This window comes from Acinetobacter sp. QJM3NY_42, assembly GCF_056173745.1.
Genome location: NZ_CM149689.1, coordinates 1 through 57,671 on the forward strand (window position 1 = coordinate 1; position 57,671 = coordinate 57,671).

General features: G+C 42.9%; 52 protein-coding genes and 1 pseudogene (1 of these 53 running past the window's edge). 22 read left to right on the forward strand and 31 right to left on the reverse strand.

Annotation, left to right across the window (positions count from 1 at the left end; translation table 11 throughout):
- From dnaA to gyrB, 4 genes are all read left to right on the forward strand, one after another.
- The gene (gene dnaA, locus AC0VYT_RS00005) at positions 1-1,383 is read left to right on the forward strand and encodes a chromosomal replication initiator protein DnaA (protein ID WP_005017523.1); all 1,383 of its coding nucleotides are present in this window, start codon (positions 1-3) and stop codon (positions 1,381-1,383) included.
- Positions 1,384-1,478: 95 nt separating this feature from the next.
- The gene (gene dnaN / locus AC0VYT_RS00010; protein WP_005017521.1) at positions 1,479-2,627 is read left to right on the forward strand and encodes a DNA polymerase III subunit beta; all 1,149 of its coding nucleotides are present in this window, start codon (positions 1,479-1,481) and stop codon (positions 2,625-2,627) included.
- Between the two features lie 15 nt (positions 2,628-2,642).
- Positions 2,643-3,725 carry a DNA replication/repair protein RecF gene (gene recF, locus AC0VYT_RS00015; RefSeq protein WP_005017519.1) on the forward strand — a complete coding sequence of 361 codons (1,083 nt, stop codon included), beginning with the start codon at positions 2,643-2,645 and terminating at the stop codon, positions 3,723-3,725.
- 45 nt (positions 3,726-3,770) lie between these two features.
- Positions 3,771-6,239, forward strand: coding sequence for a DNA topoisomerase (ATP-hydrolyzing) subunit B (gyrB, locus tag AC0VYT_RS00020; RefSeq protein WP_005017517.1), 2,469 nt, complete (start codon positions 3,771-3,773; stop codon positions 6,237-6,239).
- Positions 6,240-6,293: 54 nt separating this feature from the next.
- On the opposite strand, the gene AC0VYT_RS00025 is transcribed toward gyrB, so the two are convergent.
- The 3 genes from AC0VYT_RS00025 to AC0VYT_RS00035 all read right to left on the reverse strand — a co-directional run bounded on the left by AC0VYT_RS00025 (position 6,294) and on the right by AC0VYT_RS00035 (position 10,234).
- Positions 6,294-7,457 (reverse strand): zinc-dependent alcohol dehydrogenase, encoded by a 1,164-nt coding sequence (locus AC0VYT_RS00025; protein WP_005017515.1) that lies wholly within the window; start codon positions 7,455-7,457, stop codon positions 6,294-6,296.
- 315 nt (positions 7,458-7,772) lie between these two features.
- Positions 7,773-8,018, reverse strand: coding sequence for a DUF2171 domain-containing protein (locus AC0VYT_RS00030; RefSeq protein WP_005017512.1), 246 nt, complete (start codon positions 8,016-8,018; stop codon positions 7,773-7,775).
- A gap of 281 nt (positions 8,019-8,299) precedes the next feature.
- Positions 8,300-10,234, reverse strand: coding sequence for an ATP-binding cassette domain-containing protein (locus tag AC0VYT_RS00035; protein WP_005017509.1), 1,935 nt, complete (start codon positions 10,232-10,234; stop codon positions 8,300-8,302).
- A gap of 223 nt (positions 10,235-10,457) precedes the next feature.
- Between AC0VYT_RS00035 and AC0VYT_RS00040 the strand changes: the two genes are divergently transcribed.
- From AC0VYT_RS00040 to erpA, 4 genes are all read left to right on the forward strand, one after another.
- The gene (locus tag AC0VYT_RS00040; protein WP_005017503.1) at positions 10,458-11,462 is read left to right on the forward strand and encodes a putative solute-binding protein; all 1,005 of its coding nucleotides are present in this window, start codon (positions 10,458-10,460) and stop codon (positions 11,460-11,462) included.
- A gap of 197 nt (positions 11,463-11,659) precedes the next feature.
- Complete coding sequence (locus AC0VYT_RS00045; RefSeq protein WP_005017500.1) at positions 11,660-12,667, forward strand: putative solute-binding protein; 1,008 nt, start codon at positions 11,660-11,662, stop codon at positions 12,665-12,667.
- A 132-nt stretch (positions 12,668-12,799) separates the two neighbouring features.
- A complete protein-coding gene (locus tag AC0VYT_RS00050) occupies positions 12,800-13,804 on the forward strand; it encodes a putative solute-binding protein (RefSeq protein ID WP_005017498.1) in 1,005 nt (334 codons plus the stop codon).
- Positions 13,805-13,928: 124 nt separating this feature from the next.
- Positions 13,929-14,264 carry an iron-sulfur cluster insertion protein ErpA gene (gene erpA / locus AC0VYT_RS00055; protein WP_005017496.1) on the forward strand — a complete coding sequence of 112 codons (336 nt, stop codon included), beginning with the start codon at positions 13,929-13,931 and terminating at the stop codon, positions 14,262-14,264.
- Between the two features lie 52 nt (positions 14,265-14,316).
- Here erpA and AC0VYT_RS00060 read toward each other — a convergent pair whose 3' ends face one another.
- Both AC0VYT_RS00060 and AC0VYT_RS00065 read right to left on the reverse strand, forming a co-directional pair.
- Positions 14,317-15,162: an alpha/beta fold hydrolase gene (locus tag AC0VYT_RS00060; protein ID WP_005017494.1), complete on the reverse strand. Its 846-nt coding sequence runs from the start codon at positions 15,160-15,162 to the stop codon at positions 14,317-14,319.
- Positions 15,163-15,275: 113 nt separating this feature from the next.
- A complete protein-coding gene (locus AC0VYT_RS00065; protein WP_005017492.1) occupies positions 15,276-16,406 on the reverse strand; it encodes an anhydro-N-acetylmuramic acid kinase in 1,131 nt (376 codons plus the stop codon).
- Between the two features lie 63 nt (positions 16,407-16,469).
- Between AC0VYT_RS00065 and tyrS the strand changes: the two genes are divergently transcribed.
- A complete protein-coding gene (tyrS, locus tag AC0VYT_RS00070) occupies positions 16,470-17,702 on the forward strand; it encodes a tyrosine--tRNA ligase (protein ID WP_005017488.1) in 1,233 nt (410 codons plus the stop codon).
- An 84-nt stretch (positions 17,703-17,786) separates the two neighbouring features.
- Here tyrS and AC0VYT_RS00075 read toward each other — a convergent pair whose 3' ends face one another.
- The 6 genes from AC0VYT_RS00075 to ribF all read right to left on the reverse strand — a co-directional run bounded on the left by AC0VYT_RS00075 (position 17,787) and on the right by ribF (position 24,128).
- A complete protein-coding gene (locus AC0VYT_RS00075) occupies positions 17,787-18,326 on the reverse strand; it encodes an NADPH-dependent FMN reductase (protein WP_005017485.1) in 540 nt (179 codons plus the stop codon).
- A 114-nt stretch (positions 18,327-18,440) separates the two neighbouring features.
- Positions 18,441-18,902 (reverse strand): hypothetical protein, encoded by a 462-nt coding sequence (locus AC0VYT_RS00080; protein ID WP_005017482.1) that lies wholly within the window; start codon positions 18,900-18,902, stop codon positions 18,441-18,443.
- A gap of 311 nt (positions 18,903-19,213) precedes the next feature.
- The gene (locus tag AC0VYT_RS00085; RefSeq protein WP_005017480.1) at positions 19,214-19,696 is read right to left on the reverse strand and encodes an FKBP-type peptidyl-prolyl cis-trans isomerase; all 483 of its coding nucleotides are present in this window, start codon (positions 19,694-19,696) and stop codon (positions 19,214-19,216) included.
- The gene (lspA, locus tag AC0VYT_RS00090; protein ID WP_005017478.1) at positions 19,693-20,229 is read right to left on the reverse strand and encodes a signal peptidase II; all 537 of its coding nucleotides are present in this window, start codon (positions 20,227-20,229) and stop codon (positions 19,693-19,695) included. The genes AC0VYT_RS00085 and lspA overlap by 4 nt, the downstream gene beginning before the upstream one ends.
- Positions 20,222-23,062 (reverse strand): isoleucine--tRNA ligase, encoded by a 2,841-nt coding sequence (gene ileS, locus AC0VYT_RS00095; protein ID WP_005017474.1) that lies wholly within the window; start codon positions 23,060-23,062, stop codon positions 20,222-20,224. The genes lspA and ileS overlap by 8 nt, the downstream gene beginning before the upstream one ends.
- Positions 23,063-23,126: 64 nt before the next feature.
- The gene (gene ribF, locus AC0VYT_RS00100) at positions 23,127-24,128 is read right to left on the reverse strand and encodes a riboflavin biosynthesis protein RibF (protein ID WP_005404708.1); all 1,002 of its coding nucleotides are present in this window, start codon (positions 24,126-24,128) and stop codon (positions 23,127-23,129) included.
- Positions 24,129-24,338: 210 nt separating this feature from the next.
- Between ribF and AC0VYT_RS00105 the strand changes: the two genes are divergently transcribed.
- Positions 24,339-25,469 (forward strand): TDT family transporter, encoded by a 1,131-nt coding sequence (locus AC0VYT_RS00105; protein ID WP_005404709.1) that lies wholly within the window; start codon positions 24,339-24,341, stop codon positions 25,467-25,469.
- Between the two features lie 87 nt (positions 25,470-25,556).
- On the forward strand, positions 25,557-26,138 hold the full coding sequence (locus AC0VYT_RS00110; protein WP_005017464.1) for a 5'-methylthioadenosine/S-adenosylhomocysteine nucleosidase family protein: 582 nt from the start codon (positions 25,557-25,559) through the stop codon (positions 26,136-26,138).
- Positions 26,139-26,176: 38 nt separating this feature from the next.
- Here AC0VYT_RS00110 and AC0VYT_RS00115 read toward each other — a convergent pair whose 3' ends face one another.
- The 12 genes from AC0VYT_RS00115 to ubiG form a co-directional block, all read right to left on the reverse strand.
- On the reverse strand, positions 26,177-26,842 hold the full coding sequence (locus tag AC0VYT_RS00115) for a TetR/AcrR family transcriptional regulator (protein WP_005017460.1): 666 nt from the start codon (positions 26,840-26,842) through the stop codon (positions 26,177-26,179).
- 413 nt (positions 26,843-27,255) lie between these two features.
- Positions 27,256-28,050, reverse strand: coding sequence for an ATP-binding cassette domain-containing protein (locus AC0VYT_RS00120; protein ID WP_005017457.1), 795 nt, complete (start codon positions 28,048-28,050; stop codon positions 27,256-27,258).
- A 16-nt stretch (positions 28,051-28,066) separates the two neighbouring features.
- Positions 28,067-28,873 carry an aliphatic sulfonate ABC transporter permease SsuC gene (gene ssuC / locus AC0VYT_RS00125; RefSeq protein WP_005017455.1) on the reverse strand — a complete coding sequence of 269 codons (807 nt, stop codon included), beginning with the start codon at positions 28,871-28,873 and terminating at the stop codon, positions 28,067-28,069.
- Entirely contained in the window at positions 28,870-30,045 is a 1,176-nt protein-coding gene (ssuD, locus tag AC0VYT_RS00130; RefSeq protein WP_005017451.1) for an FMNH2-dependent alkanesulfonate monooxygenase, read from the reverse strand. The genes ssuC and ssuD overlap by 4 nt, the downstream gene beginning before the upstream one ends.
- A 23-nt stretch (positions 30,046-30,068) precedes the next feature.
- Positions 30,069-31,058: an aliphatic sulfonate ABC transporter substrate-binding protein gene (locus AC0VYT_RS00135; RefSeq protein WP_005017450.1), complete on the reverse strand. Its 990-nt coding sequence runs from the start codon at positions 31,056-31,058 to the stop codon at positions 30,069-30,071.
- An 18-nt stretch (positions 31,059-31,076) separates the two neighbouring features.
- Positions 31,077-32,042, reverse strand: a complete 966-nt coding sequence (locus AC0VYT_RS00140) for a sulfonate ABC transporter substrate-binding protein (protein ID WP_005017447.1) — start codon at positions 32,040-32,042, stop codon at positions 31,077-31,079.
- A gap of 309 nt (positions 32,043-32,351) precedes the next feature.
- On the reverse strand, positions 32,352-33,698 hold the full coding sequence (argA, locus tag AC0VYT_RS00145) for an amino-acid N-acetyltransferase (RefSeq protein ID WP_005017446.1): 1,347 nt from the start codon (positions 33,696-33,698) through the stop codon (positions 32,352-32,354).
- Between the two features lie 126 nt (positions 33,699-33,824).
- Positions 33,825-34,178: an RcnB family protein gene (locus AC0VYT_RS00150; RefSeq protein WP_005017443.1), complete on the reverse strand. Its 354-nt coding sequence runs from the start codon at positions 34,176-34,178 to the stop codon at positions 33,825-33,827.
- A 224-nt stretch (positions 34,179-34,402) separates the two neighbouring features.
- The gene (locus AC0VYT_RS00155; protein WP_005017440.1) at positions 34,403-34,780 is read right to left on the reverse strand and encodes an RcnB family protein; all 378 of its coding nucleotides are present in this window, start codon (positions 34,778-34,780) and stop codon (positions 34,403-34,405) included.
- Positions 34,781-35,121: 341 nt separating this feature from the next.
- Complete coding sequence (locus AC0VYT_RS00160) at positions 35,122-35,868, reverse strand: YciK family oxidoreductase (RefSeq protein ID WP_005017438.1); 747 nt, start codon at positions 35,866-35,868, stop codon at positions 35,122-35,124.
- Positions 35,869-35,897: 29 nt separating this feature from the next.
- Complete coding sequence (locus AC0VYT_RS00165; protein WP_005017436.1) at positions 35,898-36,593, reverse strand: HAD family hydrolase; 696 nt, start codon at positions 36,591-36,593, stop codon at positions 35,898-35,900.
- A complete protein-coding gene (gene ubiG, locus AC0VYT_RS00170; RefSeq protein ID WP_005017434.1) occupies positions 36,590-37,309 on the reverse strand; it encodes a bifunctional 2-polyprenyl-6-hydroxyphenol methylase/3-demethylubiquinol 3-O-methyltransferase UbiG in 720 nt (239 codons plus the stop codon). Before ubiG ends, AC0VYT_RS00165 begins: the two co-directional genes overlap by 4 nt.
- A 182-nt stretch (positions 37,310-37,491) precedes the next feature.
- Here ubiG and AC0VYT_RS00175 point away from each other — a divergent pair, with 182 nt between their 5' ends.
- A complete protein-coding gene (locus tag AC0VYT_RS00175; protein ID WP_005017432.1) occupies positions 37,492-38,109 on the forward strand; it encodes a thiol:disulfide interchange protein DsbA/DsbL in 618 nt (205 codons plus the stop codon).
- A 79-nt stretch (positions 38,110-38,188) separates the two neighbouring features.
- Here the strand turns inward: AC0VYT_RS00175 and AC0VYT_RS00180 are convergent, their stop codons facing one another.
- Both AC0VYT_RS00180 and AC0VYT_RS00185 read right to left on the reverse strand, forming a co-directional pair.
- Positions 38,189-38,824, reverse strand: coding sequence for a TetR/AcrR family transcriptional regulator (locus tag AC0VYT_RS00180; protein WP_005017430.1), 636 nt, complete (start codon positions 38,822-38,824; stop codon positions 38,189-38,191).
- Positions 38,825-38,960: 136 nt separating this feature from the next.
- The gene (locus AC0VYT_RS00185) at positions 38,961-39,596 is read right to left on the reverse strand and encodes a TetR family transcriptional regulator (RefSeq protein WP_005017428.1); all 636 of its coding nucleotides are present in this window, start codon (positions 39,594-39,596) and stop codon (positions 38,961-38,963) included.
- 173 nt (positions 39,597-39,769) lie between these two features.
- Between AC0VYT_RS00185 and AC0VYT_RS00190 the strand changes: the two genes are divergently transcribed.
- From AC0VYT_RS00190 to AC0VYT_RS00210, 5 genes and pseudogenes are all read left to right on the forward strand, one after another.
- The gene (locus AC0VYT_RS00190) at positions 39,770-40,789 is read left to right on the forward strand and encodes a flavin reductase family protein (RefSeq protein WP_005017427.1); all 1,020 of its coding nucleotides are present in this window, start codon (positions 39,770-39,772) and stop codon (positions 40,787-40,789) included.
- A 32-nt stretch (positions 40,790-40,821) separates the two neighbouring features.
- Positions 40,822-41,994, forward strand: a complete 1,173-nt coding sequence (locus tag AC0VYT_RS00195; protein WP_005017426.1) for a fatty acid desaturase family protein — start codon at positions 40,822-40,824, stop codon at positions 41,992-41,994.
- Positions 41,995-42,063: 69 nt separating this feature from the next.
- On the forward strand, positions 42,064-42,780 hold the full coding sequence (gene rph / locus AC0VYT_RS00200) for a ribonuclease PH (protein WP_005017425.1): 717 nt from the start codon (positions 42,064-42,066) through the stop codon (positions 42,778-42,780).
- A gap of 284 nt (positions 42,781-43,064) precedes the next feature.
- Positions 43,065-45,227 (forward strand): annotated as a pseudogene (locus AC0VYT_RS00205) (phosphocholine-specific phospholipase C).
- Between the two features lie 356 nt (positions 45,228-45,583).
- Positions 45,584-45,727, forward strand: coding sequence for an ABZJ_00068 family colistin stress protein (locus tag AC0VYT_RS00210; RefSeq protein ID WP_005404711.1), 144 nt, complete (start codon positions 45,584-45,586; stop codon positions 45,725-45,727).
- Between the two features lie 8 nt (positions 45,728-45,735).
- Here the strand turns inward: AC0VYT_RS00210 and nadC are convergent, their stop codons facing one another.
- Positions 45,736-46,581: a carboxylating nicotinate-nucleotide diphosphorylase gene (nadC, locus tag AC0VYT_RS00215; RefSeq protein WP_005017416.1), complete on the reverse strand. Its 846-nt coding sequence runs from the start codon at positions 46,579-46,581 to the stop codon at positions 45,736-45,738.
- Between the two features lie 145 nt (positions 46,582-46,726).
- Between nadC and ampD the strand changes: the two genes are divergently transcribed.
- Positions 46,727-47,305, forward strand: a complete 579-nt coding sequence (gene ampD / locus AC0VYT_RS00220; protein WP_005017415.1) for a 1,6-anhydro-N-acetylmuramyl-L-alanine amidase AmpD — start codon at positions 46,727-46,729, stop codon at positions 47,303-47,305.
- Between the two features lie 69 nt (positions 47,306-47,374).
- Entirely contained in the window at positions 47,375-48,916 is a 1,542-nt protein-coding gene (gene murJ, locus AC0VYT_RS00225) for a murein biosynthesis integral membrane protein MurJ (protein WP_005017413.1), read from the forward strand.
- Between the two features lie 65 nt (positions 48,917-48,981).
- Here murJ and AC0VYT_RS00230 read toward each other — a convergent pair whose 3' ends face one another.
- From AC0VYT_RS00230 to AC0VYT_RS00250, 5 genes are all read right to left on the reverse strand, one after another.
- A complete protein-coding gene (locus AC0VYT_RS00230; RefSeq protein WP_005017411.1) occupies positions 48,982-49,671 on the reverse strand; it encodes an FKBP-type peptidyl-prolyl cis-trans isomerase in 690 nt (229 codons plus the stop codon).
- Between the two features lie 46 nt (positions 49,672-49,717).
- Positions 49,718-50,422, reverse strand: coding sequence for an FKBP-type peptidyl-prolyl cis-trans isomerase (locus AC0VYT_RS00235; protein ID WP_005017409.1), 705 nt, complete (start codon positions 50,420-50,422; stop codon positions 49,718-49,720).
- 208 nt (positions 50,423-50,630) lie between these two features.
- On the reverse strand, positions 50,631-52,814 hold the full coding sequence (locus AC0VYT_RS00240) for a polysaccharide biosynthesis tyrosine autokinase (protein WP_005017407.1): 2,184 nt from the start codon (positions 52,812-52,814) through the stop codon (positions 50,631-50,633).
- Positions 52,815-52,831: 17 nt separating this feature from the next.
- Positions 52,832-53,260, reverse strand: coding sequence for a low molecular weight protein-tyrosine-phosphatase (locus tag AC0VYT_RS00245; protein WP_005017405.1), 429 nt, complete (start codon positions 53,258-53,260; stop codon positions 52,832-52,834).
- Positions 53,261-53,262: 2 nt separating this feature from the next.
- Positions 53,263-54,342 (reverse strand): polysaccharide biosynthesis/export family protein, encoded by a 1,080-nt coding sequence (locus tag AC0VYT_RS00250; RefSeq protein WP_005017403.1) that lies wholly within the window; start codon positions 54,340-54,342, stop codon positions 53,263-53,265.
- 362 nt (positions 54,343-54,704) lie between these two features.
- On the opposite strand from AC0VYT_RS00250, the gene tviB reads away from it, so the two are divergent.
- The 3 genes in view from tviB to AC0VYT_RS00265 are tightly spaced (at most 21 nt apart) and all read left to right on the forward strand, a layout consistent with a single transcriptional unit that may run on beyond the window.
- A complete protein-coding gene (gene tviB / locus AC0VYT_RS00255; RefSeq protein ID WP_039900987.1) occupies positions 54,705-55,982 on the forward strand; it encodes a Vi polysaccharide biosynthesis UDP-N-acetylglucosamine C-6 dehydrogenase TviB in 1,278 nt (425 codons plus the stop codon).
- Between the two features lie 21 nt (positions 55,983-56,003).
- Positions 56,004-57,029 (forward strand): NAD-dependent epimerase/dehydratase family protein, encoded by a 1,026-nt coding sequence (locus AC0VYT_RS00260; RefSeq protein WP_196432102.1) that lies wholly within the window; start codon positions 56,004-56,006, stop codon positions 57,027-57,029.
- A gap of 2 nt (positions 57,030-57,031) precedes the next feature.
- Positions 57,032-57,671, forward strand: partial view of an oligosaccharide flippase family protein gene (locus AC0VYT_RS00265; protein WP_196432101.1) — the 5' portion only. 632 nt of this gene lie beyond the right edge of the window; 640 of the gene's 1,272 nt are visible here — the first part of the coding sequence; the start codon lies at positions 57,032-57,034; its stop codon lies off the right edge, out of view.

The window sequence follows — 57,671 nt, forward strand, 5'->3', positions numbered from 1 at the left end:
ATGCTTTGGACGGACTGCTTAACTCGCTTGCGACAAGAGCTCTCTGATAATATCTTTGCGATGTGGATTCGTCCTCTGGTGGCTGAAGAACTGGAGGATACTTTACGTTTATATGCGCCTAATCCTTATTGGACCCGATATATTCAAGAGCATCATCTGGAATTAATCACAATTCTAGCTGAACAAATGTCGGAAGGCCGTGTACGTAAGGTTGAGATTTTAGTAGATTCCCGGCCCGGCGCTATTTTATCAGCAGCAGAGCAGCCAGCCACCACTACGGCTGCATTAGAGCACCCGGCTTCTATGCCGGTATCGCGTCCTAAAAAGGAAAAAGAAGCTGAACCGGCCAAACAGAATAAGAAGCGTCTTTTAAATCCACTTTTCACTTTCGCACTTTTTGTAGAAGGGCGCTCTAACCAGATGGCAGCAGAAACGTGCCGCAAAGTACTGACACAGCTTGGTGCATCCCAGCATAATCCCTTGTTTTTGTATGGACCTACCGGTTTGGGTAAAACACACCTGATGCAGGCTGTCGGTAATGCGCTATTACAGGCCAAACCCAATGCACGTGTCATGTATATGACTGCAGAAAGTTTTGTACAGGATTTTGTCAGTTCTTTACAGCGTGGCAAGGTGGAAGAATTCAAAAAGAACTGTCGTTCCTTGGATTTATTATTGGTCGATGACATTCATCTTTTAGCGGGTAAAGAGGCAAGTCTGGTCGAGTTTTTCTATACCTTTAATGCTTTATTGGATGAATCCAAGCAGATTATTTTAACTTCAGACCGCTATCCGAAAGAATTGACTGAACTGGATCCACGTTTGGTTTCCCGTTTTTCCTGGGGCTTATCTGTTGGAGTCGAGCCGCCAGATATTGAAACACGGATAGAAATCCTGCTGAAAAAAGCTGAAAGCAATGAGATTGACTTACCCCGTAACTGTGCTTTATTTATTGCACAGCAGGTGGTTGCCAATGTTCGTGAACTTGAAGGCGCCTTAAACAAGGTCGTCGCTATTTCTCGGTTTAAGGGAACCGCAATTGATCTGGACGTGGTACGAGAATCCTTAAAAGATGTTTTGGCGATCCGGGCCCGAACTATTAGTGTAGAAAATATTCAGCGTGTGGTGAGTGAGTATTTTCGTATTCCCCTCAAAGAGCTGGTCGGGCCTAAAAGAACCCGAATTTATGCACGCCCTCGTCAATTAGCAATGGGTTTGGCACGTGAATTAACTGGTGACAGTTTTCCAGAAATTGGCATGGCTTTTGGCGGGCGAGATCATAGTACAGTCATGCATGCCTGCGAAAAAGTCCAGAGCCTCCGTGCTGAAGATCCGATCTTTAATGAGGATTATAAAAACCTGCTGCGCCTGTTGCAGAGTTGATCAATCCGGATTCTTGCAAAGTGCTTGAAACTGCCGCATAGTACACTGCTAAAAATTATTTTTTTATCTGTCTTCAGTTGTTAGAGGAATGAATCGTGCGTTTGAAAATCGCTAAAGAGAGCTTACTCAATGTTCTATCACATGTGGTAGGGGCGGTCGAACGTCGTCATACCCTGAACATTCTTTCAAACGTTAAAATTCAGGCGAGTCCGCAGGCTCTGACAATCACCGGGTCTGACCTGGAAGTTGAGCTGGTGGCCAGTACCGGCTTAAGTGAGGGAGCCTGTTTACAGCCGGGTGAAACTACTGTGCCGGCGCGTAAACTCATGGATATCTGTAAGTCACTACCAAGTGCTGCTTTAATCGATTTACAAATTACTGAAGACCAGCGCTGCATTTTAAAGTCTGGAAATAGCCGTTTTGTACTGGGAACCTTACCTGCTGAAGATTATCCTTTACTTAATCATGACAATAGTCAGGGTACTCAGGTTCAAGTCACCCAGCGTGAACTCAAGCGTCTGTTTGAAAAAACTGCTTTTGCAATGGCAGTGCAGGATGTCCGTTTTTACCTAACCGGCACATTACTGGAAATTGATGAAACTCAATTGCGTGCTGTAACTACCGATGGTCACCGTCTCGCATTGTGTGAAACCTTGGCATCTTCTACCGCTTCCCAGCCAGTGCAGGCAATTGTTCCACGTAAGGCAGTAGCAGAACTGCAACGCCTGCTCAGCATTGAAGATGAACAGCTTACGTTACTGATTGGCCGTGAACTGTTAAATGTTACAATTCAAACCCCAAGCCGTGACAAGGAACAGGGCGAGATTACAGTACGTTTCACGACTAAACTGATTGACGGGAAATTCCCTGATTATCGTCGCGTTATTCCACGTGGTGGTGATAAAACTGTCCAGATCGCGCATGACGTATTTAAACAGTCATTGCAACGGGTGGCGATTCTTAGTAATGAAAAATTGCGTGGTGTATTCCTCAATTTTAATGCAGATTCATTACAGCTTCGAGCCAACAACCCGGAGCAGGATGAAGCGATTGAGGATCTGGCTATTCAATATAATAACTCTCCGCTAGAAATGTCTTTTAATGCACAATATCTGCTTGAAGTGTTGAACGTACTAGATGGCGATGATGTTGTTATGACCATGACTGAAGCCAATCAGTCTGTGCTGGTGCAAGACCCTGCCCAGCAGGACCAGACTTATGTTGTCATGCCAATGCGTGTCTAGACTTAAAGCTATTTTATGTATATTACGCGTTTAAATATCGAACGTGTCCGGAACCTTTCAGCGGTTGCACTCTCTGAGTTGCAGCCGTTTAATGTTTTTTACGGGGCCAATGGTTCAGGCAAAACCTCGATTCTTGAGGCGATTCATTTGCTGGCCACAGGCCGCTCTTTTCGAACTTATATTCCCAAACACTACATTCAGAGTGGTGCTTCAGACACGATTGTATTTGCACAGTCTGCTACCGAGAAAATTGGCATGCAAAAAATGCTCTCGGGTGAGCAGATAATTAAAGTGAATGGCGATACGGTCGCAACTCAGGGTCAGCTTGCTAAAATGCTGGCATTACAATATATCGACCCACTCAGTACGGATATCATTGACCATGGAGCCAAACCGCGGCGACAGTTACTGGACTGGCTGATGTTCCACGTGGAACCTGAATTTTATCAGACATGGCAATATTATTCTCGCGCACTCAAGCAGCGTAACAGTCTGCTTAAATCCCGCCAAACTCTAAGTGTGGATGAGCTTGATCCATGGAACAAGATGTTGGCCAGTTATGGTGAATTGCTCCATGCTCAACGTTCACAGGTGATGGAGCAATGGAAGATTTATTTTAAACAGGATTTAAGCCAGCTTTTACCTGATCTGGAGATTGAGCTAGACTATGTATCCGGTTTTCATAGTGAGCAGGGGCTTTATCAGGACCTGACGTTATATCATCAGAAAGACCTGGATAGACGCTATACCGAGTATGGACCACACCGGGCAGACCTGCGCTTGAAAACACCACTTGGAGATGCGGATAACATTCTTTCAAGAGGACAAAAAAAACTATTAATTATGGCCTTAAAACTCTCTCAGATTGCAATGTTGCATGCGAGCAATAAGGAAACTGTGGTATTATTAGATGATCTGACGGCAGAATTAGATTTAACCGCACAACAACGTTTAATTGAGCGATTGAGCCAACTTGGTAGTCAAGTTTTTATTACCACTCTAGAGCATAAATCGGTACAGCAGCATTTGCATGATCTGTCTATTTCCTATCAATTATTCCATGTTGAACACGGTCAAGTCAGTGTCGTTCAGCAATGATTTAACCCATCTTTGGATTGATCCATTTTACACTAGGGAGAAACCATGAGTTCAGAATCTCAATCTGCCTCTCCAACAGAACACACCCAAGAAAAGGCTTATGATTCCTCTAGTATCAAGGTATTACGTGGCCTAGACGCAGTGCGTAAACGTCCTGGTATGTATATTGGTGATACAGACGATGGGACAGGGCTGCACCATATGGTATTCGAGGTGGTCGATAACTCGATTGATGAAGCACTGGCTGGACACTGTGATGAAATTCTGGTGACCATTCATGAAGATGAATCTGTGAGCGTATCTGACAATGGCCGGGGTATTCCAACCGATATCCATCCGGAAGAGGGTGTCTCTGCTGCAGAGGTAATCCTGACAATTTTGCATGCGGGCGGCAAGTTTGATGATAACAGTTATAAAGTCTCTGGTGGCCTGCACGGTGTAGGTGTATCGGTTGTTAATGCTTTGTCGAGCAAGCTTGAGCTGACTGTACAGCGTGCAGGACAGATACATGAGCAGGAATACCAGCACGGTGTACCTCAGTATCCGTTACGTGTCGTGGGACAAACTGAACGTACAGGTACTAAAGTCCGTTTCTGGCCGAGTGCTGAAACCTTTAGCCAGACTATTTTTAATGTCGATATTCTGGCACGCCGTCTGCGTGAGCTGTCCTTTCTAAATGCCGGTGTCCGTATTGTTCTGTGCGATGAACGCATTAACCTTGAACATGTATTTGACTATGAAGGTGGTCTGTCCGAATTTGTTAAATATATCAATGAAGGTAAAAATCACCTGAATGAAATTTTCCATTTCACCACTCAGGCTGAAAATGGAATTGGTGTTGAAGTGGCGTTGCAGTGGAATGATTCTTATCAGGAAAATGTACGCTGCTTTACCAATAATATTCCGCAAAAAGATGGTGGTACCCATCTGGCTGGTTTCCGCGCAGCACTAACCCGTGGCCTGAACAGCTATCTTGAGAATGAGAATATTCTTAAGAAAGAAAAAGTTGCAGTAACAGGGGATGATGCACGTGAGGGACTGACTGCTATTGTGTCAGTTAAAGTTCCAGATCCTAAGTTTTCTTCGCAAACCAAAGAAAAATTGGTGTCCAGTGAAGTTAAACCGGCAGTCGAACAGGCGATGAATAAGGCGTTCTCTGAATATTTGCTTGAGAACCCGGCAGCAGCCAAGTCTATTGCAGGTAAAATTATTGATGCAGCACGTGCCCGTGATGCAGCACGTAAAGCCCGTGAAATGACACGCCGTAAAAGTGCACTGGATATTGCCGGCTTACCTGGAAAACTGGCTGATTGTCAGGAAAAAGATCCCGCCTTGTCTGAGCTGTTTCTAGTCGAGGGTGATTCGGCAGGCGGTTCTGCCAAGCAGGGCCGTAACCGTAAAATGCAGGCGATTTTACCGTTAAAGGGTAAAATTCTAAATGTAGAGCGTGCCCGTTTTGACCGGATGATTTCTTCTGCTGAGGTCGGTACACTGATTACGGCATTAGGCTGTGGTATTGGACGTGAGGAATATAATCCGGACAAGCTGCGTTATCATAAGATTGTGATCATGACAGATGCTGATGTCGACGGTTCACATATTCGTACGTTACTGTTGACATTCTTCTTCCGTCAAATGCCTGAACTGGTAGAACGGGGTCATATTTATATTGCTCAGCCGCCTTTATATAAACTGAAAAAAGGCAAGCAGGAACAGTATATTAAAGATAATGATGCTCTGGAAACCTATCTGATTTCCAATGCAATTGATGATCTGTCTCTGCATGTCAGTGCCGATGCGCCAGCAATTAATGGACAGGCATTGGCTCAGGTGATTCAGGATTACCAGGTTTCACAAAAGAGTCTGCACCGATTAACCTTGCGTTATCCTGCGACCTTGCTTGATGGTCTCTTGGCGCTAGAAGCTTTTAAAATGGACCAGAACCATGATGAAAGTTATGTCCAGCAATGGGGTGAACAGTTACGTTCACGTATTGCAGACATGCAGTCTAGCTTACGTCCTGAATTGAGTCTTGAAAAATTTGAACGTATTGATGCAGATGGTCAGTCCTCGGCGCTTTACTGGCCACGGATCACTGTTTATGTGCATAACTTGCCACATCATTATCTGCTTGATGCCGGATTGCTGGGCTCTGCCGAATATGCCCGACTGCTCAAGAATTCAAGAAGCTGGTTCAGCCTGATTGAAGAGGGTGCTTATCTTGAAAAAGGTGAGCGTCGTGTACAGGTCAGTAATTTCCATCAGGTCTGGCAGTTCATCTTGCAGGACTCACGCCGTGGCATGATGATTCAGCGTTATAAAGGTCTGGGTGAGATGAATGCCGAGCAGCTCTGGGAAACCACGATGGACCCGGAAAATCGTAATATGCTGCAAGTGACTATTGATGATGCAATTGAAGCAGACCGTATGTTCTCTTGCCTGATGGGAGACGATGTCGAGCCACGTCGTGCATTTATTGAAGAAAATGCATTGAATGCCGATATTGATGCTTAATCTCATCACTGCTCAATAAAAAAGCGCCAGAAGGCGCTTTTTTATATCTTATTATTAAGGAGTAAGGATTACCTTACGACAGTCTTCTTCACGTTTATCAAATATACGATAGCCTTCAGCGGCTTCAGACAGGTTCATACGGTGGGTAATAATTACTTCTGGGGAAAGGTCACCATTTTCAATAAATTCCAGTAATTGTGGCAGGAACTTATGTACATGGGTTTGTCCCATCTTAAAGGTTAAGCCTTTATCGAATGCATCACCGAACAGGAAGCCATGAATTGGTCCTGCATAAACACCCGGTACGCTTACTACGCCGCCACGACGTACAGCTGCAATACATTGACGTAATGCAGCGCCACTCGAACCTTCAAGCTTCAAGTTGGTCATGACGGTTTCTAGCATGCTGCCCTTGGCTTCAAAACCGATAGCATCAATTACCCCATCTACACCACGGTAGCCCGGCGTATTGCTAATAATAAATTCAGCTGCATCGACTTCATCAAAATTAACCGGAATGGCACCATAGGTGTCCCTTGCATATTGTAGACGGTAATTATGGTGGTCTACCATAAAGATAAGTTCGGCACCCAGCATACGTGCACAGGCGGCCGAGAGCAGGCCTACCGGTCCTGCACCATAAATTGCAACACTTGATCCCTTACCAATTTTGGCATTGGTGACTGCTTGCCAGGCAGTAGGCAAAATATCAGTCAAAAATAAAACTTTTTCATCAGATAAAGAACCTGGTACTTTAAATGGCCCTACGTTTCCTTTAGGAATACGTACATATTCAGCTTGCCCACCTGGAACTCCACCATATAAATGGCTATAGCCGAACAGCGCAGCACCTGGCGGAATCTGCTTTTTATTTAAGATAGCACCCCGACCCGTATTTGTATTTTCACAGGCCGCAGTCAGATCATGTTCACAAAAGAAGCAGCTACCACAGGCAATCACAAAAGGAATAATTACCCGGTCGCCTTTTTTTACTTCAGTGACTGCCGGACCAACTTCCTCTACTACACCCATAAATTCGTGGCCAAAGATGTCACCATCTTTAGTGGCCGGAATTTTACCTCGATATAAATGCAGGTCAGAACCACAAATTGCAGTTGCAGTAACTCGCAAAATAACGTCATCCGGTTCTTGAATGATCGGATCAGGAACAGATTCTACCCGGACATCCCGAGCACCATGATATGTAAGAGCGCGCATTCTTATTTCCTCTCTGGTTTATTTTTAGAGTCAGCAGAATCATGTAAAAATTTTGTTGAGTAAGAAAACTGACCTGTCATTCATAATGCAGCGTCATGAGGTAAGCTTATGTATAAAAAAACAATTTAGCCTGTTGAAAAAATGTACATATACAAGGCTTAGGTAAAATAATGTTGATTTAAAGTAGCAATTAACCGAAATGATTCTTTACATTTTAAAATTAATTATTTTTATTTTAAAAAAATATTTTTAAATAAAATAAAAGGATTACCTTTAAATAGAGTAATCCTTTTATTAATATAATGTTAAATTATATTATACAGCTTGCCATTGCTGTTTTGCTTCATTGGCTGTCAGGTTTAAAATTACCTGATTATTGCTGACTTCCTGTACCCAAGTTAGAGGAATTAAATGATGTTTTCTATCACTGTCTTCATCATTCTTAATAAGTTTTAGTTGATCTTCACCTTCTAGGTGGTCAACACGGCCTACATGTTCGTTATCTGAACCTAAAACTTCTGCATGTTGAGTAATTTGACTGAGATCGATACCTGTTGCCATGCTTCTTTCTCCTTTACTTATATAGTTTAAGTCATTTAGATTATTCAAAAATAAAAAACATTTATGAATAATCTCTATCTCTAGTATTATTCAGATATGAATAATTAATTTAAATAATTTAGAGGATTAAAAATAATAAAGAAATCTTTTTAGGTAATACTTATGTAAGGTTTATTAATAAAATATAAAGTTATTATAAAACTGTAGCAAAAATGATTTTAAAATTAATTTTTTAAGAATATAACCTGATTTTATTTAAAATCAGGTTATATAGAATTAGATTACTGAAATGATTGTTCCAGCTCTTCAAGCTCCATCATTAATTCCAGAAGCTGTTCTTCTGCCTCGGCTAAGGCGAGCTTGAGTTCTGTCTGTTCATTCATCAGTTTAAGCAGGTCATTCTTGCGGTCATTATCATAGAGCGATGAATCACCTAGTTCGGTTTCAAGTGTCTCAAGACGCGGCTGTAATTTTTCAATACGGGCTTCGCATTGTTCGATTTTCTTGCGGACCGGGCGAGTTATATCACGACGGCGTGCAGCTTCTTTACGCTGTGCTTCTTTATCAACTTTGGAAATGGCAGGTACATCAACAACTACAGATTGGATTGGCGCAGCAGGCTGCTGGCCCTGTTTCATGATTTGTGTACGGGCCTGACGTAGCCAGTTAGCATAATCCTGAAGGTCTCCTTCAAACTCGGTCATACGACCGTCATGTACCAGTAATAACTCGTCACAAACACTGGCAATCAGCTGTCGCTCATGTGATACCAGAACTACCGCACCCTGAAAGTCCTGTAAAGCCATAGTTAATGCGTGACGCATATCCAGGTCTAGATGGTTGGTTGGTTCGTCAAGGATCAGGACATTTGGACGCTGCCAGACAATCAGGGCCAGAGCCAAGCGGGCCCGTTCTCCACCCGAAAAACTTTCACTGGGTGTATCCATACGTTCGCCACTAAAACCAAAGCTACCTAAAAAAGAGCGCAGGCTGGCCTCACTGATTTTCTTGTCGGCAATTCGTGCCAGTTGCAGCATAGGGCTGGCCTGACCATCTAGGGCATCCATCTGGTGCTGGGCAAAATAGCCAATATTGAGCAGTTCTGAAGGATGACGTAAACCTTTAAGCAGGGGCAGATCACCTACGAGTGATTTAATCAGAGTAGATTTACCTGCTCCGTTCATTCCCAGCAGACCAATACGGCTTGAAGGCGTAATCTGAATCTGGATATTAGTGGTAATCAGTTTTTCCCCATAACCAATATCCGCATGTTCTAATGTCAGTAAGGGTGAACTCATTTTGCTAGGTTCACGAAAACTGAACGTAAAGGGCGTATCGACATGGGCAGCCGAAAGTTCCTGCATTCGCTCCAGTTGCTTGATTCGACTCTGTGCCTGACGTGCTTTGGTGGCCTGTGCCTTAAAACGGTCAATATATTTTTGCAGGTGTGCGCGGGTTTCCAGCTGTTTTTCATAAGCCTGTTGCTGCTGGGCCAGACGTTCACTACGGGTCCGTTCAAAAGTGGAATAATTTCCGGTATATAAAGTAAGCTCCTGATTTTCAATATGCAGGATATGATCAGTGACAGCATCAAGAAAATCACGGTCGTGTGAGATTAGGACCAAAGTACCTTCATAGGCATTTAACCAGTCTTCCAGCCATAAAATGGCATCAAGGTCCAAGTGGTTAGTCGGTTCATCCAGCAAAAGCAGGTCTGAGCGACTCATCAGGGTACGGGCCAGATTCAGACGCATACGCCATCCTCCAGAAAAACTGGATACTGCCAGTTTTAGCTGATATTCGAAAAAGCCCAGACCTGCCATAAGCTGTGCTGCCTTGGCAGGAGCCGAATAACCATTAATCTCGTCAAAGCGGCCATGTAAATGGGCAATATCATGATCAGATAGCTGGTCGGACTGTTCCAGTTTTGCCTGAATTTCCCAATATTCTTCATCACCTGATAATACAAAATCCAGTGCTGCCATATCCAGTGCTTCGACTTCCTGTGCCATATGAGCAACTGTCCATACCGCAGGACGGCTTAGAGAACCTTCATCGGCCGACATATTGCCAAGCAATGCCGAAAACAGAGTAGATTTACCGGCGCCGTTAACTCCGGTTAGACCAATCTTCCAGCCTGGATGCAGTTGCATGCTCGCTTTTTTAAAGAGTATACGGCCACCGCGGCGAATCGAAAGTTGGTCAAGCTGAATCATGAATACGCAAATCTATTATCAGAGGTAGGCCATTTTAAAGGATATCTGCCAAGAAAAACAAAAAATCACCTGTCTCTGCAAAAGAATATGAATTTCATCCAATAATTTGACTCCACACAAAAACACTTTATCGGAAATTAGAGTGAATGCTCTATTTTTGTACAGTTAAGCTGTTTATAGTGATAAAGCCCTCATTTAAACAATAAGACTCAGGATGAATAAGATGAATAAGGGAAAAATTCTATTAGCTGCTTCACTTTTTTTATTTGCTCATTCAGCCCAGGCCAAAGTAGATATCTGTGTTTTTGATTTGCTGGGCAAAGCTGGCGAGTCCTATAAATTGATGGAAGACTGGCTGCTGGCTTCCAAGAACTGGAATGCTGATGTCGGACTAAAAATTGTAGCAGATGAGGCACAGGCAGAGCGTGAGTTTCGAGCTGGAAATTGTGATGGTGTGTATATGACTTCTATTCGTGCTCGTGCTTTTAACAAATTTGCTGGTTCAATTGATGCCCTAGGTGGGGTACCTAGTAATGCAATAGCCCAAAAGGCCATCAGCTATGCTCTGGATCAGCGTAATAGTAAACGTCTGGTGAGCAGACTGGAGGGACAGGTATATGAAGTTGCCGGAATCGGTCAGCTCGGCGCAGCTTATATTTTTGTAAAAGACCGTAATATTAATACAGTTGAAAAAATCGCCAAGAAAAAATTTGCAGTTCTTGGGCATGATGCTGCTCAACGGATCATGGTACAGCGTATTAATGCCAAGCCGGTGGCCTCAGAAATTTCGAATTTTGTTAGTAAATTCAATAATGGACAGGCGGATATTGTTGCAGCGCCTGCGTATGCTTACCGGCCTTTGGAAATTTATAAAGGCATGGGTCCAAACGGTGCCATGATCAATTTCCCGGTAGTCAATGTTACTGCAGACCTGATTATCCGGCCAGATAAATTTCCACAGGACTTTGCTGCCAAGTCACGTCAATGGTTCTTAAAACAGTTGCCTCGCAGCATGGCTATGGTACAACGCCTTGAAGCAGGCATTCCTGCAAAATTACGAATTCAGCTGTCCATTGAAGACCGTACTGCTTATCAACGTTTATTACGTGAAGGCCGCATCGATTTGACCCGTCAGGGCATTTATGATGAGACCATGATGCGTGTGTTAAAAAGGGCGCGCTGCACAGTAGAGCGGACTAACTTTGAGTGTTCACTTTCGGGCGAATAATACAAAATGACAGTTTTATAGCTATTGATTTCCTGAATATAAGTATAGATAGAAAATTTTAATTACTTAAAAAATGCAGAGATAGATCACAATTTAAAAAAATGGAGCAAATACTCTATTTTTTTTAAATAAAGCTGGGTAATATCTTGCAATGTAAGGGAAGTTCGAGAATAAAATCTCAAAAAAGGAAGAAAACAATGAAAAGAATAGTACTGACTGCTGTTACCACTGCACTTTTAGGTCTGGCAGGCACTGCTCAGGCCAAAGTAGATGTTTGCGTCTTCGATTTACTGGGTAAATCTGGTGAATCCTACAAAATGATGGAAGAGTGGGCATTGGCTGCAAAATCCTGGAAAGCAGATATTAACCTGGTTCCACGTCAGGATGAAGCTGTAGCGGACAGTGATTTCAAGGCAGGTAAATGTGATGCAGTTTTTATGACTTCAATGCGCGCCCGTCCGTATAACAAATTCGTGGGTTCTATTGATGCCTTGGGTGCTGTGCCAAGTAATGCTGTGGCCCAACGTGCAATCTCTTATGTACTGGATGCCCGTAATGCCGGCAAAATGACTACAACTCTGGGTGGCAATAAATATGAAGTTGCCGGTGTATCACCTTTAGGTTCAGCTTATATCTTTGTACGTGATAAAAATATTAATTCTGTTGAGAAAGCAGCAGGTAAGAAGTTTGCAGTACTGGGCTATGACAATGCCCAGAAAATTATGGTACAGCGTATTGGAGCACAGGCAGTCCTGTCTGATGTATCTAACTTTGTGGCCAAATTTAATAATGGCCAGGTCGATATGGTCGGTGCGCCGGCTTATGCTTATAAACCTTTGGAAATTTATAAAGGTCTGGGCAGTAATGGCGCGATGATGAATTTCCCGGTATTACAGGTAACCGCTGATCTGGTCCTGCGAGCCGATAAATTCCCGGCTGGTTTTGGTCAGCAATCACGTACCTGGTTTGCCAAACAGCTACCAAAAAGCTTTTCAATGATTCAGCGTTTAGAAGCCGGTATTCCGGGTAAATATAAAATGAATCTAAGTGCTGAAGACAAGCTTAAATACCAGAAGATGTTACGTGATGGCCGTATGGATTTAACCAGACAGGGTATTTATGACAAAAATATGATGGCAGTATTGAAGAAAGCTCGCTGTGCAGTCGATAAAGCCAACTTCGAATGCTCTATGGCAGGCGAATAAATTATAGAAGTTAAAAAGCCTGGCTATAAACCGGGCTTTTTTGTCTGTATTTTTATAGGCATGTAAGGTCAGTACTCAGCTGCCAGATAGAAAACAGAAAATAAGAAAAAATAAAATTAAAAGGATAAAATTATGCAATGGACTAAAGCACTTGTGCTGGGTGCAGGAATATTAATGGCAGCAGAAGCAGCTCAGGCAAAACAGGTTTTTTGTGTTTTTGATCTGGTCGGTAAAAATGGCGATGTATATGCTTTAATGAAAGACTATCAGCTTGCTGCTAAAAACTGGGGAGCAGATATCGAACTGCGTGTAGGCCAGAATGAGGCAGTGATTGCTGAAGATTTTAAAGCCGGGAAATGTGACGGAATTAGTGTTACCGGTATGCGTGGCCGACAGTTTAATAAATTTACCGGTTCCCTGGATGCAATCGGAGCTATTCCGGACCTTAAGTTGGCTGTTAAGGTTATGCAAGGCTTAGCCAGCCCGACTTTTGCCAAATATATGACCAATAGTAAATATGAAGTTGCAGGAGTTATTCCGGTCGGCGATGCATTCTTGATGGTAAATGACCGTAGTATTAATACAGTTGCTAAAGCAGCTGGCAAAAAAATTGCAGTTCTTGATTATGATGAAGCCCAGAAGATTATGGTTCAGCAAATCGGGGCGCAGGCAGTTAGTGCCGATGTAACTAATTTTGGCAGCAAGTTCAATAACCGCCAGGTCGATATTATCGGTGCGCCGGCAGCCGTGTTTAAACCGCTGGAATTACATAAAGGTCTCGGTACCAAAGGCGCTATTGTTAATTATCCGATTCTGCAGGTAACAGGAAACCTGATTATTCGTCCAGACAAGTTCCCTGCAGGCTATGGACAAAAATCGCGGGAATGGGTTAAAACCCAGTTACCACGTGCGTTTGGTATTCTTGGAAAAATGAAAGCGGATATTCCACAGAAATACTGGATGAATATACCAGCGGCAGATAAGCCGGGTTACCAGAAACTGATGCGTGAATCACGGATCGACCTGACCAGACGTGGTGTTTATGACAGGCGCATGATGAAACTGTTATGGCAATTCCGCTGTAAAGAAGACCGCAGTAATTTTGAATGCAGCCTACAGGATGAGAACTATAAATAAACCTGATAAAATAACTCAGGATAAACTTTAAAGTTCAGGCGCTGGCCATATATTGAGTATGTTATACTTTAAATATATGGCCTTTGCCTTTTAAGGCAGATGAATTTGTTGAGGAACGCCCAGTATGAATGCCCCAGCTCTTGTGTTGTCAGATAATGCTGCAAATAAAGTGCGCCAACTCCGTGAAAGCGAAGGGAATCAGGATTTAATGTTACGTGTCTATGTAACAGGAGGCGGCTGCTCAGGATTCTCTTACGGTTTTAACTTTGCTGAAAGCATGAATGAAGATGATGCTGAATTTACCAATGGCGATGTGACCATGCTGGTAGATTCACTAAGTTACCAGTATTTGGTAGGTTCAGTGGTTGATTATATTCAGGGACTGGAAGGATCACGTTTTATCGTTGAGAATCCGAATGCTACTACGACCTGCGGTTGCGGATCTTCATTTTCAATCTAGAAGATAACTGTTTAAAAAACCCATCCTGAGATGGGTTTTTTTATCACTTTAGTTAAGCCTGAATCTGCTCCAGGATAAGCTGGCTGACTACAGCAGCTTGCTGCACAGGAAGCCAGTGATTGGCCTCTAATATGACTTCACGGTATGGCGCCTGTACATAACGCTGGTTTAGTTTAACGCCAGCATCACTAATAGCCACATCCTGGGTACCGCCGATAAACAGAGTAGGGATAGTGACCGGATCGAATCGCTGGAAACGGGCATTAAAAGGTAGTGCCCGATACCAGTTCAGGCTATAACTCAAACGGCCCTGTTCCAGCATTTCTGTTTTGAAAATTTCCAGTTGCTGCTTGGTCATCCCTGAATTTTTAAGTAAACCCAGACCTATTTTTGGAAATTTTTCAAATAATAATTCTGGCAATTTAGGCAGCTGAAATAACCCGATATAATAAGATTTAAATAGCTGGTCCGAGGCAAGCAGGGCACGCAGGAAAGCGCCTGGATGAGGTACAGATAATACCACCAGATTTTTTAATTTTTTAGGGTAATGCATAGCGTATTCCCATGCCACAATTGCTCCCCAGTCATGGCCAACCAAATGGACTGGCTGGTTAATCTGGTCAATCAGCAGATCCAGATCTTGAAGTAGCTCCTGCATCCGATAAGCCTGACGTCCTTCAGGGCGTGCATCAAGGCTATAGCCACGCTGGTTCGGTGCAAAGGTACGAAAACCTGCTGCATTGAGCTGAACCCGGACCTGATCCCAGCACTGTGCCGTTTCGGGAAAGCCATGGAGCAGTACCACAGCTTCACCTTCTAGCGGACCGCTATCGATCAGGTCAAAGCTCAGTTCACCACGATGATAACGCTCAAGGCGCTGTTTACTTAAATCAATCATCTTTTTTCTCTTATTGTTACTTTGAATTTTTGTTTAGTCATATATTTTAGTAAAAATTACTGCGGTGTATCTTCACCAGAAAGTATGCTGTAGCTCACTTATAGCCCGTCTAATCAGGCTGCAGTCATACTGCCTAAAATGCGAAAGCCTTGTGCACCGGTAACAGCAGGCAGGTTACCACTTTGCTGCTGTACAAACCGCATAGCAAGCCAAGCAAATGCTGTTGCTTCTACCCAGGTTGGACTAAGGCCCAGACTGTCAGTAGTCTGCACACTCCACTGATGCTTGCGCAGGCGCCAGCGTAACTGGTCTAATAAATGTGCATTGTAAGCACCGCCGCCACATACATATACTTCACCTGTATCCAGTCCTGAACGGTAAATGGCTTTTTTAATTGCCCTTGTGGTCAGCTTTAATAAAGTAGCCTGTACATTTTCGGGTGTATCTTCCAGCTCATCATACCCCAGATCGTCATTACGCCAGTCCTGTATCTGCTCATCCAGCCAGTCCAGATTAAAGTCTTCACGTCCGGTACTTTTTGGAGGTTCTTTCGAGAAATACTCATGCGCTTGCAAGCGTTCCAGTAAAGCACGAATTGGCTGGCCATAGGCAGCCCAACTGCCATTTTCATCATAAGGATGGCCTGTATAACGCTGACACCAGCCATCCATCAGGATATTGGCCGGACCGGTATCAAACCCATAGACTTTCTCGGGCTGACCAGCGGGTAACAGGCTGACATTGGCAATACCTCCCAGATTTAAAATCACCCGGTGAATTTCAGGATGCTGAAATAGGGCCTGATGAAAAGCCGGCACGAGCGGTGCACCTTGGCCACCGGCTGCCATATCACGACGACGAAAATCAGATACCACTGCAATACCAGTCAGTTCGGCAATAATATGAGGGTCACCAATCTGTAGGGTAAAATGATGTTCAGGACGATGACGAATAGTTTGGCCATGTGAACCGATGGCCCTGATCTGGCTACGGTCCAGAGCATTTTTTTCAATCATCTGGTTAATACCATGACCGATCATTTGGCCCAGAGCAACATCAGCAGCTCCCATCCGGTCAATTTCATTATCATCTGGCAGGGTTAATGCCATCAGCTCGTCACGTAATTCCGGATCGAATGGTAATGTCAGGGTAGCGTGGAGCCGGAGAGGATCAAAAGAAGCAGCAACGATATCGACACCATCCATGCTGGTGCCGGTCATTACCCCGATATAGATCGCTGTCATGATGATTCTTAAGCCTGCAATGTGCTGAAAAAGTGTTAGTATATCTCACAAATTGTATAACTGATGTGTTTGGGTTTTGTGATGTCAAATTTCCTGCCGGCTGAAGAACAACTTGCCCTCATTCAACGAGGCACTCATGAAATTATCTCTGAAGAAGATCTTCTGAAGAAATTAAAAGAAAACCGTCCCCTTAAAGTTAAAGCGGGTTTTGATCCAACTGCCCCTGACCTGCATCTGGGTCATACGGTTTTAATTAATAAGCTTAAAGTATTTCAGGATTTAGGCCATGATGTATATTTCCTGATTGGTGACTATACTGCCATGATCGGTGATCCGACCGGCAAGAGTGCAACACGTCCGCCATTATCGCGTGAGCAGGTTTTGGAAAATGCCAAAACCTATCAGGAACAGGTCTTTAAAATTCTTGAACCAAATAAAACCAAGGTGGTATTCAACTCAGAATGGTTTGCCAGCAAGACTGCGGCTGATCTGATTCAACTGGCTTCCCAGCAGACCGTTGCACGTATGCTGGAACGTGATGATTTTACCAAGCGCTATAGTAGTCAGCAGCCGATTGCGATTCATGAATTTTTATATCCGCTGGTGCAGGGTTATGACTCGATTGCTCTGGAAGCGGATGTTGAGCTTGGCGGTACAGACCAGACATTTAACCTGTTAATGGGCCGTACCCTGCAAGGCCGTTATCATCAAGAGCCTCAAGTCTGTATTACCGTACCAATTCTAGAAGGCTTGGATGGTGTACAGAAAATGTCGAAGTCTCTGGGCAATTACATCGGTGTATTTGATGCACCAGGCGCAATGTACCAAAAGGTACTGTCGATGCCAGACAGCCTGATCGAACGTTACTTTGAACTGCTCAGCTTTAAATCGATGCCTGAAATTCAAGATCTGCTCAAAGAGATGGTAGAAGGCCGTAATCCGCAGGAAATCAAGCGTATTCTGGCACTGGAACTGGTTGAGCGTTTCCATGGCAGTGAAGCAGCGGCCAATGCGCATAAAGGTGCAGGAAATATTATTACTGAAGGTGAATTGCCAGAAGGCACACCTGAAGTAACTATTTCTCGTGCCGAATTTGGTGGTGAAATCTTTATTGCGTCCATTTTGCGTACTGCGGGTTTAACTAAAAATGCAGCGCAGGCTAAGGATGCTGTAGCGCGGGGCGCCGTTAAAGTTGACTGGGAAGTAGTAGATGCAGACTTTTCAGTAAAAGAAAATAAAACTTATATTATTCAGGCAGGCAAAAAGGCGATTGCTAAAGTTACCTTTACTGACTAAATAGATGAATAAAAAAGCAGGTCTCTGGACCTGCTTTTTTATCACTTTTATTTGACAGAATCATTTGAACTATAGGATATATTGCTAAATAGCGTGATTTATCAGTTTTTCTATCACTGATCTTAGGATCTTAATCTCGGCTTCATTACCTTCAAACTGCTCAGTTTGATTACGCTTGAAAATATCACGAATTTCTAGAGTAGCGTTAGAGTCGATTAAACCCAGATAGGTCCCGACCTGGCGTAACTGGTCAATTGAACGTGAACCATTGGTTGCCCCATAACCCACATAGGCAGCAGGTTTGCCTTGCCATTCTTTACCTAAGTAATCTAGAGCATTTTTCAGGGCTGGACTATAACCATGATTATATTCAGGACTAATAAAAATAAAGCCATCACCTTCGGAAATTTTTTCTGCCCATTGCTGTTGTTTTGGCTGGTCATAGATACCTGTAATGGGCGGATGGCTTCCGGCAAAAACAGGCAAATCCCATTCTTTTAAATCAACGATTTCAGTTTCCAGGGTGTTATAGTCAAAACTCTCAATAGCCTCGAGAACCCATTTGGCCACCTTAATAGCAGTACGACCTTCACGTATGCTGCCTACAATAATATAGATTTTCATAATATTTTCCGGTTAGGCATGATCTTTATTAAACTAATTATTTTTTTGGAAAGCGCCTAGACAGAATTTGTATCTCTATTTTAAAACATCAAAAGTTATGAACCAGTTTAATTTTTAAGCAGGTATAATCGTTAGATGGCTATTCAATATTTCAGATCGTTCGACCAGATCTATGACTGGAGAACAAGCTTTTTGACATAATAAAATATCTGTATCCATTAATGCCTGTAGAAGGTGAAATATATTAATCTGCGGACATTGCTCTGTCCGGGAAAACTGCCAGGCCTGTTGCAATAAAATAATTAAAGCCTCACTTAACACCAATGTACTGTGGCTTTGAATATGTGCTGAAAGTAAAGCTATATTCAGCTGCCGCCTGAGCTCCAAGACAGAAATATCATAACGGTCTAATAAAAAGATTAATTCATTTGGTTCGGGTTGCTTTAAGAGCTGTAAAAAAAGATGAGATACTTGGACTTGGGCAATCTGGTGCTGGGCACATTCATTCAGGGTTTGTAATAATGCTTCACGTATTGCGCTAGAAAGACAACGTAATAAAACAGTTAGTGTCAGCATAACAACTCATTGTTTTTAATCATACAGCACTTAAGCTGAGTAATAATTTTTATAATTAAAACTGGGATAAAGTGTATGTTTAGATATCTGCCAGTCTTTATGGCTGATTGAATTCTAGCCTGATATATAGCCAGGCGTGAAGCTGCATTCATCGCTTTTTATTATATAGACCTTTAGAAAAACTACCTGCTGATCATTTAAATGATCAGTAAACTGGCTAGACATTTAAATATTTAGTTTATATTTTACTTATAATAAAAAAAGCCGGACATACACAGACCGGCTTCAGAATGATTGATTTTAGGCAGCGTCTAGATGAGTTTAATACCTTGCTGACCTGCTGGTGTAACCTTGAAGATTTCAACCTCAAAACTGATATTTTTACCTGCCAGCGGATGGTTAAAGTCTATCTCGGTCATGTCATCATTCACTGATCTGACCACACCGTACAGGCTGCTTTTAGCTTTGTCTTCAAACTCGATCATTTGGCCAACCACAGGGCGTTGTTCAAATTTGACCGTATCAAAGCGTTGAATATTTTCCGGATTCCACGGTCCAAAGGCATCTTCTGCCGGTAAATGTACAGTACGGCGGTCACCTGCCCTTAAACCAAAAAGAGCCTGTTCAAAGCCTGGCAGTAAATTACCGTCACCAATCACCAGACTCACCGGCTCTTCACGGCTGCGGGTATTATCTATTTCAACACCATCTTCAATGGCAACTGAAAAGTGCAGCTCTACCTGAGAACCTTCTTCAATTCGGGTATCTTCATTCGGGTTGAGTAACTCTGTCATTTTGTTGCCTCTGCACGTTGAATCCGGTGTTTTTCCAGAAAGAAAGTATCAATTAATAACAGGATTGTTCCAAGAGTGATGGCACTATCAGCAATATTAAATGCAGGAAAGTGACTGTTCTGATAGTAGACATGAATAAAATCTACTACATATCCTAGACTGACCCGGTCTATCAGGTTACCGATGGCGCCCCCTAGAATCAGGGCAATAGCCATTGGTAAAATGACCAGATGTTTTGGCATACGCATTAGCCAGAAAACAAACAGCAAGGAAACTCCAGCCGCCAGTCCGGTAAATAAATAACGCTGCCAGCCACCGGCATCAGACAGAAAACTGAATGCTGCACCATAATTATGTAGCAGCGTCCAGTTTAAAAAGGGCAGTACGGCTACCGGATCGGCATAGTTCAGATGGTTTGTTGCAATCCATTTGGTCCATTGATCCAAAATAATGGCAACAATTGCCAGCCCGATCCACACCAGATTATGTGGATAGAACTGGAACCAGCCTTTTCTTTGCGGTGTATTAGGCATATTTTCTCTCTTCGCCCTGACCAGAAGGAAGGTTAATTAGGCAGCGTCCGCAAATACTTGGATGACCTGCATGTGTATTAACATCAGGCAGTACATGCCAGCAGCGAGCGCATTTTTCACCTTTTGCCGCTGAAACCTTGACACGCAGACCTTCGAGCTCGGTACTTTCACCTGCTTCCTCAAAGTCATGAACAATAACCTGAGAGGTGATCAGGACAAAGCGCAGCTCATTGCCCAGCTGGTCCAGAATGCTTTTTAACGCTGGTTGGGCCCAGAGTTCAACCTTGGCAGAGAGGTTAGAGCCGACCAGTTTAGCGTTACGTGCAGCTTCAATCTGTTTGTTTACTGCAGATTTTACTGTAATTAATGTTTGCCAGTTTTCTTCAGAAATCAGATTGGCTGTTGAGGCCACCGGAATCTGATACCACTCGCTCATAAATACATATTTTTCTGACTGCTCAGGAATCAGTGGCCAAGCCTCTTGTGCAGTAAAGCTCAGGATTGGGCTCATCCAGCGGATAAAGGCCTGTACGATATGATATAACGCAGTCTGCGCAGAGCGACGTGCCTGAGAGTCGGTTTTGGTGGTGTACTGACGATCTTTAATAATGTCCAGATAAAAACCGCCCAGATCATTAATACAGAAATTGGTCAGTGAGCTACAGACGACATGAAAGTTCATTTCATCATAAGCAGTAAGGATGCTCTGCTGAACCTCATGCGCACGTTGCAAGATATACTGATCCAATGCAATCAACTGGTCTACTGGCAGTGCATCAGTACTTGGCTTAAAGCCATTTAGATTGGCCAGCAGGAAGCGTAGAGTATTACGGATACGGCGATAACTGTCGCTAACGCGGTTAAAGACTTCTTTACTTGCTGCAATTTCATAGCGGTAGTCGCTTGAAGCAACATACAATCGTAGACCATCAGCTCCCAGCTGCTTGATGATGTCATCTAGCGGGATATAATTCCCTAGCGATTTTGATAGTTTGCGTCCGTTTTCATCTACTGTAAAGCCATGAGTCAGTAAGGCTTTGTAAGGCGCACGGTTATGAATGGCTATAGACGTCAGCAGGGATGACTGGAACCAGCCACGATGCTGGTCTGAGCCCTCTAGATAAAGGTCAGCCGGGCTTTCCAGATCTTCGCGCTGGTCAAGTACAGCATAGTGGGTTGTACCTGAATCGAACCAGACATCCAGCGTGTCACGCACGGCATTATAGTGTTCGGCATCATCACCAATAAAGTCTTTCGCTTCACGGTTAAACCAGGCATCAATACCTTCCTGTTCAATCAGCTTGGCAACTTCTTCGATCAGTTCCGGAGTACGCGGATGCAGCTCATTGGTATCTTTATGTACAAAAAACGGAATTGGCACACCCCAGGTACGCTGACGTGAGATACACCAGTCCGGGCGGCCATCAATCATGGATTCAATCCGATTTTTACCCCAGCTTGGTACAAATTCGATGTCATTTTCAATCGCATCCAGTGCACCCTGACGTAAATTTTGCTGATCCATACTAATGAACCATTGAGGCGTTGCACGGAAAATAATAGGAGTCTTGTGGCGCCAGCAATGTGGATAACTGTGTCGAATTGGCTGATGTGCCCACAAACGGCCTGCTGCACCAAGGGCTTCAATGATTTGCGGATTGGCTTTATAGATGTGTACACCCGGGAAAAGTGGTGAAGTTGGCAAATATACTCCATTGCCACCCACCGGATTATCGACTTTCAACTGATAGAGCAGACCAACTTTATAGTCATCTACACCATGGCCAGGCGCAGTATGTACTGCACCCGTACCACTGGTTGCAATCACATGTTCACCTAAAATGACCGGAACCTGGCGATCTGCCAGAAGTGGGTGCTGGAGTTGCAGGTTTTCAATCACTGCGCCGGTAAAATCGGCCAGTACTACCGGGTTTTCTAGCTTATAACGTTCTACAGCAGACTCTACCAGATCTTTAGCCAGAATCAGATTGTGTAAGCCTTTGTCTGTCTGGGTCTGTACCAGCTGATATTCAATTTCAGCATGTACTGAAACTGCCTGGTTAGCCGGAAGGGTCCATGGTGTTGTGGTCCAGATAACAATATCAGTAGGCACATCAATTTCTACCTTCAAACGGGTAGATAAGTCTTTTAAGTCAACGACACTAAAACCGACATCAATTGCATCAGATTTTTTATCTTCATATTCAACTTCAGCTTCAGCCAGTGCCGAGCCACAGTCCATGCACCAGTTCACCGGCTTTAAGCCAGGCTGAATATGACCATTTTTCTGAATCTGGCCCAGTGCACGAACAATATCTGCTTCCTGCTTGTAATTCATGGTCAGATAAGGATTATCCCAATCACCCAGTACGCCCAGACGCTTGAAGTCGTTACGCTGCAGATCAATTTGTTGTGAAGCATATTCACGGCATAATTTACGGAAAGTGGCTGCATCAACTTTTTCGCCCACTTTACCTACTTTTTCTTCAACTTTGAGTTCAATTGGCAAACCGTGGCAGTCCCAGCCTGGAACATAAGGTGCATCAAAGCCAGATAATGTGCGACTTTTAACAATAATATCTTTTAAGACTTTATTGACTGCATGACCCAAGTGAATTGTGCCATTTGCATAGGGAGGGCCATCATGCAAAATATATTTTTTCTTGCCAATACGCGATGTGCGAATCTGCTGATAAATGTTGTCGGCGTACCACTCTTCTAACCATTTTACTTCACGTACTGCCAGATTTGCCTTCATGGCAAATTCAGTGCCCGGCAGATTTAGTGTGGCTTTATAATCCACAGCATTTTCAGGAGTTTGCTTATCGCTCATGCAAGTTGTCTTCCAGTTCAATCAGCTTGAACGCTGACGGGTTTTACAATCAAAAAAACAGAATTTAAACAGGGAATTTGGGGGTATTTCTACGAAACTCAATGAGCTTGGCTACATCATTATCAATTCCGGTCTTTAATGCTTCAAGCGAAGGATAATTTACTTCACCATGCAGATATTTTAAAAAAGTGACCCGCACCAGCAAGCCATACAGATTAGCAGAAACCTCAGGAAAGTGTACTTCTAATCGCCACTCTGGCTGTTGCTGCTGAATTGCGGGCCGTGTTCCCACATGTCCGGCACCAAATAAACTCTCCGGTCCATAACCTGCAATTCCAGGTAAATCTGGGTGTTCCAGACGTACTCTGGCAGCAAGAGAATTATGCTCAGAGATCACTTCTACCGCATAAATTCCATGCAGGCAGGGCTTATGCCGGTTCATCCCTACATTAATGGTCGGGAAATTCAAGGTACGCCCAATCTGGTCACCATACTGAATTCGACCCACCATACTGTAGGGACGTCCTAAAAGCTGGGCAGCAAGAGTCAGGTCACCCTGCTGTAATACCTGCCGGATCCGTGTCGAACTGACTCGCTCTCCCTGAAAGTCGACAGTATTCAGATTAGTGACTGCAAAGCCATAGTTTTTTAGAAATTCGCTATTGCCTTGCCGGTTTTTTCCAAAATGAAAATCATCACCTAATACCAGACTATGAGCATGAAGCTTATCTTTTAAAAGGGACGCAAAGCCTTCTGCACTCATGCTACGGAACTGGTCATCGAATTTGGCTACAGCAATATAGTCCACCCCAAGTTCAGTCAAATACTCTACTTTTTCACGTAGTGAGCTGATACGGGGAGGGGCTTCGTAGCCTTTAAAGTATTCTAGTGGTTGGGGCTCAAACAGCATAACCAGTGTTTTTAAATTCTTCTGGGCAGCAACAGTTTTAAGCTGAGCAATCATGGCCTGATGTCCAAGATGGACACCATCAAAATTGCCAATTGTCACTGCGGTTGCAGGCAGCTGAAAATCGGGCATCAGGGCATTCAGACGGAGCAGCTTCATGGGCGAAGAAATCAGTGCAAAATTTGAAAGGTCATATATTGCCATATTCTCACAGTTTCGTCTTGTTGTTGTGTTTTTACTCATTTTTTTGGCTGATCAATAAATTATATATCATTTCTATTGATTTATATAATATAAATAAATCAGTTTTATTTATATATGGGCCTTTTTATAATTAGTGCTGCATTAAAAATTCAATCAGGTACAGTAATGAACAGGCCATTTGAACAGCTAGGGCAGCCACGAGATATCATTCGTCAATTCACACCTAACTGGTTTACCGTCACTATGCGAACGGGTGTAGTAGCACTTATTTTACCTGAACTGTCATCTGGTTCAATTAATCTGTGGTTGGGAGGTATTTTCCTGTGGCAAATCAATATTATCTTATTTATCAGCTTTAGTCTGCTTTATAGCCTGCGCTGGTTGTTCTATCCCACCGAAGCCAGACAAATCTTTTTTCATTCAAACATGAGTCTGTTTCTAGGTGCTATTCCTATGGGCTTGGCTACTCTTGTAAATGGATTTTTAAAATACGGTTTGCCGCTATATGGCGATTCTGCACTAGAAATAGCCAAACTGCTTTGGTATATCGATGTCGTTATGGCAGTGGGAATTGCTTGGTTAGTACCTTTTTGTATGTTTAGTTGCCAGCAGCACCAGTTACACAGTATGACAGCGATCTGGCTATTACCGATTGTAGCCTGTGAGGTGGCAGCAAACTCAGGTGGAGTATTAGTACAATATCTGGCTATAAGCCAGCAGACAGTGGCTATATTGATGGCCAGTTATGGGTTATGGGGAATTTCAGTACTGCCAGCTTTTGCCATATTAACTATTCTGATGTTAAGACTTGCCCTGCATCAGTTACCTTCTAAAGATATGGTCATTAGCAGCTGGCTGGCATTAGGTCCTATTGGAACGGGTGCATTGGCTTTACTGAGCTTAGGATCACAGGCAACACGCATTTTAACTTTTATTGGACAGAAAGATTTAGGCATGTTTTTGCAGTATGCAGGTACCGCCAGCAGCTTGATTCTATTGGGGTTTGGGCTTTGGTGGCTTGGCCTTGCAGTATTGATGACCTTAAAATATATAAGAAGAGGTCTACCTTTCAATTTGGGGTGGTGGGGTTTAACCTTTCCATTAGGGGTGTTTACACTGGCCATTTACACTCTAGGCCAGCAGCTTCAGCTCTCTATATTACATAATATTGCCTCTAGCTTGGCCTATATTTTAATCATACTCTGGGTGGTTGTTGCCACTAAGATCGTACAAGGGTTTTATCGTGGCAACCTGTTGTTCTCACCTTGCCTGAAAAGTTTTCTGGACAAGGGTTAAGTATTTACAGTGGATTAATCAGTCCTTAGTACCTTGTACCTGAGTTAACTTTATTTTCTAATAATCAAATTTTAATGAGTTTTCTAAATGGTAGAGCAATCTGCACTCATCATGGCGCTCCCAAGTGAATCTAAAGGACTGTTTGAGCAGGCCGGTATTCAGGTTCATTACAGCGGTATTGGCAAGGTCAATGCAGCATTTAAAGCCTATGAGGTGATTCAACGTACTGGATGTAAAATACTTTTTAACTTAGGTACCGCAGGCAGTAGTCACTTTGAAACCCACTCACTGGTCGAGGTCAGCAGTTTTGTACAACGTGATATGGATGTCTCTCCTTTAGGTTTTGTCCCGGGCATTACTCCAATGGATGAGGAAATACCAGGATGTATTGAACTGGTTTCATACTTCGATCAATTGCCTAAAGGAATCTGTGGAACTGGTGACTCCTTCGAAACAGGCTTGCCTAAAGTGTCTTGTGATCTGGTGGATATGGAAGGTTATGCCCTGGCTAAAGTTTGTAAAAAACTTGGAGTACGCTTGGTATCTGTCAAATATATTAGTGATGGTGCCAACACCACAGCACATCTGGATTGGGAAAATAATCTGCTGTTGGGAGCGCATAAACTGTTAGATTTATACCAGCAAGCAAGGCTTTCATTTCAATCATAAAGAACAAGTAAAAAGGCCAGAATTAAAGAGCTGAAGCATTAATTCTGGTTAGCTTCGGAAACTTCGGTTGAAAGCGTGACCGGGCTATATTCAGAGCGCGGTAAAATACCATAGAGCATCAGATGGATGGTATGTTCGATAGTCCTCTGGTAGGTGCTTTTACTTTTAAGCGTTTTTCCCATCACCATTTCAATTTGAGTACTAAAATCAGCATAATTCTGGGTAATTGCCCAGATATTTAAAATCAGCAATTCCGGATCAATACCTGCAGAAATTTTTCCTTGTTCCTGCCAGTTCTGGATCACCTTGGCCTTACGCTTAAATAGTTTTTTCAGCGGGCCTTTTAAAATAGATAAAATATGTGGTGCACCCTGAATAACTTCTAGTGCAAACAGCTTGGAGGCTTTAGGCTGGTAACGTGAAACCTCGATCTTGAGCATCAGATAATTAGCTAATGCTTCAGTTGGCTCAAGGTCTACTTCAAGCGACTGTAGAGGAGCCAGCCACTTCTGGAGTACTGTAGTAAGTACCTCAACATATAAAGCCTCTTTATTTTCATAATAATAAAAAATATTTGACTTATGCATGTCGGCCAGCTGAGCAATTTCATCCAGACTTGCCCCATTAAAACCATACGTAGAAAAAACGTCTAGAGCTGCATTTAAAAGTAAATTCCGTTTTTGAGTGCTCTTCTTTTGTTCCATTGTTCCCCACAAATATCGATAAAGTCATAATTGTAAGACAAATGGGTCGATTTGTGCACAATTTTGCAAAGTTATTCTTCCAATATGCTGAATTAAACAACTTTTTTAACATTTGGTAAAAAAAGTAGCTCATAATAAATTGATAGTTAATAACAAATTAGATTAAAAATTAATTTTAAAATAAAATTATTTTAGCTGTAAAAATTAAATGAAAAATCTTTTTTAAAGTACCAGATATACTTGTTATAAGTTTAAGAAATTGATTTTAATAATTATATTTAGTATAGAACGAGTTTTTTATGACTATACTGTAAAAGGAGTTATGATCTTTACCTTCTTGCTAAAAGATATCTTGTTTATATAGCCTCATGTATAAAACAGCCATCTTGAAATGGCTGTTGGCGTGTATGAGTTCAGGTGGCTAATACTGCATCTAAAACTTGCTGCTCCAGCTCGGTGAACTGGACACTCTTTTTACGGGGCCGTGGTAAATCAATCTTAAAATGATGAGCAATCTGGCCTTTATCCAGTAGAATAATCCGGTCAGCCAGTTGTACTGCTTCAGCAACATCATGAGTGACTAAAACAGCTGTGAAGCCCTGCTCACGCCATAACTGTTCAATCAGATTTTGCATTTCAAGCCGGGTAAGGGCATCGAGTGCGCCTAAGGGTTCATCCAGTAATAAAACTCGTGGTGTATGGGATAAAGCTCGAGCCAGAGCAGCACGTTGCCGTTGTCCGCCTGAAAGTTGTGCAGGCCAGTTATTGGCTTTTTCAGCGAGCCCCACCTTTTTGAGTAGAGCTACTGCATGGGCATGACGGTTATGGGCCAAACCTAGCTGTACATTCTTCTCGACAGTCTTCCATGGCAATAGACGTGAATCCTGAAACATAACCCGAATATCGTCTGTGGTAATACCTTCACGAAAATTCTGTGCAGACTTGAATTTTATTTCACCATAACTTGCTGCTTCCAGGCCAGCAATTAGACGTAGTAGAGTACTCTTGCCACATCCGCTACGTCCCACGATTGCTATAAATTCTCCCGCCTGAATATGCAGATCTAGTTCCTCAAGAACTTTAACCTGCCCATAAAACTTATGAAGCTGCTCAACCACAATTTCTGCTCCATTCTGCGGCTGAGTGGTAAAATTCGTACTTGGCTTAGCTTCTATATCAACTGATAGCGGTATATTTAAATTGCTCATTAGTATATTCCTGTTCCTATTGTTGATAGCCGGGATGCCAGCGCAGCAGATAGCGTTCCAGTCCTTGAGCCAGAATATCTGCCAGCTTGCCTAAAAGGGCATACAGGAGAATGCCGACCAGTACAATATCAGTCTGCAAAAACTCACGGGCATTCATGGTCATATAGCCAATTCCTGACTGCGCAGAAATTGTTTCGGCAACAATAAGCAATACCCAGACCAGGCCCAAAGCAAAGCGTAGCCCGACCAGGATAGAAGGCATAGCGCCCGGTAAAATAATTTGCTGATAAAGCTGGCGACGATTCAGCCCATAACTCTTTCCCATTTCAATTAGCTGCGGATCAACTGATCGGATTCCATGATAGGTATTGATATAAATCGGGAAAAATACACCTATCGCTACCAGAAAAAGCTTGGCACTTTCATCTATTCCAAACCATAAAATAACAAGAGGAATTAACGCCAGAGCCGGAATATTACGTAGCATTTGCAAAGTAGTATCCAGAAGATTCGAGGCTACCTTGGAAGAACCATTTAATAGGCCGAGCAATAAACCTAGACCTCCACCCACAGCAAGACCAGTCAATGCCCGGGCCGTACTCACCTTGACATGCTGCCACAGTTCACCACTGATGAGTAAAGACCAGAAAGCTGTAAGTACGGCTGTAGGGGCAGGCAAAATCCGGCTTTGCAGTAAGCCGCTCATTGAAGTAAGCTGCCACAGAACAAGTAATAATAAGGGCACTAACCAAGGTAGCAAATGTTTTCTAAATACACCTGTTCCACGTGAAACGTAGTTATCTATACTATTCTTTTGCATCATGCCCCTTCCTTGACAATTTTATTATCTGCTAACCGGTTAGGTACATAATTATTGGCAACAATCTCACCGAATGGACCGGTCAAGTTAGGCTGAGCCAGCTTTTTACGGGTCTGTAATGGCAGTAAGGGAAAGACCAGTTCAGCAAAGCGAATAGACTCTTCCAGATGTGGGTAACCTGAAAAAATAAAGGTATTAATACCCAAATCTGCATATTCCTGAATACGGTCTGCTACAGTCTGCGGGTCACCGACCAGCGCAGTCCCGGCACCTCCACGAACCAGACCTACACCAGCCCAGAGGTTTGGTGATACTTCCAGTTTGCTCTTATCGCCATTATGTAATTCAGCCATACGACGTTGACCTACTGAGTCCATCTGACGGAATTTTTGTTGCGCAGCGGCAATCGTAGCGTCATCTACATACTGAATCAGTTCATCAGCTGCGGCCCAGGCTTCTGCACTGGTTTCACGTACAATTACATGCAGACGGATACCATAGTTTAGACGACGTCCTTTTGCAGCGGATTTAGCCTGCATGGTCTGGATTTTTTCTTCTACTGCTGCAGGCGGTTCTCCCCAGGTCAGGTAAGTATCGACCTGCTCAGCAGCCAGTTCTTGAGCAGCTTCAGATGAACCACCGAACCAGAGCGGAGGATAAGGCTGCTGTACAGGCGGATACAGCAGTTTAGCATCATCAACACTTAGCCGTTCGCCATGGAAAGTAAAGCTTTCACCTGTATGAGAACGGGTCAAGATTTCACGCCAGATCTTGGTGTACTCTGCTGCTGTCTGGTAGCGTGTAGCATGGTCTTCATATACACCATCACCTTTTAGCTCTTGCTCATCACCCCCTGTAACCAGATTCAACAATACCCGCCCGTTTGAGAGACGGTCAAAAGTTGCTGCCATACGGGCTGCCAGAGCAGGGGTGGTTACGCCAGGGCGCAAAGCCACCAGAAATTTCAGGTTTTTAGTGGCATCAATCAGGCTGGCAGCTGTAATCCATGGATCTTCACATGAGCGGCCGGTCGGAATCAGTACACCTTCATAGCCCAGGTTGTCTACAGCCACTGCAATCTGTTTCATATAAGCATGATCGACCTGGCGCCCACCTTTACTGGTGCCTAAATAGCGGCTATCACCATGAGTTGGAATAAACCAAAAAATTTTCATGTCAGTATCCTTATCTGTCTAAATCAGTTTTTAGGTGTAGGGACCCAGACCACTTGGCTGACCTGGATTGATTTTGGAATTAATTTGACCTGTTGAAAGAGATCAGCAATTTCTTGTTGTGCCTGTACGACTTCAGGTTTAAGGCTATAAATAGGAGAGGGTTTGAGCCGCTTATCTATAACCCGCTGGGCAATATTTTGTTTAAGGCCGGTACTTTGCTGATAAATCTTTAATGCCTGTTGCTGGTGTTGAAGTACCCATTGATCGGCAGTATTTAAACTTTGTAGGATCTTTTCAGTTGCACCGGGATGCTGCTCAATAAATTGTGGATTAGCGATATAAAATGAATAAGTCCGTGCAAAGGCTTGGCCGTCAATTAATACCTTGGCTTTGGCATCCAGCTCTGCTGCACTTAAGTACGGTTCCCAGATCGACCAAGCATCAATTGACTGTTTATCGAAAGCTGCCCGTGCATCTGCCGGAGGAAGCCAGATGGGCTGAATGTCCTGCCAGCTTAAACCAGCCTTTTGTAAAACTTTAGCCAAAAGTTCATGAGCACTTGAACCTTTCTGTACCGCTATCCGCTTACCTTTTAAATCGGCAAGTGTACGAATTGAACTGTCTGCAGGTATTAATAATGCCTGTGCATTCTGGGGAACCACTTCATAGCCAATGTATTTCAGATCTTTCCCGGCCGCTTGTGCGAAAACAGGAGGAGTATTACCTACTGCACCAAAATCAATTGCACCAACTGCCAGTGCTTCCAGCATTTGTGGGCCAGCTGGAAACTCTTTCCACGCCACCTGAACGCCGGGAAACTGCTGTTCAAATAGCTGTTGCTGGCGAGCGACTAACAGATTCAGTGAGGATTTCTGGTATCCGATTGCCAGGGTTTTGAGTTTGTTTTCTTGAACAGACTGTTGTCCCGGCGCAGTATCAGAACTGGTTTTCTGGCAGCCACTCAGGCCTAAGGCTATAAAACTGCTAATTAAAAAAACTTTGAGTGAATACATCTGGCATCCTTCTTATTGTTATGGTGTTTGCTTTAAAATCGCAGCCTGAATATCAAGTTTGACAGGTATTAATTTCTGGGCATAAAAGGCATCAGCTACTTTCTGCTGCGCATGAGAGACCTCCTGGCTAACTGGTCTTACCCCAAAGCCCATACGTGAAATAGAGGTTTTTAAAATATTATGTTCCAGTCCGGTTGGTTGTTCTAACAGACTGGCTGCCTCGTCCTGATGCTGGGCAACCCATTGGGTCGTAGTGTTTAATTCTTGAATAATAGTCTGAATGACCTTTGGGTTGCTTTCTGCAAATTTACGATCGGCCAGATAGAATTGCAGGTTATTGACCAAGCCCTGACCATCCTTTAAAACCCGGGCACCAAGTTGCTGTTCTGCTGCGGCCAGGAAGGGGTCCCAGATTACCCAGGCATCGACAGAACCACGTTCAAATGCAGCACGAGCATCTGCCGGTGGCAGATAGACCACCTGAATATCTTCAAGCTTTAAATCATTCGCCTCTAAAATATTCAGCAGTAAATAATGAACATTAGAACCTTTATTCAGTGCAATCCGTTTACCTTTTAAATCAGCAACAGACTGTATGGGAGAATTCTTCTGGACTACTAATGCTTCCCCATGAGGCGCACCAGGCTGATTTGCTACATAGACAATATTTGAATTGGCTGCCTGAGCAAAAATAGGAGGAGCTTCACCTGCTTCTCCAAAAGCGACACTTCCGACATTCAGACCTTCAAGGAGCTGTGGACCTGCAGGAAATTCAACCCAACGAATCTTTATACCTTGTGATTTGAGCGCATTTTCCAGACTACCTTGGACCTTTAGAATCGGTAAAATGCCATATTTTTGAAAACCGATATTCAAGACCTGAGTCTGAGGGTCAGATTTGGAACAGCCACCTAGAAACAGGGCAGTTGCCAGACTGGTCAATAAGATGGCAGAACGGGCCCAAGAAATTTGCTGGCTGTTCATGGAAAAGGTGCTCCTGGCAGTGAAATTTAACAATCACATACAGCCTAAGATGCCCGGTAATGCTAAAAAAATAAGCTTTTATCGTTTAGTCATGAAAAAAAAAGCTAAAATATAAAACTGCTTAACTTATGAGTATTTATGATTTAAAAATTAATATTATTTTTAATTAAATATCTGAATATTATTATTAATTTTTTATTGAGCTAAAGAAGAACCAGAAATAATAATTAAAAACCTTAAAAATCCTAATTTTTATTTCTGGTTCAAAGATATATTTATTAAAAATAAAGCTAAATATTAAGGCCGGTTCTATAACTGTTTTTTAAATACCAGTGAATTTCGCTGATAGTTATAAAGTGCCTGCCGGGTATTGGGTAAATCATCAACAGAGGCTGGCATGAAACCATGTTCTAGGAACCAGTGTGCTGTGCGGGTGGTCAGTACAAACAACTGCTTGATTCCATTCTCTTGTGCCTTTTTTTCAAGAAAATTTAAAATCTGACTGCCTCGATTCGATTTGCGGTATGCCGGATGTACCGCTACACAGGCAATTTCTGCCGAAGGTATTTCATTCTTCAAAGTTGGAATCGGGTAAAGCGCCGCACAGGCGAGAATGGTACCGTCACGTTCAATGACAGCAAACTGGTTGATTTCAGTTTCCAGCCGTTCACGTGAGCGGTAAACCAGTATCCCTTCTTGTTCGAGGGGGCGTAACAGTTTGATCAGTCCACCTACATCCTGAATTCTGGCAGTGCGGACTTCTTCATAATGTGCATCGGTGATCATGGTGCCAATCCCATCACGGGTAAATAGCTCTTCAATCAGCGCACCGTCATACGTATAAGAAATCAGATGAACACGATTGACGCCTTCTAAGGAAGCATCGCGTGCCGCACGTAAATATAAAGCCTGGGTTGGATCTGCCTGTTCATGCTGTTCTATATAAGGGTCCAGCTGCTGAGGTGTTAATTCACGTAATAATTGCTGTTTGGAATTTAATAGACCTTGCTGCTGGCCCAGAAAAATCAGTTTATCCGCTTTTAGGGCAACGGCTGTCTTGGTTGCGACTTCTTCTGCCAGCAGATTGAAGACTTCGCCTGTAGTGGAGTACCCAGTCGGTCCGAGCAATACAATACTGTTATGCTCAAGATGCTGATGAATACTGGTACTGTCTATAGAGCGGACCTCACCGGTTAACTGAAAATCGATACCATCATGAATACCATAAGGTTTAGCAGTGACAAAATTACCCGAGACTACATGGATAGCTGCGCCGTACATAGGTGAGTTCGCTAACCCGGTAGAAAGCAAGGCTTCAATTTGCAGACGGATTGAGCCTACAGCACTCATGACACAGCCAAGAGACTCACGTGTAGTAATCCGGCGGTTCTTATGAAATGGTGCACTCAGCTGAAACTGTTCCAGATTCTGGTTAATCTGCGGACGGGCACCGTGAACCAGAACCAGACGAATTCCCAAGGAATTGAGCAGGGCAATATCGTGAATAATATGCTGGAAATTATCATGGCAGACAGCCTCACCTCCAAACATGATGACAAAGGTCTTATTACGATGCGCATTAATATAGGGAGCAGAATGCCGGAACCAGCGTACATTGAGTTGTTCAGTAGTATTCGCGGTTTCCAGAGAATTCATAATATGCCTGATCCAGTTGCTTATTCAGTCTGCTGATTCTAATCAAAAAACAGCAGGCAGGTATATAAAAAGCAAAAAAACACCCGGGTCAGTGCCCGGGTGAATATGTATCGATGTAGGACTGAATTAGCCCAGAATCCGTATGATACGGTTGTTACGTTCATTGACCAGCACATAGTCACCATTAATTTTATACCACTGCTGATAACGGGCAGGCTTATTCAGGTGACGGCTATCACGGTAGTCAACCTTGTAACGGTTGTTATCATACTGACGAGGCAGCACCTGACCACTGCGCCATTCACGACTTGGATTTACTCGTGAAGATGAACGGCGATCATCCCAGCGGCGGTCATCATGACTCCAGTGTGGGGTATTAGGGCGGTCATAACGCTGATCATAATGCTGTGGTGCGGCCATAGCACTGGTAGTAATCAGCGCGCTCAAAGATAAAGCGATACCTGTAAGTAATGTTTTCATGTTTTTATCCTGCGTTGCAAGCTCATCAATTTATAACGCTACTTTAGGCAACAATTAGATATAAAGCATGAAAGCCGTTTTATTGAATTGTGAAATTAATGAAGGAATTGAGAAGGAAATTAGAAATTAACTCGACAGAAAAAGCCAGTTAGCCCTATGTAAAAAGGCCTAAATTGTATTTAGGCCTTTTTATTCTGGATGAACGGAATAATGAAGAATATGTATCAGTCCATAATCCTGATAATACTGTGTTTATCTGAATCGACTAACAGATAATCATTATTGACCTTGTACCATTGCTGATTACGCGAAGGTTTCGGCAGGTCATGACTTTCATATTCAACCTTATAACCGTTGCCCCGGTAATGTTGCGGCATAATATAACCGGTTTGCCATTTGTGCTGTTTTAGACGACTGACTCCACGTTCTTCACGCATACGACGCTGTTCACGGACAGAATCTTCGTCCTGCTGGAACATCTTGCCATGTGGCCCGCCACGTCGGTCCGAATGGTCCTGATTTTTATGAGGAGGTGCTGCAAAAGCTACACTTGCCATGAAGGTAGAGAAAGATAATGCCAGCACAGCCATAATCTTTTTCATGTTTAATCCTCAAATTCATACTTAAAATTTCTTTACCCATCTACTGTACGAAAAAAAAACAGAGAAACTGTGAAGATAATTCAACTAATTATTTAAAATTGCAGAGACAATGCGTACTTAATATAAAACAAATTAAGTATTCTCCATACTATTATTATTTATATGTATCGGTAAATTTCTGCTTTAAATATTTAAGCTTATTTCTGCTTTTACTCATTCTTGGCATAGAGCAAGATATGATCTCGTCTATGCCTGTAACCTATTTTGCAATGGCAGTAGTTTAACTTGGTATAGCCTGTTTTTATTTAAGCCAAACAGTGATTCAAAAATAAAATCCGAGACTAATCCTGAGCATCGATACTCTGCCCATTCATATGACGGCTGTCTTCACCCATCAGGTATAAATAAGCCGGCATAATTGTTTCTGGTGTCGCTAGCACTTTTGGATCTTCATCTGGAAAAGCCTTAGCCCGCATGGCTGTTCGGGTGGCGCCCGGATTAATGCAGTTAAAGCGTATATTCGGATGCTGGTTTTCTACAGCAAACAGTTTGCTTACCGCTTCAATAGCAATTTTAGAAACAGAATATGCACCCCAACGCTCACGAACTTCCCGGCCTACACCTGAACTGGCAAAAACTACTGAAGCATGTTCAGATTTTTGCAGTAGAGGCAATAGGGCCTGCGTTAGTACAAAGGGTGCTCGCAGATTTACCGCCATCACGTCATCCCAGACTTCAGCTGGATAATGGGCCAGTTCGATACGCTCACCCAAGATACCGGCATTATGCAAAATTCCATCTAGACGTCCGAACTGTTTATCCAGAATATTGACCAGATGTTCATAATCCTGTGCAGAAGCACTGGACAGTTGTAAAGGCAAAATGGCAGGTTGAGGTGCCCCCAATGCTTCAATTTCATCATAGATGACTTCAAGCTTGTTCAGGGTACGTCCATGCAAAACAACTGTAGCACCATGCAGGGCATAACTTAAGGCAGCAGCGCGGCCAATACCGTCACCTGCACCCGTGATCAGAATAACCTGATTTTTCAGTAAGTCTGGACGAGGTTGATATTGTGAGTATTTCATAGGCAAACCTCCTCATTATTATGATATGTCTAAAGTACTACGGGTTTTTCTGATTCCAGTTTCAGCAGTTGGCATACCTTCTGCCGCAGTTCGGAAATATCATTCACTATACAATCTGCCTGCCAGGCCGTTAAGTCATCTTTGTGGCTTAACGGTAAATAGCCGTAAGCAGCCAAGATGGTATACATTCCTGCATTACGACCGGCTTCAATATCACGCGGATGATCCCCGACATAAATGATTTGCTCTGCCGGAAGATTGATTTGTCTGGCAGCTAAATACATCGGTTCCGGATCAGGTTTGGTTCTGGTGACATCCTCAGGGCAGACCAGTACTGCACAGCGTTCTGTTAAGTTGAGGGCAGCAAGTAAAGCCTCGCTTAAGCCACGGGGCTTATTAGTCACAATTCCCCAAGGAATACCTCGAGCTTCCAGTTCATCAAGTAAAGGGTACATGCCTTCGAACAGGTCTGTCTCAACTGCAATATCTGCTCCATATAGGTCCAGAAAACGCTGACGGTGTGCCAGAAATACCGGATCATCGACCTCAAGATGCGGATAGACCAGTTTGACCATGGCTCGCGCACCTTCAGACACCTGGGTGCGGATCAGGTCTGCTGCTACAACCTCACAGTTTTCGGCACGGCACATATCCTGAATAATACGGATAAAGTCAGCTGCGGTATCAATCAAGGTACCATCAAGGTCAAACAGGACAGCTTTCATTCTGTGACTTCCTTAACAGTATGTACCATATAGTTGACATCTACATTCGGTGCCAGCCAGTAATGTTTGGTCAGCGGGTTGTAATGTAAACCGGTCATCTGTTTAAGCTCTAGCCCGGCAGCCCGGATGTCATGGGCCAGCTCAGATGGGCGTATAAACTTGTGATAATCATGAGTACCTTTAGGCAACATCCGGAGTAGGTATTCGGCACCAATAATAGCGAACAGATAAGATTTCGGATTACGGTTAATAGTAGAAAAGAACACATGGCCGCCCGGTTTTACCAGAGTCTGACAGGCTTTAATAATAGAAGCCGGATCTGGTACATGTTCCAGCATTTCCATACAGGTCACAATATCATACTGGTCCGCTTGTTCTTCAGCCAGCTGCTCTACCGGAATTTGGCGGTACTCAATATTCTGCACATTTTCCTGCTGGGCATGCAGGCGGCCAACTGCTAAAGGCGCCTCACCCATATCTACACCCAGCACTTCAGCCGCACCGCGACGTGCCATACTTTCGGTCAAAATGCCACCACCACAACCTACGTCCAGTACCTTTTTACCGGCCAGGCCACCACTGAGCTCATCTACCCAGTTCAAGCGCAAGGGATTGATCTGATGTAAGGGACGGAACTCAGAATGCTGATCCCACCATTTGGCTGCAAGTGCTTCGAATTTAGCAATTTCTTGTGGATCAACATTCAGTTGCGACATGACAGTCACCTCATTATCCGGTTAATGATCAGGAATAAAATATTCAGACTTAGTGTAGCGTTAATTCCAGAAAAAGCGATAAAAGCTGTAAAAAAGTTCACAGAAGGAAAACGATTCTGGCATATTTAATTTATAGTGAGCTCATAAACTCGGCATAACAATTCAGAGGAATCTTAGCGTCAATGAAAAAGTTTATTTTAGGTAGTTTGTGTACTGCTGTAATGGCATTTTCAGGTAGTGCCATGGCAGCCAATTTTGTAGCAGGCAAGGATTATACCGTAGTGGCCAATCCTGTTAAGGTTGAAGTACCGGGCAAGATCGAAGTCCGTGAGTTTTTCTGGTATGGCTGTCCGCACTGTTTTAAGCTTGAGCCGCATATGCAGGCCTGGCTTAAAAAGATACCTAAAGACGTACGCTTTGTACGTACTCCGGCTGCCATGAATAAACTCTGGGAACAGGGTGCACGTGGCTATTATGTGTCTGAGGCACTCGGTGTACGCCAAAAAACCCATCTGCCATTATTCCATGCAATTCATGTCAACAATCAGCAGATTTTTGACCAGGCTGCTCAGGCGAAATTCTTTACCAAGTACGGTATACCAGAGAGTAAATTCAACAGCATGTTTAACTCTTTCTCGATTACCGGAAAAGTGGCGCAATCTAACCGTCTGGCGCAGCAATACCAGTTAACTGGTGTACCTGCTGTAGTTGTAAATGGTAAATATATTATTCAGGGTGAAGATGCTAAAGTTACCCAGGTGCTTGATTTCCTGATTAATAAAGAACGTAAAGCCAAATAGTCTATAGTTATTTAATTATTTAAGCCGTTTTCTGCCAGGGCAGGAAACGGCTTTTTTATAGATAGTATTTAAACTGAACTTAGAGTAATTCGCTGTCCAGCTCGAATGCATCCAGATTAATCGGTTGGCTTGGTAAAGAAAGTGCCTGATTGATATAAAGCTGAATCAATTTTTTACGTGAACCGATAGAACGCTGATAGTAGCTAGAATTAAGTAACAGGGCTGCACCATAAGTCAGGGACCAGATATAAGACAGATAGTCACGGATCGACATATCATAATTTAATGATTTTAAATATTGTTCGGTGACTTCACGAATGGCCAGAATCCGTTCCTGCCGTACCTGATACAGCTCTTCAAAGAGTGTATTCAGACCGGATGCTGTCATAGTCAGATGCTCTTCAAGCTGGTGCAGTAAAATAGTACGGCCAGGCGCAAGCAGGTGATGTAGCATATAGGCAGGTGCATATTCCCTAAAGTTACGATAAGGTGCACGGGAAATTTCCAGCAGTTGTCTTTCATTCTGGATCACCAGTTCCAGTAATAGCTCATTTTTACTTTTAAAATGCTTGTACAGTGTACCTTTGGCAATATCCAGCTCTGCAACCAGTTCATCCAGTGTAATTTCCTGATTATTTTCCAGTAGTAGCTTCTCTGCTGCCTGAAGAATGCGTTCTTTACGTAATAAAAATTGTTTATGGCGCTCTGGATTCATGCCTGTTTTCCGTTCCTTGCCGATGGCTATACTGTAGCAGTACTTACCTTACTGTAAAATTAAACTATTTGTTGAGATAACAGAAAGCCAAAAGCCGGGTGATAGCAATTTTTGTGTTAAAAATTGGTGCTTAGCACTATGTCCAGTTAGATACGCCACGGAACATAAATCGTAATTCGGTCGCAGCCTGCTGCATAAATTGCTCCTGCTGTTCCTTCAAGGCCAGTCCACTATGCTGGCGTGACAGACTGATCCAGGTCATGGCCCAGGTAAAAGAGAGATTGGTAAGAATAGTAGAAAGTACCTTAAGGTCATTTTCATCCTGAATATGCTTGAGGCTTTCAATCCGGCGCAGGTCATTGACCAGATCATCAATTAGAAATTCAATTTCACGGCCAATCGCCTGGCGAACGACCTTGGAACCGCCCCAACGTTCAGAAATCATAAAAATCCAGGGTTCAGGATTCTGGTCAACTGCCTGAAAAAAGAGTTGTAAGGTATTCTGTGATTTACTGCCGAGCTGTGACAGATAAGCCAGACCCAGCTGATGTAACACTGTTTTTAAATGCAGCGCGACCTGATCAAGCAGTTCCTGACCTAAATGGTCCATATCCTGAAAATGCCGATAGAAGGCAGTTGGCACTAAACCAACCTCACGTGCAACTTCACGCAGGCTGATACTGCTAAATGAACGACCAGAAGTACTCAGGCGCAATGCCGCATCCAGTAAGGCCTGACGACTCTGCTGCTTTCGTTCATCACGTATCGACATCATGCTAACCCAAAATTACTTTGTGCAAGAGTCTAGCAAAAAATAGCTACTTTTAAACGACGAATATCAGTGTACAGGTGTTGACTGAATAATGGAAAAGCGTATAGTGAACAATTGTACACTTAAAGAACGTTTGTTCACTCACTAAATAGCTAGCATAAAGAGGAACACCGATGACCGCACAAATGCAATACAAGCCACAATGGATACGTGAAGATTTTGTAGACTTTCTTCTGGAAAAGGTTGACCCGATGTTGGCCTTAAAACGGATCAAGGCACAAGTCATTAGTGTCTATCCTCTGGCAGCCGACATGTACCGGATTAAACTGAGACCCAGCCACCGGTTTAATACACAACAGTATCGTGCCGGGCAGTCGGTTCTGGTCACAGTTGTAGTAGAAGGTGTACGTTTACAGCGTAGTTATTCGATTATCGCTATAGATGCTGGTACGCTGATATTAGGGGTTAAGGTGCAGGGCCGGGTTTCCCGGGCCATGTCACAGCTGAAAAAAGGCGAGGTAATTGAAATATCGCAGCCACAGGGGGAGTTCTGTCTGCATGCTGGTCAGGAGCCTGCTTTACTGATTGCTTCCGGAAGCGGAATTACAGCTATTTATGCTCTGTTACAGCAAGCCATGACACAAAAGGTTAGACAGATCGATCTGCTGTATTTTAGCCGTGATACTGTCCTGCATAATGAAATCCAGCAATTAGCAGAGGCCTATCCGCAGCTCAACTATCATTTTGTCAATACTACCCAGCAGAAACAGCATCTGGACCTGGCTTTACTCAAAGCTATTGTGCCACATTTTGCCCATACTCACAGCTATGCCTGTGGTACGCCAGGCATGATGCAGGCGGTACAGTATATTTATCATGGGGCACAGGCAGAGGACTGGTTACATCAGGAATATTTCCAGCCAGTCATGGATGAGACCCTAGAAGCCCAGCCAGTCAGGTTCATACGTTCACAGCAGGCATTTGAGGCCAAAGGTAATCTGCTAGACAGTGCAGAACAGGCCGGTTTAAGACCTGCGCACGGTTGCCGTATGGGAATCTGTAATACCTGCACCTGTACCAAGATCAGTGGCTCAACCAGAAATCTGCTGACCGGTGAAATTGATCATGGTAACAACGTTCAGATTAAGCTTTGTATCAGCCAGGCAGTCAGTCCGCTTGAGATTAATCTCTAGAGTCAAAAAATTAAAAATATTGGAGAGCACCCATGAACATGTCCATACAGTATCCACTAAATTCTAAATCCCGCCATTTAACACCTGAAGAAATCCAGCAGTTTGGTGAAAAAGTAGACGCAATCCGCCGTGAAGTTATGGATAGTCTTGGCGAAAAGGATGCGGCGTATATCTATAAAATCCGCAACTTCGTCCGTTATAGTGAAATTGCTTCACGTGGCATGCTGATGTTTGCCGGCTGGATCCTACCAGTCTGGCTGGCTGGAACCACCTTGCTGGGTATTTCTAAAATTGTTGAAAATATGGAACTGGGTCATAACGTGATGCATGGCCAGTTTGACTGGCTGAATGACCCGAGCCTGAATGGGGCAAATTATGACTGGGACACTATCTCGACGGGAGATGACTGGAAATATACCCATAATTATGTGCACCATACCTATACCAATATTGTCGGCAAGGATCATGATGTCGGTTATGGATTGCTTCGGGTCAGTGAATCACAGAAATGGGAGCCGCGCTTTCTATTTAATATTCCACTGGCAATCCAACTTATGGTGTTTTTTGAGTGGTATGTGGGTGTACAGAACCTGCATCTGGAAGATGTACTGGTCTATAAAACCAAAACCTGGAAACAGGTCTGGCAAGATGCAGCAAAACTGCGCCTGAAAGTCCGCCGTCAAGTACTTAAAGACTATATCTTTTTTCCATTAATCGCCGGACCGAATGCCTTACCAGTTTTTGCCGGAAATGCGGTGGCCAATATAATTCGGAGCCTGTGGGCCTCCGCGGTAATTTTTAACGGCCATTTTACTGAAGATGCTGAAACCTTTGAGCCAGACAATACTGAAAATGAAAGCCGGGCAGAGTGGTATTTACGCCAGATTCGTGGTTCAAGTAATTTCAGTGGCACGGAAGGGCTGCATATTCTGAGCGGTAACCTGAGTCACCAGATTGAACACCACCTGTTTCCGGATATGCCGGCTAACCGATATGCCGAGGTGGCGCCTAAAATTAAGGCTCTGTGTGCAGAATATGGCATTCACTATAATGAAGCGAGTTTTATGCAGCAGTTTGCGAGCGTATGGGTCCGGCTGGCGAAATGCTCTTTACCGGAAGGTAGTCTGCAAAAGGTCAAGGCAGGCCGCTGGAAGGAAGCATTTACCTTACTGAAGAACCGCTTTTCGAATGAGCACAATTTGTAGCTGCACGGGAAAGAGATGCATCTGCTATAATAGCGCGCAATCAATTTTGAGCCAGCTATAGGATGGATTATGCGTATTGACCAGCGTGCCCTAAACCAATTACGTGATGTCAAAATCACCCGCAACTACACACGTTATGCCGAAGGCTCAGTATTGGTTGAGTTTGGTCATACCAAAGTATTGTGTACAGCCAGTATCGATAATTCTGTACCTCGCTTTTTAAAAGGTCAGGGTCAGGGCTGGGTAACTGCTGAATACGGCATGTTACCGCGCTCCACCCATACTCGCAGTGACCGTGAAGCGGCACGCGGCAAGCAGAGTGGCCGTACCCAGGAAATCCAGCGCCTGATTGGCCGTAGCCTGCGTGCAATGGTCGATCTGAAAAAACTGGGTGAAAATACTATTACTATCGACTGTGACGTGATCCAGGCTGATGGCGGTACGCGTACAGCAGCCATTACTGGAGCAGCTGTTGCACTCGTAGATGCCATGAATGTGTTGCTTGAGCGCAAAAAAATCAAACATGATCCCTTAAAAGGGCTAGTTGCGGCTATTTCTGTCGGCATGTATCAGGATGAGGTGTTACTGGACCTGTGTTATGAAGAAGATTCAAACTGCCAGACTGATCTGAATGTGGTAATGACTCAGGCAGGTGAATTTATTGAGATTCAGGGGACTGCAGAAGATAAGCCATTTACCCGTGCCCAATGCAATGCCATGCTGGAGCTGGCAGAACAGGGAATTAGCGAGCTGATCAAGAAACAGCAGGAAGCGCTGGGCTGGTAAGCTGCATGTTCTATTCAAAACGCATCTTCGGATGCGTTTTTTATTTCATGGAAACGACATCAAAATATAACATAAACGTCATCGGTTTTCAGTATTTCTAGTCCTTACTTCTTTATTGGGTAATGGACAATGCATAAATTATTTTTAGTTTTAATCATAACCGGCAGCCTGCTGCTCAGTGCCTGTAATGAAGATGAGGCCGACTCCGGCACATTAGTGCCTTCTCCCTCTGGATGCAAAATGCACTGTGCCCCTTAATCTCTGGACAAACAGCAGGACTTAAAATGGACCGTCGTGAATTCTTATTAACCACCAGTAAAACCTTGTTTGGCACCGCCGCTCTGGCCAGTTTTCCGCTCAGTATTCAAAAAGCTCTGGCAATCGATGCCAAAGTAGAGACAGGTACGCTGCAGGACATCAAACATGTAGTTATCCTGACGCAGGAAAACCGCTCCTTTGACAATTATTTTGGTACTTTAAAAGGAGTCCGTGGTTTCGGGGACCGTTTTACCATTCCCTTGAAAGAGGGCCGTTCAGTCTGGGAGCAGTATGATGCCCAGCAGAACAAAATTCTGCCTTATCATCTGGACAGTACGAAAGGTAATGCCCAGCGGGTCAGTGGTACACCACATTCCTGGTCAGATGGACAAGCAGCCTGGGACCATGGCCGTATGGGAGACTGAGTCAAGCACAAGCAGCCACAATCCATGGGGTATTATAAAAAACAGGAACTGGAATATCAGTTTGCCTTGGCAGATGCTTTTACCATCTGTGATGCCTATCACTGTGCCATGCATGCAGGAACCAATCCGAACCGCAAATTTATCTGGACTGGTACCAATGGCCCAACTGGAGCAGGCGTAGCCAGCGTGGTAAATGAATTTGATGGACTGGGGCCTTCAAGTGAAGGCTATGAATGGAGTACATATCCTGAACGTCTACAGCAGGCGGGCGTCAGCTGGAAGGTCTACCAGAACATGCCAGATAACTTTACAGATAATCCGTTAGCCGGTTTTAAACAGTATCGCCGTGCCAATGAGCAATCTGGTCAGCCCGTCAGTCACAGTGACCTGAAAAGTCCAGCATACGATGCCAGAATTGATGCTAATCAGCCGCTTTATAAAGGTATTGCCAATACCATGCCAGATGGCGGGTTTCTCGGCAGTTTTAAAGAAGATATCCAGCAGGGTCAGTTACCACAGGTGAGCTGGATAGTAGCGCCCGCAACTTATAGTGAACATCCCGGGCCTTCCAGCCCGGTACAAGGTGCGTGATATATCCAGGAAGTTTTAAATGCCCTCACAGAAAATCCGCACATCTGGAGCCAGACTGTATTATTGGTCAATTTTGATGAAAATGATGGCTTCTTTGACCATGTACCATCACCGAGTGCGCCCTCAAAAGATCAGGCTGGCCAGTTACAGGGCAAAACAACCTTAACCGAGCAGCAGCTTTCTTATGAATATTTCAATCACCCTGCGGTGGTAGGTTCCAAATCACAACCCAAGCCGGATGGCCGGGTATATGGTCCAGGCGTACGTGTGCCATTGTATATCCTTTCACCTTGGAGCCGTGGTGGTTGGGTAAACTCACAGGTTTTTGACCATACTTCTATTTTACGTTTTCTAGAACAGCGCTTTGGAATACAGGAACCCAATATCAGCCCTTACCGCCGCGCAGTCTGTGGTGACTTGACCTCCGCCTTTAATTTTAAAACTCCTAATCTGGACATTCTACCTGAGCTGCCTGGGCAGAAATCCAGACAGGAAGCAGATGCAATCCGTCTAAGGCAGGCCTTGTTGCCACAGCTGACTGTACCGAAAAACCAGAACATGCCACTACAGCAGACTGGTATACGCCTGTCACGTGCCTTACCCTATATTTTGCACTGTAGCGCCAAGGTCGAACTGGCCCGACAGCAGGTTCAGCTAATTTTTTCGAATACCGGCGAGCAGGTAGCAGTTTTTCATGTTTATAACAAGCTTGATCTGGAAGCTATTCCGCGACGTTATATGGTAGAAGCAGGGAAACAGCTAGACGATATCTGGTCTGTACATGACGGCGGATATGACTTGTGGGTACTGGGACCAAATGGTTTTCACCGGAGTTTTCAGGGGAATCTTCACAGCAAACTTTATAGTGAAAGTCTGCCTGAAATTCGGATATGTGTAGAAGAGTGTGAACCAAAAATATATCTAAAACTCAGAAGTGACGGTCAGAAAACAGCAAAGCTGGTGATTCAGGCCAATGCCTATTTAAACAAGTCCTGGCACATAGAAACCCGCACGGCGGAAACCGAGCTGTTACTGGATATGAGTGAATGGTACGGCTGGTATGATTTTACAGTCAGTCTAGAAAATGAGCCCGAATTCAAACGCCGCTTTGCCGGACGGATTGAAACAGGAAAAGATTCTTACTCTGATCCATTTATAGGTTATTCGGTTTAATCTTAACTGGCTGGCTATAATGTTTATTTAAACCGGTTATAGCCAGTACTTTTCCTGCTTTGAGCACACTCTTCCTTTTTGGCTCTAACCAGAGGAGCTCAAAAGAACAGATGATATAAAAGAGCATCTAAAGAGTCTAAAATAAAAAGTATAATCTATTGAAATTTATAATTTTAACCCCATATATGATATAAATTAGCCTTCTTGAATCAAGGCGATACAGCAATTTATCCACCTCTACAAAATATAACCAATAAAATACATAGAAAGGCTTAAACCTGCGTTGCAGTCTATCTGAATAAGTTAATGTGTTTTATACCTTTTCATTATGACCTAACCTATAAGGAACTATACTTTTGCTGAAACTGTTTATTATTTTAATTTCTTTTATTACATTCGCATTAATGGCCTGTGATCCACGCTCCCAAGAAAAAAATACGGCTGAATCAGCCTGGCAGACAGCCGAAACTGCCGACCAGAGTGAGGAAACTGTTAATTAATTTCTGTATTAGCCATTAAAACGCATTGATAAATCAACAGCTTTTATATCTTTGGTCAGGGCACCCATCGAAATATAATCTACGCCTGTCGAGGCAACTTCTCGCAGATTTTCCAGTGTAATATTACCTGAAGCTTCCAGTTTGCAGCGTCCCGCTACATGTTGAACCGCATCCTGCATTTGCTGAGTGCTAAAATTATCCAGCATGACAATATCTGCACCAGCGTTTAAGGCCTGATTAAGTTCATCCCAGGTTTCAACTTCAACTTCAACTGGTTTACCAGGTGCAATGTCATGGGCTTTAGCAATGGCTTGGGCAATACCGCCAGCTGCCATAATATGATTTTCCTTAATCAGGAAAGCATCAAACAGGCCTAAACGGTGATTTTGCCCACCACCCACTGCAACTGCATATTTCTGGGCAATACGTAGCCCAGGCAGAGTCTTGCGGGTATCAAGAAGCTTGGTCTTCAGCCCGTTAAGTCGCTGAACATAGTCGGCTACCTTGGTTGCAACAGCTGATAAAGTCTGAATAAAGTTTAGGGCAGGGCGTTCCACAGTGAGCAGACTGCGTGCAGAGCCAGCCAGTTTTAAAAAAGCCTCATTCGCCTGTACCCGGTCACCATCATTTTTTAGCCAGATTACCTCTACCTGAGGATCATAAGTCTGAATCAGGCTATTCACCCAGGGCTGTCCTGCCAGTATCATATCTTCCCGACTGATAATGGTTGCAGTTGCCTGTTCATCTTCAGGCGTCAATAAAGCCGTGATGTCACCCGTACCGATATCTTCCTGCAGGGCCTGCTGGATATTGATCTGAATCGACTGTTCAAGCAAAGAGGCAGGAATGCTCATATAATTTCCGTATCGTGATGTACCCATAAAAATTGTGCGATATATTAGCATTGTCCCACTGGAAAGAGACAGTTTTTCATCCTGCTTTTCAGCGTCCAAATCACCGGTTCAGGCACACCTACAGATTTTCTAAACGGATAAATTTATGCATACAGCTCCCACATTTCAGGTAATTGACGGAAAATTAATAGGGGCCAGACAGATCAGCTCTCCCAATTTTAACCAGCGTCCTGAGCCATGTGAAATCCAGCTGATTGTCGTGCATAACATTAGCCTGCCACCGTCACAATTTGGGGGGGGCTATATTGAACAGTTTTTTCAGAACCAGCTTGACTGGAATGCCCATCCTTATTTCCAGACCATTCGCGGTATGCAGGTTTCCACCCATCTTTTGATCCTGCGTAGTGGTGAAGTCCTGCAGTTCGTCAATTTCAATGATCGTGCCTGGCACGCGGGCCGCTCCAGCTATCTGGGCAGGGTAGAGTGTAATGATTATTCTATCGGGGTTGAACTTGAGGGCAGTGATGATACTGAGTTTTGCGAGATTCAATATCAGGTACTGGCTGAAGTGACGACTGTCCTGCAACGGGCTTACCCTAAAATTGGCCAGCATATTGCCGGCCACAGCGATATTGCGCCGGGACGAAAAACCGATCCAGGGCCCCATTTTGACTGGGCACATTTCAGGGAATTATTAAAGCAGAAAAAGCAGTCATCTTATTGATGATTTTACAACGCAATTTTACTGCACTTTCATTACAATAACGTCTTTCTTTTTGGCTTGGGTGGATACATGGCGCTGTGGCGATCGACCTTTATTGTAAGTGCAATGACCATGCTGTCACGGGTACTGGGACTGGTACGTGATGTGGTCCTGCTTAATGTATTTGGTGCTGGCAAGGATTTCGATACCTTTGTGGTGGCCTTTCGTATCCCTAACTTTTTCAGGCGTCTGTTTGCTGAAGGTGCATTCTCGCAGGCCTTTATTCCAGTTTTAACTGAATATAAAACCAGTCGTACTCATGCTGAAGTCCAGATCCTGATTAGCCGGGTTTTTGGCTGCCTGCTGACGGTCATGACGCTATTAACCTTTATCGCGATGGTAGCAGCACCGGCTATTCTGTATATCTATGCACCAGGGTTTCATGATGATTCGGCCAAGTTTGATTTGGCAGTCGACATGTTCCGCCTGACTATTCCTTACCTGATGTTTATGTCACTGACGGCTTTTGCCAGTAGTATTTTGAACAGCTATGGTTCTTTTAGTACACCAGCTTTTTCACCCGTACTTCTTAATGTCGCGATGATTGCTGGGGCTTGGTGGCTGACGCCGTATATGGCTGAGCCAATCATGGCATTGGGCTGGGCTGTGGTCGTCGCTGGTATTTTACAACTGGCGATTCAGATACCGGAACTGTGGCGTAAAAAACTGCTGATTCCACCTAAAGTGGATTTCAAGCATGAAGGGGTAGAACGTATTCTTAAACTGATGCTGCCAGCACTGTTCGGGGTGTCAGTTACCCAGATTAACCTGTTACTGAACACCATCTGGGCCTCTTTTATGCAGGATGGTTCAGTCTCATGGCTGTATAGTGCCGAAAGGATGACTGAATTGCCACTGGGTCTAATTGGTGTTGCGATTGGTACGGTGATCCTGCCTTCACTTTCAGCCCGTCATGCCGAGCAGGATCAGACCAAATTCCGTGGCATGCTGGACTGGGCAGCCCGCGTAATCATGCTGGTTGGTATTCCAGCCAGTATTGCACTGTTTATGCTCTCTACACCGATCATTCAGGCATTATTTGAGCGTGGTGAGTTTACTTGGGAAGATACCCGAATGACAGCACTGGCACTGCAATGTATGAGTGCGGGAGTAATTGCCTTTATGCTGATTAAAGTCTTTGCACCCGGCTTCTATGCCCAGCAGGATACCAAGACTCCAGTTCGTGTTGGCCTGATTGCAGTTGCAACCAATGCTATATTGAATGTGGTCTTTATTGGATTTTTTAAACTGATCAACTGGCATGCAGAGCATATGGCGCTGGCATTGGCCTCTTCAGGTTCTGCACTTGCCAATGCCGGTCTGCTTTACTATTACCTGCATAAGCGTAATATTTTCCGCTTCGGTAGCCACTGGAAAAAACTGTTTATACAATTTGTGGTCGCCAACACTGTAATGGCAACTGCCTTATGGTTTGGCTTACAGTGGTATAACGGCGAGCTTTCACAGTGGTTGCGTGTGGCTGAAGTGGCAGGACTGTGTATAGTCGGAGTTCTAGCTTATGCTATTGGTTTGCTGCTCAGCGGTTTTCATCCTCGCCAGCTCAAGCATTAAGCCAGTTTTACTACGATATAAATAAAAAACCGCCTCTATATAGGCGGTTTTTTATAGAACAGAAATTAAGGTAAAATTTGCAAAAGCTCTACATCAAAAATTAAGGTACTATTCGGTGGAATAGCGTCACCGGAACCAATTTCGCCATAAGCCAGCTTGGCTGGAATAAAGAAACGGCTTTTACCGCCTTCTTTCATGGTCTGTAAACCCTCAGACCAACCTTCAATGACCTGGTTCAGCTGAAAATCTACCGGTTGGCTACGTGCAATTGAACTGTCAAACACGGTACCATCCAGTAAACGGCCTTCATAATGTACTTTGACCTGTGAGGTTGGCTTGGGAGTTTTTCCCTGCCCCGCTCGAATAATTTGATATTGCAGGCCAGATTTGGTGCTAATAATACCAGGCTTTTTCATATTTTCTGCTAAGAATACTGCACCGGCCTGCCCATTTTTGGCAGCCATCTTCTGAAATTCAATCAGCTGTTCAGCTTCCGCCTGCTTTTTATATTGAGTTAAGGCTCGGGCCATTTCCTCTTCAGTCAAACGGGCAGACTTGCCTTCAGAACCTTCTTTTAGACCCTGAATAAAAGCTTCCAGATTAAGGTCTTTCAAGGTATCTGCATTGGTACGACCCATGACATAGCCATAGCTATAACCCAGCTGGTCTTTTTGCGGACTTTTATTGGTCACAGGTAACGCCCAGACAGAGAAGCTGGCCGAGATTAAAATAGAAGCGAGCAGTGTTTTTTTCATAAAAAATCCTGAAGGGTGGAGGGTAGTCAGACCCTCCTGTGCATTATTATTGTACTTTAAGCAGCTCTACATCAAAAATCAGTGTGCTGTTCGGTGGAATCGTACCAGGTACGCCTTGTTCACCATAACCAAGTTTAGCAGGTATATACAAAGTAGCCTTGCCGCCTTCTTTCAGTAATTGTAAGCCTTCTGTCCATCCCGGAATGACCTGGTTTAGAGGGAACTCGACTGGCTCGCCACGGTCATAAGAGCTGTCAAATACTTTTCCATCTGTCAGCTGGCCTTTATAGTGAACTGTCACACGGGAAGTAGCGGTAGGCTGCTTGCCTGTACCCTCTTTAACGATTTTATATTGCAACCCTGAAGCTGTAGTCTGTACACCAGCTTTTTTGGCATTTTCAGTCAAAAAACTGTTACTGTCAGATTCAGCTTTTTGAGCCTGTTCAAGCTGTTTTTTCTGCATATCTTGCTGGAACTGCACATACGCTGCCTGTAGCTCTTCTTCAGTATAAGCTGGCTTGGCACGGGCGTGTCCCTGACGGATACCAGTTACAAAACTGTCAACATCAAGTTCTGGTGGAGTTTGATGTGCAACTTCATAGCCCAGCGCATAACTGATTTTCTGGATTGAAGAGGCATCTTTGCTCACATTACCGGTATGCGTCACAGGATGCTGGCTGGCATAGTAAACAGGGATCAGGGCAGCACCGCCGAGGATAACAGCAACAGCAATAGGTAAGGCTTTACTCATAAAGGGCGTTCCAGTTCATTTTATCTTTTAACATAGACCATAGGGTAATCAGGTCATCTAACTCTTTTAGCATAGAATATTTTGCAATCAAACAATATGTTTTTTCTGTGCATTAAAATCCTACTTTAAACTTGTATAACAATCTATCTACTACCGTAAAATAAAAAGCCGGAATAAACTCCGGCTTTTAAATTATTTCAAAAATGATCTAATCATCTTTTTTTGCCTGATAAGCATAAGCATAGTTATAACCATAACCATAACCTGCCGCAGTACGCTGAATATCGTTCAGTATAAAGCCATTAACTTTTACGCCTGCCTGCTCAAAGCGGTTCACTGTAATCTCCAGCTCTTTCATTTGTGTTTTAGCATGGCGGGCAATAATCAGGTTTACACCACTATATTGAGAAATAATAATTCCATCAGTCACGGCCAGTACCGGTGGAGTATCAATAATAATATGATCATACTGCCTGGAAAGTTGCTCTAGCATTGTACCAAAAGCTGCAGAGCTTAATAATTCAGAAGGATTAGCCGGACTTTTCCCCCGACTCATCATATATAAATTCTTAATTTCAGTCTCATGAATTGCATCAGATAGATTATTTTGCCCATTTAGATATTCAGACAGTCCTGGCTGTGTATTTACATTAAAATACTTATGCAGATAGCCACGGCGCATATCTGCATCAATCAGCAGAACACGCTTGTGGCTCTGTGCAAAGATCACTGACAAATTCGTAGAAATAAAAGATTTCCCCACTTCCGGTGCAGGTCCTGCGATCATGATGATATTATTTTTGGCATTGGCCAAGGCAAAGTTGACGGCAGTACGCAAGCTGCGCAGGCTTTCAATGGCAATGTCATCACTATTCTTAACTGCAAGGATAGGAATATGTTTTTTCTTTTTAAGAAGCTTAATACGGCTCTCCTGTACAGGTGAGCGAGGAACAGTTGCGTAAACAGGTAAGTCTAATTCATTTTCAATTTGACTCGAATCTTTTACGCCTGAGCGCATCATATTACGTAATAAGGCTAACAGTGTACCAAGAAAAGCACCTAAGAATAGAGAAAGTATAATAACCTGTAATTTTTTAGGTTTGATTGGTCCTAATGGTTCAACTGCAGTATCAATAATACGCACATTACCGATCTCTCCTGCTTTGACAACTCGAAGCTGTTGGTAAGAGTTGAGCAGGGCGGTATAAAGCTGCTGGTTTACTTCAACTTCACGAAATAACTGTAAGTATTGACGTTGTAATTCAGGTAGTCGTTTTAATGTACCATTCAGTTCATTGATTTTATTGTTTACTGCACCAAGCTGGGCATTAATTTCACGCATTTGTGGATGTTCAGCAGTATATTTAGCTGCCATCTCTGCCTGTTTCTGCTCAAGTGCTATTTTTTGGGTTTCTAATGTAATGCTCTGAGTTAAATATAATTCAGACTCTTTAGTGACATCAACTGTATTAAAACGCTCACGGAAATTGTTAAATTCACGTTCAGACTTATCAAGCTGCTGTTTTAATTGTGGAAGCTGTTCATCTAGGAATTTTAAAGTTTGAGCTGTCTCTGCTGTACGCCGCTCAATATTTTGTTGACTATACGCCGTTAATATCGCATTTAGGACCTGTGTAATATACTGCTTATCTGTACCTTCATAATTCAATCCTAGAATACCAGACTGTTTGCCCTTTTCTGCTACAGAAAAAGGGGCTGAAATAGTATTTACTGCGGCTGGTAAGGAAAGTTTTTTAATATTATAGGTATCTGCTAACTGGTCCTTACTATATATAGCAACTTTCCATAGCCCGTGTTGGGAATTAAACTGATTTCTACGGTTGAGCATACCTTTAAAGATTGGCTCATGCGTCATAGTGTCAGTTAAAATAAAATTATTATTCTCAAAAGTTAGCTGTAGATTTCTGTCTAAGTAATAAGAGGGTACATCAAATTGACGGATACTAAAAGACTTGTTCCCGTCTTTAAAAACAACTGATTGGTTAGAATATTTAGTTTGATATTCAGGCTTATGAAGTAAACGTTGTATAAAACTGTCTTCAGTGCTTGAAATCTGCACATCAAGATTTAAAGAATGGATAACATTACCGAGAATTAAGCGAGATTTTAAAATTTCGATTTCTGCCTGTGCTGGAGACTTTTGTTCAACCATCTCAGACAGATCGCCTAATAATGCTGCAGAAGCCCCTTTTTTATCTTCTACTTGAACTATGGCATCAACTTGATAAATATTCGGTGTAGTCCTGAGGTAAAGTAAAGCACAAACTAGGCTTAAAATCGTACAGAGGGCAATTAACTTCCACTGCGCAATCAAGGAAAAAAACAGTTCCTTTAGGTCAATGGTATCTTCAGTGGTGGTATTTTGGCTCATAATTCTTGGTTCAAAAGTTAAATATATTTTTTCCAGTCCGCAATACAGCTTTGAATCAGTTCACAGGTTTCATCAAATACCTGCTGATCATGCTGATAAGGATCTGGTACATTTTTATTCTGCCAGTGGCCCAGCCGAAAGGTTTTTCCTTTAGCAAAAGGCCAACTCTGTTCAATATGTTTTTGCTGATTCTGACTCATGACCAGTACAAGATCAGCTTTTTTAATTAACTCGGCATTTAATTTTTTGGCAATATGCGATTGCATATCCATACCTAATCGCTGCATACAAAGCTGAGCTTTCTCATCTGCTGTGTGACCTGTTAAACCAGAAATCCCAGCTGATTCAATATGAAGCTCTGGAAATTCTTGCTTTAAAAAATACTCTGCCATTGGACTGCGGCAGATATTTCCGATACACACAACCAGAATATTCTTAATGGCCATTATTAGTTACCTAAACGATCAAAACTATAAATAGCATTAGAGAATGGAACAATCTGTCCAATGACACGTTGCCAGCGAGTTAAGCCAGTCGAGTCAATATAGACGACATCGTTATTACGCATTTTAAACTGATTGGCTAGTCCGAAATCACCTATATTACTTAAATCAAGATGATAAAGCTCTGTACTTCGATCATTAAGATTCGTACGTAAAACATAAATACGCCCTGCACTTGCTGAAAGTGGATTAATGCCCTGACTTTCACCTAGCACATCACCTAAGCTCATACCCTGGTCACGTATAGATAATGCCTGATTTTTACTGGCTTCTCCCATCACATATATTTTTTGATTTTCTCGAGTACTGACGTAGATGGTATCATTAGGTTGCAGAATTAAATTATGTAGTGACATTCCTGCACGTTCTAACTCAATAATATTTAAGTCATATGTCATACCATTACGAATAAGCTGCACGTAGGTATTACTGGTGTTTTCTGCGGCCCCACCTGACATACTTAAGGCATTATACAGCGTCATGGGTTGATCATTTAAGTTGATTTGTCCAGACTTTTCAACATTTCCAAAAATTGAAATATGTTTTCCTTGGTAAGAGATTACACGTGCAATGACATCAGGATTTTTTAAATAACGAGAAAGTTGGGAACGAAGTTCTTGGTTAACTTTGACTAAACTTTTACCTGCGGCTTTATAGCGTCCAATCATAGGAAAATGTATATATCCACTTTGATCAATCTGATAACCATTTGTGGGATCAGTACTGTTCCCGCTAATTTCTGGATAAGCCCACAGTTGTATGGAAAGAACATCTCCTGGACTTAATAAATAGGTATGTGGAATATTTTGAAACAAGTGGGCATAGTCACGTTGAAAATTGACCGTAGCTGGTTGAATAGCGGATAAATTATCTTGTGTAATTTTTACAATATTTAATGGTGTACCAAGCTCAGTCTGATACACCCCTTCTTCTGGCAAATTATAAGTTTGAAAACCTGAAGTAATCGCACATCCTGTAGAACCGAGGCCGAAACCCAATAAAAAAAGAGCTTGGTAAAATTTCACGCTTGACCCTTATATATTTATCTCTAATTTGTTTAATTCAATGAACAATATAAAATTGATACTCAATGCGCAGAAATCTTAACTGAAAAAAACATGGAATACACTAGAAGAATTTCTTGGTTTGTATAGTTTGTATAAATTTGTGTACTTGTCAGAATAATGTAATTTAAAAATTTTATATATAAATATATTTATTTTTAAATTTTTTATATAAAACAAAAGATAACAGAAATAAACAAAATGACTTTTAATCAAGAAATTCTATTGAAATTTTTCTGTTATATTACTGTCCCTTAATGACTTGCTAAGTTTTTCTATTATAGAAATTGTTGATTTTAACATATAAGGATAAAGGCTGTTCTATGTTGCAACTCCCTGAATTAAAAATAGCAATTATAGGCCTAGGCTACGTGGGTTTACCTTTGGCGGTAGAGTTTGGTAAAAAAGTACCAGTAACTGGTTTTGATATTCACCAGAGACGTATTGATGAGTTAAAAGCAGGGCAAGATCATACTTTAGAGGTCTCCGCGGAAGAGCTTAAGCAAGCGACCCGACTTACTTATACTGCACAACTTGAAGATTTAAAAGAATGTAATTTTTATATTGTCACAGTACCTACCCCAATCGATGACTTTAAACAGCCTGATTTAACTCCTCTAATTAAAGCTTCCACCAGTATTGGCCAGGTGCTCAAAAAAGGCGATATCGTTGTATACGAGTCAACCGTATACCCGGGTGCGACTGAAGAAGCTTGTATTCCAGTACTGGAGCAAGTATCTGGGCTCAAGTTTAACCAGGATTTTTTTGCAGGTTATAGTCCAGAACGTATTAACCCGGGCGATAAGCAGCACCGAGTTACTAATATTCTAAAAATTACTTCGGGCTCTACACCACAAGTTGCTGAATTTGTAGATCAGGTCTATAACCTGATTATTGAAGCGGGTACTCATAAAGCGCCAAGTATTAAAGTGGCTGAAGCGGCAAAAGTCATTGAGAATACCCAGCGTGATGTCAATATTGCACTGATTAATGAGCTGGCGCTGATTTTCAATAAAATGGGTATTGATACTGAAGATGTATTAAAGGCTGCCGGTACCAAATGGAACTTTCTGCCTTTTCGTCCAGGCCTGGTCGGTGGGCATTGTATTGGTGTTGATCCGTACTATTTAACCCATAAAGCACAGTCTATTGGCTATCACCCTGAAATTATTTTGGCAGGCCGCCGTTTAAATGATGCAATGGGTGCATATGTGGTGACGCAGCTGGTCAAACAAATGATCAGAAAGAAAATACAAGTTGAAGGCTCAAAAGTATTGGTACTCGGTTTAAGTTTCAAAGAAAACTGTCCGGATATCCGTAATACCAAGATTATCGATATCATCAATGAGCTAAAAGAATACCAGATTGAAGTTGATATCTATGACCCATGGGTAGATATTAGCGAGGCACAACATGAATATAATGTTACACCCATAAAGACACTTCAAGATTCAACTTATGATGGAGTAATTCTGGCGGTTGCACATGAAGAGTTTAAAGTCATGGGTGCAGATAAAATGCGTAAGCTAGGTAAAGCAAACCATGTACTGTATGACCTGAAGTATGTGCTTGACCAGTCTGAAGTAGATATCCGTCTGTAATAATAAAGAGAAGAGAGAAGTATGAGCCAATATTATCAAGTATGCGAGCAGTTAAAACAGAACCCTAAAATTTGGTTGATTACCGGAGTGGCTGGTTTTATTGGCTCTAATCTTTTAGAAACTTTATTAAAACTGGAGCAGCGCGTTGTTGGTCTGGATAACTTTGCAACAGGCCATCAGTATAATCTGGATGAAGTACAATCACTAGTCACAGCAGAACAGTGGAATAACTTTACATTTATACAGGGTGACATACGTAATCTGGAAGACTGTCAAAAGGCCTGTACCAATGTAGACTATGTACTGCATCAAGCTGCTTTAGGATCGGTGCCGCGTTCAATTGCTGATCCAATTATGACCAATAGCGCCAATATAACCGGGTTTCTAAATATATTGGTGGCTGCTCGGGATGCTCTGGTTTCAAGTTTTACTTATGCAGCCAGCAGTTCAACTTATGGTGATCACCCGGCATTACCGAAAGTGGAAGAGAATATCGGAAAACCCCTTTCACCATATGCTGTTACCAAATATGTAAATGAGCTGTATGCAGAAGTTTTTGCCCGTACTTATGGGTTCAAGAGTATTGGGTTGCGCTACTTTAATGTATTTGGCAAGCGCCAAGACCCGAATGGTGCCTATGCAGCTGTTATTCCAAAATGGACAGCGGCTATGATCGCAGGGAATAATGTATATATTAATGGTGATGGTGAAACCAGTCGTGATTTCTGCTTTATTGAAAACACGGTTCAGGCCAATATTTTGGCAGCCACTACTCAAAATGATAATGCTAAAAATCAGGTTTATAATGTGGCAGTGGGGGACCGTACCACGTTAAATGATTTATTTAAGGCTATTAAAGCTGCCTTAAATGAAAATAAAGTTTTATACAATAAAGAGCCTATATATCAAGATTTTCGTGCTGGGGATGTACGTCATTCACAGGCAAGTATAGAAAAAATAAAAAATTTATTGGGATATAAACCGGAATTTATAATTTCACAAGGAATTGATCAAGCAATGCCTTGGTATATAAACTTTAGTAAGTAAATATGCTTAATCGAGTTAAGGCATTTAAAAACCGTATAAGTACCAATAAAGATGGAAAAGCTTTAGCTAGTAACTTTGGTTATCTAATGATAATGCAAATTGCTGGCTATATTTTTCCATTAGTCACTATTCCTTATTTGGCACGAGTAATAGGGGTGGAAGGTTTTGGTAAAATTGCTTTTGCAGCAGCAGTAATAGTCTGGTTTCAGACAATTACTGATTGGGGGTTTAGTTATACTGCTACCCGTGATGTCGCACGTAATAGAGATAATTTAGAAAAAGTTTCTGAAATTTTTTCTAATGTACTTTGGGCTAAAATTTTACTCGCTTTAATTTCTTTTATTATTCTTTTTAGTCTTACTGAAATTATTCCTTATTTAAAGAATAATCAAATATTATTATTCATTACATTCATGCTTGTACCAGCTAAAATTTTATTTGCTGACTGGTTTTTTCAAGCTATAGAAAAAATGAAATTTATAACAATTTTTGATTTGATTTCTAAAGTAGTTTTTACAATATGTATTTTTATATTTATTAAAGAAAAGTCTGATTTTATTTTACAACCTTTATTTTTAAGTTTAGGTTCAGCTTTAGTTGGGTTAGTTTCATTTTATCTTATTGTTTTTAAGTGGAATATTA

Excerpts from the sequence above, each read along its gene's own strand:
- ssuD (WP_005017451.1), bottom strand. The coding sequence starts at position 30,045 with ATGAAAATTTTTTGGTTTATTCCAACTCATGGTGATAGCCGCTATTTA.
- AC0VYT_RS00110 (WP_005017464.1), top strand. The coding sequence starts at position 25,557 with ATGGTAGAGCAATCTGCACTCATCATGGCGCTCCCAAGTGAATCTAAA.
- AC0VYT_RS00260 (WP_196432102.1), top strand. The coding sequence starts at position 56,004 with ATGAGCCAATATTATCAAGTATGCGAGCAGTTAAAACAGAACCCTAAA.
- AC0VYT_RS00150 (WP_005017443.1), bottom strand. The coding sequence starts at position 34,178 with ATGAAAACATTACTTACAGGTATCGCTTTATCTTTGAGCGCGCTGATT.
- AC0VYT_RS00135 (WP_005017450.1), bottom strand. The coding sequence starts at position 31,058 with ATGTATTCACTCAAAGTTTTTTTAATTAGCAGTTTTATAGCCTTAGGC.
- AC0VYT_RS00195 (WP_005017426.1), top strand. The coding sequence starts at position 40,822 with ATGAACATGTCCATACAGTATCCACTAAATTCTAAATCCCGCCATTTA.
- ribF (WP_005404708.1), bottom strand. The coding sequence starts at position 24,128 with ATGAAGCTGCTCCGTCTGAATGCCCTGATGCCCGATTTTCAGCTGCCT.
- AC0VYT_RS00035 (WP_005017509.1), bottom strand. The coding sequence starts at position 10,234 with ATGATTCAGCTTGACCAACTTTCGATTCGCCGCGGTGGCCGTATACTC.
- ileS (WP_005017474.1), bottom strand. The coding sequence starts at position 23,062 with ATGAGCGATAAGCAAACTCCTGAAAATGCTGTGGATTATAAAGCCACA.
- AC0VYT_RS00105 (WP_005404709.1), top strand. The coding sequence starts at position 24,339 with ATGAACAGGCCATTTGAACAGCTAGGGCAGCCACGAGATATCATTCGT.
- tviB (WP_039900987.1), top strand. The coding sequence starts at position 54,705 with ATGTTGCAACTCCCTGAATTAAAAATAGCAATTATAGGCCTAGGCTAC.
- AC0VYT_RS00085 (WP_005017480.1), bottom strand. The coding sequence starts at position 19,696 with ATGACAGAGTTACTCAACCCGAATGAAGATACCCGAATTGAAGAAGGT.
- AC0VYT_RS00190 (WP_005017427.1), top strand. The coding sequence starts at position 39,770 with ATGACCGCACAAATGCAATACAAGCCACAATGGATACGTGAAGATTTT.
- AC0VYT_RS00075 (WP_005017485.1), bottom strand. The coding sequence starts at position 18,326 with ATGAAAATCTATATTATTGTAGGCAGCATACGTGAAGGTCGTACTGCT.
- AC0VYT_RS00140 (WP_005017447.1), bottom strand. The coding sequence starts at position 32,042 with ATGAACAGCCAGCAAATTTCTTGGGCCCGTTCTGCCATCTTATTGACC.
- erpA (WP_005017496.1), top strand. The coding sequence starts at position 13,929 with ATGAATGCCCCAGCTCTTGTGTTGTCAGATAATGCTGCAAATAAAGTG.
- lspA (WP_005017478.1), bottom strand. The coding sequence starts at position 20,229 with ATGCCTAATACACCGCAAAGAAAAGGCTGGTTCCAGTTCTATCCACAT.
- AC0VYT_RS00185 (WP_005017428.1), bottom strand. The coding sequence starts at position 39,596 with ATGTCGATACGTGATGAACGAAAGCAGCAGAGTCGTCAGGCCTTACTG.
- AC0VYT_RS00025 (WP_005017515.1), bottom strand. The coding sequence starts at position 7,457 with ATGCGCGCTCTTACATATCATGGTGCTCGGGATGTCCGGGTAGAATCT.
- gyrB (WP_005017517.1), top strand. The coding sequence starts at position 3,771 with ATGAGTTCAGAATCTCAATCTGCCTCTCCAACAGAACACACCCAAGAA.
- AC0VYT_RS00040 (WP_005017503.1), top strand. The coding sequence starts at position 10,458 with ATGAATAAGGGAAAAATTCTATTAGCTGCTTCACTTTTTTTATTTGCT.
- dnaA (WP_005017523.1), top strand. The coding sequence starts at position 1 with ATGCTTTGGACGGACTGCTTAACTCGCTTGCGACAAGAGCTCTCTGAT.
- AC0VYT_RS00245 (WP_005017405.1), bottom strand. The coding sequence starts at position 53,260 with ATGGCCATTAAGAATATTCTGGTTGTGTGTATCGGAAATATCTGCCGC.
- AC0VYT_RS00160 (WP_005017438.1), bottom strand. The coding sequence starts at position 35,868 with ATGAAATACTCACAATATCAACCTCGTCCAGACTTACTGAAAAATCAG.
- AC0VYT_RS00230 (WP_005017411.1), bottom strand. The coding sequence starts at position 49,671 with ATGAAAAAAACACTGCTCGCTTCTATTTTAATCTCGGCCAGCTTCTCT.
- AC0VYT_RS00180 (WP_005017430.1), bottom strand. The coding sequence starts at position 38,824 with ATGAATCCAGAGCGCCATAAACAATTTTTATTACGTAAAGAACGCATT.
- AC0VYT_RS00060 (WP_005017494.1), bottom strand. The coding sequence starts at position 15,162 with ATGATTGATTTAAGTAAACAGCGCCTTGAGCGTTATCATCGTGGTGAA.
- argA (WP_005017446.1), bottom strand. The coding sequence starts at position 33,698 with ATGAATTCTCTGGAAACCGCGAATACTACTGAACAACTCAATGTACGC.
- AC0VYT_RS00065 (WP_005017492.1), bottom strand. The coding sequence starts at position 16,406 with ATGACAGCGATCTATATCGGGGTAATGACCGGCACCAGCATGGATGGT.
- AC0VYT_RS00030 (WP_005017512.1), bottom strand. The coding sequence starts at position 8,018 with ATGGCAACAGGTATCGATCTCAGTCAAATTACTCAACATGCAGAAGTT.
- AC0VYT_RS00240 (WP_005017407.1), bottom strand. The coding sequence starts at position 52,814 with ATGAGCCAAAATACCACCACTGAAGATACCATTGACCTAAAGGAACTG.
- nadC (WP_005017416.1), bottom strand. The coding sequence starts at position 46,581 with ATGAGCATTCCTGCCTCTTTGCTTGAACAGTCGATTCAGATCAATATC.
- ubiG (WP_005017434.1), bottom strand. The coding sequence starts at position 37,309 with ATGTCGCAACTGAATGTTGATCCACAAGAAATTGCTAAATTCGAAGCA.
- murJ (WP_005017413.1), top strand. The coding sequence starts at position 47,375 with ATGGCGCTGTGGCGATCGACCTTTATTGTAAGTGCAATGACCATGCTG.
- rph (WP_005017425.1), top strand. The coding sequence starts at position 42,064 with ATGCGTATTGACCAGCGTGCCCTAAACCAATTACGTGATGTCAAAATC.
- AC0VYT_RS00155 (WP_005017440.1), bottom strand. The coding sequence starts at position 34,780 with ATGAAAAAGATTATGGCTGTGCTGGCATTATCTTTCTCTACCTTCATG.
- AC0VYT_RS00115 (WP_005017460.1), bottom strand. The coding sequence starts at position 26,842 with ATGGAACAAAAGAAGAGCACTCAAAAACGGAATTTACTTTTAAATGCA.
- AC0VYT_RS00050 (WP_005017498.1), top strand. The coding sequence starts at position 12,800 with ATGCAATGGACTAAAGCACTTGTGCTGGGTGCAGGAATATTAATGGCA.
- AC0VYT_RS00175 (WP_005017432.1), top strand. The coding sequence starts at position 37,492 with ATGAAAAAGTTTATTTTAGGTAGTTTGTGTACTGCTGTAATGGCATTT.
- AC0VYT_RS00235 (WP_005017409.1), bottom strand. The coding sequence starts at position 50,422 with ATGAGTAAAGCCTTACCTATTGCTGTTGCTGTTATCCTCGGCGGTGCT.
- AC0VYT_RS00165 (WP_005017436.1), bottom strand. The coding sequence starts at position 36,593 with ATGAAAGCTGTCCTGTTTGACCTTGATGGTACCTTGATTGATACCGCA.
- recF (WP_005017519.1), top strand. The coding sequence starts at position 2,643 with ATGTATATTACGCGTTTAAATATCGAACGTGTCCGGAACCTTTCAGCG.
- ampD (WP_005017415.1), top strand. The coding sequence starts at position 46,727 with ATGCATACAGCTCCCACATTTCAGGTAATTGACGGAAAATTAATAGGG.
- ssuC (WP_005017455.1), bottom strand. The coding sequence starts at position 28,873 with ATGATGCAAAAGAATAGTATAGATAACTACGTTTCACGTGGAACAGGT.
- AC0VYT_RS00080 (WP_005017482.1), bottom strand. The coding sequence starts at position 18,902 with ATGCTGACACTAACTGTTTTATTACGTTGTCTTTCTAGCGCAATACGT.
- AC0VYT_RS00045 (WP_005017500.1), top strand. The coding sequence starts at position 11,660 with ATGAAAAGAATAGTACTGACTGCTGTTACCACTGCACTTTTAGGTCTG.
- AC0VYT_RS00120 (WP_005017457.1), bottom strand. The coding sequence starts at position 28,050 with ATGAGCAATTTAAATATACCGCTATCAGTTGATATAGAAGCTAAGCCA.
- tyrS (WP_005017488.1), top strand. The coding sequence starts at position 16,470 with ATGTGTTTGGGTTTTGTGATGTCAAATTTCCTGCCGGCTGAAGAACAA.